52 protein-coding genes and 4 other annotated features (1 of these 56 running past the window's edge) are annotated in these 57,671 nt (G+C 34.3%); of the genes, 40 read left to right on the forward strand and 12 right to left on the reverse strand.

The annotated features are described in order from the left end of the window. Positions 1-719, reverse strand: a 719-nt coding sequence (locus tag RTP99_RS04000) for an O-antigen polymerase (protein ID WP_312364189.1), incomplete at its 3' end; no start/stop codon positions are given. A gap of 207 nt (positions 720-926) precedes the next feature. Here RTP99_RS04000 and exsG point away from each other — a divergent pair. Both exsG and RTP99_RS04010 read left to right on the forward strand, forming a co-directional pair. After that, complete coding sequence (gene exsG, locus RTP99_RS04005) at positions 927-1,079, forward strand: exosporium protein ExsG (protein WP_000395674.1); 153 nt, start codon at positions 927-929, stop codon at positions 1,077-1,079. Positions 1,080-1,241: 162 nt separating this feature from the next. Then, on the forward strand, positions 1,242-1,451 hold the full coding sequence (locus RTP99_RS04010) for a hypothetical protein (protein ID WP_000830253.1): 210 nt from the start codon (positions 1,242-1,244) through the stop codon (positions 1,449-1,451). 96 nt (positions 1,452-1,547) lie between these two features. Here RTP99_RS04010 and RTP99_RS04015 read toward each other — a convergent pair whose 3' ends face one another. Next, positions 1,548-2,387: an arylamine N-acetyltransferase family protein gene (locus tag RTP99_RS04015; RefSeq protein WP_000957152.1), complete on the reverse strand. Its 840-nt coding sequence runs from the start codon at positions 2,385-2,387 to the stop codon at positions 1,548-1,550. Between the two features lie 548 nt (positions 2,388-2,935). Here RTP99_RS04015 and RTP99_RS04020 point away from each other — a divergent pair. Next, positions 2,936-4,537 (forward strand): esterase/lipase family protein, encoded by a 1,602-nt coding sequence (locus tag RTP99_RS04020; RefSeq protein ID WP_001238713.1) that lies wholly within the window; start codon positions 2,936-2,938, stop codon positions 4,535-4,537. A gap of 196 nt (positions 4,538-4,733) precedes the next feature. Here the strand turns inward: RTP99_RS04020 and RTP99_RS04025 are convergent, their stop codons facing one another. After that, entirely contained in the window at positions 4,734-5,258 is a 525-nt protein-coding gene (locus RTP99_RS04025) for a hypothetical protein (protein ID WP_001068075.1), read from the reverse strand. Positions 5,259-5,767: 509 nt separating this feature from the next. Here RTP99_RS04025 and spoVS point away from each other — a divergent pair. After that, entirely contained in the window at positions 5,768-6,040 is a 273-nt protein-coding gene (gene spoVS, locus RTP99_RS04030; protein ID WP_000427805.1) for a stage V sporulation protein SpoVS, read from the forward strand. A 112-nt stretch (positions 6,041-6,152) separates the two neighbouring features. Here spoVS and RTP99_RS04035 read toward each other — a convergent pair whose 3' ends face one another. Next, positions 6,153-6,905, reverse strand: coding sequence for a hypothetical protein (locus RTP99_RS04035; protein ID WP_000499662.1), 753 nt, complete (start codon positions 6,903-6,905; stop codon positions 6,153-6,155). 109 nt (positions 6,906-7,014) lie between these two features. On the opposite strand from RTP99_RS04035, the gene RTP99_RS04040 reads away from it, so the two are divergent. The 5 genes from RTP99_RS04040 (at position 7,015) to RTP99_RS04060 (ending at position 11,217) form a co-directional block, all read left to right on the forward strand. Continuing rightward, positions 7,015-7,662, forward strand: coding sequence for an HD domain-containing protein (locus RTP99_RS04040; RefSeq protein WP_000165941.1), 648 nt, complete (start codon positions 7,015-7,017; stop codon positions 7,660-7,662). After that, positions 7,659-9,554: an ABC-F family ATP-binding cassette domain-containing protein gene (locus RTP99_RS04045; RefSeq protein ID WP_000783197.1), complete on the forward strand. Its 1,896-nt coding sequence runs from the start codon at positions 7,659-7,661 to the stop codon at positions 9,552-9,554. Before RTP99_RS04040 ends, RTP99_RS04045 begins: the two co-directional genes overlap by 4 nt. A 75-nt stretch (positions 9,555-9,629) precedes the next feature. Continuing rightward, positions 9,630-10,361 carry a Bax inhibitor-1/YccA family protein gene (locus RTP99_RS04050; RefSeq protein WP_001260642.1) on the forward strand — a complete coding sequence of 244 codons (732 nt, stop codon included), beginning with the start codon at positions 9,630-9,632 and terminating at the stop codon, positions 10,359-10,361. A 106-nt stretch (positions 10,362-10,467) separates the two neighbouring features. Further along, complete coding sequence (locus RTP99_RS04055; RefSeq protein WP_000975124.1) at positions 10,468-10,722, forward strand: DUF4318 domain-containing protein; 255 nt, start codon at positions 10,468-10,470, stop codon at positions 10,720-10,722. 159 nt (positions 10,723-10,881) lie between these two features. After that, positions 10,882-11,217 (forward strand): single-stranded DNA-binding protein, encoded by a 336-nt coding sequence (locus tag RTP99_RS04060; protein WP_000982033.1) that lies wholly within the window; start codon positions 10,882-10,884, stop codon positions 11,215-11,217. A 28-nt stretch (positions 11,218-11,245) separates the two neighbouring features. Here the strand turns inward: RTP99_RS04060 and RTP99_RS04065 are convergent, their stop codons facing one another. Beyond that, positions 11,246-11,836: a TetR/AcrR family transcriptional regulator gene (locus tag RTP99_RS04065; RefSeq protein ID WP_000943164.1), complete on the reverse strand. Its 591-nt coding sequence runs from the start codon at positions 11,834-11,836 to the stop codon at positions 11,246-11,248. A 122-nt stretch (positions 11,837-11,958) separates the two neighbouring features. Next, a complete protein-coding gene (locus RTP99_RS04070) occupies positions 11,959-13,092 on the reverse strand; it encodes an FAD-dependent oxidoreductase (RefSeq protein ID WP_001066847.1) in 1,134 nt (377 codons plus the stop codon). A gap of 258 nt (positions 13,093-13,350) precedes the next feature. On the opposite strand from RTP99_RS04070, the gene RTP99_RS04075 reads away from it, so the two are divergent. The 11 genes from RTP99_RS04075 to RTP99_RS04125 all read left to right on the forward strand — a co-directional run bounded on the left by RTP99_RS04075 (position 13,351) and on the right by RTP99_RS04125 (position 29,759). After that, complete coding sequence (locus tag RTP99_RS04075) at positions 13,351-14,478, forward strand: conserved virulence factor C family protein (protein ID WP_000692569.1); 1,128 nt, start codon at positions 13,351-13,353, stop codon at positions 14,476-14,478. A 3-nt stretch (positions 14,479-14,481) separates the two neighbouring features. After that, positions 14,482-14,865 (forward strand): thiol-disulfide oxidoreductase DCC family protein, encoded by a 384-nt coding sequence (locus RTP99_RS04080; RefSeq protein ID WP_000634898.1) that lies wholly within the window; start codon positions 14,482-14,484, stop codon positions 14,863-14,865. An 83-nt stretch (positions 14,866-14,948) separates the two neighbouring features. Beyond that, a complete protein-coding gene (locus tag RTP99_RS04085) occupies positions 14,949-15,383 on the forward strand; it encodes a BrxA/BrxB family bacilliredoxin (protein ID WP_000063701.1) in 435 nt (144 codons plus the stop codon). A gap of 49 nt (positions 15,384-15,432) precedes the next feature. After that, entirely contained in the window at positions 15,433-16,209 is a 777-nt protein-coding gene (locus RTP99_RS04090) for a class I SAM-dependent methyltransferase (protein ID WP_000637425.1), read from the forward strand. A gap of 40 nt (positions 16,210-16,249) precedes the next feature. Further along, positions 16,250-16,464, forward strand: a binding site (T-box leader). Positions 16,465-16,509: 45 nt separating this feature from the next. Next, entirely contained in the window at positions 16,510-18,198 is a 1,689-nt protein-coding gene (argS, locus tag RTP99_RS04095; RefSeq protein ID WP_046646906.1) for an arginine--tRNA ligase, read from the forward strand. 112 nt (positions 18,199-18,310) lie between these two features. Further along, the gene (locus RTP99_RS04100) at positions 18,311-18,640 is read left to right on the forward strand and encodes a DUF2085 domain-containing protein (RefSeq protein ID WP_000621473.1); all 330 of its coding nucleotides are present in this window, start codon (positions 18,311-18,313) and stop codon (positions 18,638-18,640) included. A 29-nt stretch (positions 18,641-18,669) separates the two neighbouring features. Next, positions 18,670-18,888 carry a hypothetical protein gene (locus tag RTP99_RS04105; protein ID WP_000498604.1) on the forward strand — a complete coding sequence of 73 codons (219 nt, stop codon included), beginning with the start codon at positions 18,670-18,672 and terminating at the stop codon, positions 18,886-18,888. 136 nt (positions 18,889-19,024) lie between these two features. Continuing rightward, the gene (locus RTP99_RS04110) at positions 19,025-19,903 is read left to right on the forward strand and encodes a class I SAM-dependent methyltransferase (protein WP_312364697.1); all 879 of its coding nucleotides are present in this window, start codon (positions 19,025-19,027) and stop codon (positions 19,901-19,903) included. Positions 19,904-20,259: 356 nt separating this feature from the next. After that, positions 20,260-24,462, forward strand: coding sequence for a bacteriocin-processing peptidase family protein (locus RTP99_RS04115; protein WP_000883656.1), 4,203 nt, complete (start codon positions 20,260-20,262; stop codon positions 24,460-24,462). Between the two features lie 98 nt (positions 24,463-24,560). Continuing rightward, positions 24,561-24,800, forward strand: a binding site (T-box leader). A 53-nt stretch (positions 24,801-24,853) separates the two neighbouring features. After that, entirely contained in the window at positions 24,854-27,955 is a 3,102-nt protein-coding gene (ileS, locus tag RTP99_RS04120; RefSeq protein WP_000754918.1) for an isoleucine--tRNA ligase, read from the forward strand. A 292-nt stretch (positions 27,956-28,247) separates the two neighbouring features. Continuing rightward, the gene (locus RTP99_RS04125; protein WP_000482290.1) at positions 28,248-29,759 is read left to right on the forward strand and encodes a M36 family metallopeptidase; all 1,512 of its coding nucleotides are present in this window, start codon (positions 28,248-28,250) and stop codon (positions 29,757-29,759) included. A 103-nt stretch (positions 29,760-29,862) separates the two neighbouring features. On the opposite strand, the gene RTP99_RS04130 is transcribed toward RTP99_RS04125, so the two are convergent. Further along, positions 29,863-30,345 carry a cupin domain-containing protein gene (locus RTP99_RS04130; protein ID WP_000709326.1) on the reverse strand — a complete coding sequence of 161 codons (483 nt, stop codon included), beginning with the start codon at positions 30,343-30,345 and terminating at the stop codon, positions 29,863-29,865. Positions 30,346-30,408: 63 nt separating this feature from the next. Between RTP99_RS04130 and RTP99_RS04135 the strand changes: the two genes are divergently transcribed. From RTP99_RS04135 to RTP99_RS04150, 4 genes are all read left to right on the forward strand, one after another. Beyond that, positions 30,409-31,791 (forward strand): UDP-N-acetylmuramoyl-tripeptide--D-alanyl-D-alanine ligase, encoded by a 1,383-nt coding sequence (locus RTP99_RS04135; RefSeq protein ID WP_116733351.1) that lies wholly within the window; start codon positions 30,409-30,411, stop codon positions 31,789-31,791. Between the two features lie 67 nt (positions 31,792-31,858). Next, positions 31,859-32,070: a binding site (T-box leader), on the forward strand. Between the two features lie 105 nt (positions 32,071-32,175). Beyond that, positions 32,176-33,462 carry an aspartate--tRNA(Asn) ligase gene (gene aspS, locus RTP99_RS04140; RefSeq protein WP_046646907.1) on the forward strand — a complete coding sequence of 429 codons (1,287 nt, stop codon included), beginning with the start codon at positions 32,176-32,178 and terminating at the stop codon, positions 33,460-33,462. A 206-nt stretch (positions 33,463-33,668) separates the two neighbouring features. Further along, positions 33,669-33,917 (forward strand) — a binding site (T-box leader). A 116-nt stretch (positions 33,918-34,033) separates the two neighbouring features. After that, the gene (locus RTP99_RS04145) at positions 34,034-35,374 is read left to right on the forward strand and encodes a sodium-dependent transporter (RefSeq protein WP_000814526.1); all 1,341 of its coding nucleotides are present in this window, start codon (positions 34,034-34,036) and stop codon (positions 35,372-35,374) included. Between the two features lie 37 nt (positions 35,375-35,411). Then, positions 35,412-36,326 (forward strand): alpha/beta fold hydrolase, encoded by a 915-nt coding sequence (locus RTP99_RS04150; RefSeq protein ID WP_073569319.1) that lies wholly within the window; start codon positions 35,412-35,414, stop codon positions 36,324-36,326. A gap of 36 nt (positions 36,327-36,362) precedes the next feature. Here the strand turns inward: RTP99_RS04150 and RTP99_RS04155 are convergent, their stop codons facing one another. Together RTP99_RS04155 and RTP99_RS04160 are read right to left on the reverse strand one after the other, a co-directional pair. Beyond that, a complete protein-coding gene (locus RTP99_RS04155) occupies positions 36,363-36,938 on the reverse strand; it encodes a nucleotidyltransferase family protein (RefSeq protein WP_001025801.1) in 576 nt (191 codons plus the stop codon). 24 nt (positions 36,939-36,962) lie between these two features. After that, positions 36,963-37,760 (reverse strand): lipid II flippase Amj family protein, encoded by a 798-nt coding sequence (locus tag RTP99_RS04160; RefSeq protein WP_000028910.1) that lies wholly within the window; start codon positions 37,758-37,760, stop codon positions 36,963-36,965. A 197-nt stretch (positions 37,761-37,957) separates the two neighbouring features. Here RTP99_RS04160 and RTP99_RS04165 point away from each other — a divergent pair, with 197 nt between their 5' ends. From RTP99_RS04165 to RTP99_RS04190, 6 genes are all read left to right on the forward strand, one after another. Further along, positions 37,958-38,623, forward strand: coding sequence for an HAD family hydrolase (locus RTP99_RS04165; RefSeq protein ID WP_000288830.1), 666 nt, complete (start codon positions 37,958-37,960; stop codon positions 38,621-38,623). A 209-nt stretch (positions 38,624-38,832) separates the two neighbouring features. Next, positions 38,833-40,272: a GntP family permease gene (locus RTP99_RS04170; RefSeq protein ID WP_000424303.1), complete on the forward strand. Its 1,440-nt coding sequence runs from the start codon at positions 38,833-38,835 to the stop codon at positions 40,270-40,272. Between the two features lie 52 nt (positions 40,273-40,324). Continuing rightward, a complete protein-coding gene (gene eutG / locus RTP99_RS04175) occupies positions 40,325-41,527 on the forward strand; it encodes an alcohol dehydrogenase EutG (protein ID WP_001158504.1) in 1,203 nt (400 codons plus the stop codon). Between the two features lie 148 nt (positions 41,528-41,675). Beyond that, on the forward strand, positions 41,676-42,374 hold the full coding sequence (locus tag RTP99_RS04180; RefSeq protein ID WP_046646908.1) for an aspartate/glutamate racemase family protein: 699 nt from the start codon (positions 41,676-41,678) through the stop codon (positions 42,372-42,374). Positions 42,375-42,461: 87 nt separating this feature from the next. Further along, positions 42,462-42,935: an SAM-dependent methyltransferase gene (locus RTP99_RS04185; RefSeq protein ID WP_000493234.1), complete on the forward strand. Its 474-nt coding sequence runs from the start codon at positions 42,462-42,464 to the stop codon at positions 42,933-42,935. Next, positions 42,932-43,372 carry a GNAT family N-acetyltransferase gene (locus RTP99_RS04190; protein ID WP_001223874.1) on the forward strand — a complete coding sequence of 147 codons (441 nt, stop codon included), beginning with the start codon at positions 42,932-42,934 and terminating at the stop codon, positions 43,370-43,372. The genes RTP99_RS04185 and RTP99_RS04190 overlap by 4 nt, the downstream gene beginning before the upstream one ends. A 56-nt stretch (positions 43,373-43,428) precedes the next feature. Here RTP99_RS04190 and RTP99_RS04195 read toward each other — a convergent pair whose 3' ends face one another. Together RTP99_RS04195 and RTP99_RS04200 are read right to left on the reverse strand one after the other, a co-directional pair. Further along, positions 43,429-43,956 carry an HAD-IIIA family hydrolase gene (locus RTP99_RS04195; protein WP_000207509.1) on the reverse strand — a complete coding sequence of 176 codons (528 nt, stop codon included), beginning with the start codon at positions 43,954-43,956 and terminating at the stop codon, positions 43,429-43,431. Between the two features lie 29 nt (positions 43,957-43,985). Further along, positions 43,986-44,417 (reverse strand): GNAT family N-acetyltransferase, encoded by a 432-nt coding sequence (locus RTP99_RS04200; RefSeq protein ID WP_000009784.1) that lies wholly within the window; start codon positions 44,415-44,417, stop codon positions 43,986-43,988. Between the two features lie 153 nt (positions 44,418-44,570). Here RTP99_RS04200 and RTP99_RS04205 point away from each other — a divergent pair, with 153 nt between their 5' ends. The 5 genes from RTP99_RS04205 (at position 44,571) to RTP99_RS04225 (ending at position 49,107) form a co-directional block, all read left to right on the forward strand. Further along, on the forward strand, positions 44,571-45,281 hold the full coding sequence (locus tag RTP99_RS04205) for an ABC transporter ATP-binding protein (protein WP_000895245.1): 711 nt from the start codon (positions 44,571-44,573) through the stop codon (positions 45,279-45,281). Beyond that, positions 45,274-46,473 (forward strand): ABC transporter permease, encoded by a 1,200-nt coding sequence (locus RTP99_RS04210; RefSeq protein ID WP_000592563.1) that lies wholly within the window; start codon positions 45,274-45,276, stop codon positions 46,471-46,473. Before RTP99_RS04205 ends, RTP99_RS04210 begins: the two co-directional genes overlap by 8 nt. Positions 46,474-46,757: 284 nt before the next feature. Next, positions 46,758-47,345: a YpjP family protein gene (locus tag RTP99_RS04215; protein WP_001134412.1), complete on the forward strand. Its 588-nt coding sequence runs from the start codon at positions 46,758-46,760 to the stop codon at positions 47,343-47,345. Positions 47,346-47,450: 105 nt separating this feature from the next. After that, positions 47,451-48,086, forward strand: coding sequence for an HAD family hydrolase (locus RTP99_RS04220; RefSeq protein ID WP_001175006.1), 636 nt, complete (start codon positions 47,451-47,453; stop codon positions 48,084-48,086). An 85-nt stretch (positions 48,087-48,171) separates the two neighbouring features. After that, positions 48,172-49,107 (forward strand): aminoglycoside phosphotransferase family protein, encoded by a 936-nt coding sequence (locus tag RTP99_RS04225; RefSeq protein WP_000849690.1) that lies wholly within the window; start codon positions 48,172-48,174, stop codon positions 49,105-49,107. A gap of 124 nt (positions 49,108-49,231) precedes the next feature. Here RTP99_RS04225 and RTP99_RS04230 read toward each other — a convergent pair whose 3' ends face one another. Further along, positions 49,232-50,689 (reverse strand): serine hydrolase, encoded by a 1,458-nt coding sequence (locus tag RTP99_RS04230; RefSeq protein WP_000034315.1) that lies wholly within the window; start codon positions 50,687-50,689, stop codon positions 49,232-49,234. 184 nt (positions 50,690-50,873) lie between these two features. Here RTP99_RS04230 and RTP99_RS04235 point away from each other — a divergent pair, with 184 nt between their 5' ends. The 5 genes from RTP99_RS04235 to RTP99_RS04255 form a co-directional block, all read left to right on the forward strand. Beyond that, positions 50,874-53,456 carry an alpha-L-rhamnosidase gene (locus RTP99_RS04235; protein ID WP_046646909.1) on the forward strand — a complete coding sequence of 861 codons (2,583 nt, stop codon included), beginning with the start codon at positions 50,874-50,876 and terminating at the stop codon, positions 53,454-53,456. Between the two features lie 115 nt (positions 53,457-53,571). Then, the gene (locus RTP99_RS04240; protein ID WP_000679600.1) at positions 53,572-54,528 is read left to right on the forward strand and encodes a thymidylate synthase; all 957 of its coding nucleotides are present in this window, start codon (positions 53,572-53,574) and stop codon (positions 54,526-54,528) included. Between the two features lie 19 nt (positions 54,529-54,547). After that, on the forward strand, positions 54,548-55,036 hold the full coding sequence (locus RTP99_RS04245) for a dihydrofolate reductase (protein ID WP_000637213.1): 489 nt from the start codon (positions 54,548-54,550) through the stop codon (positions 55,034-55,036). A gap of 155 nt (positions 55,037-55,191) precedes the next feature. Continuing rightward, positions 55,192-57,177 carry a penicillin-binding protein 3 gene (pbpC, locus tag RTP99_RS04250; RefSeq protein WP_001233541.1) on the forward strand — a complete coding sequence of 662 codons (1,986 nt, stop codon included), beginning with the start codon at positions 55,192-55,194 and terminating at the stop codon, positions 57,175-57,177. Positions 57,178-57,419: 242 nt separating this feature from the next. Further along, positions 57,420-57,671 carry the beginning of an FMN-dependent NADH-azoreductase gene (locus RTP99_RS04255; RefSeq protein ID WP_000170016.1) on the forward strand. 384 nt of this gene lie beyond the right edge of the window, so only the first 252 of its 636 coding nucleotides appear in the window; it begins with the start codon at positions 57,420-57,422; the stop codon falls past the right edge of the window.

Consider the following 57,671-nt stretch of genomic DNA (forward strand, 5'->3'; position numbering starts at 1 on the left):
CGAGCTTGTTCATCAGCTTGGCGTTTTTGCTCTTCTTGTTGTTTACGAGCTTGTTCATCAGCTTGGCGTTTTTGCTCTTCTTGTTGTTTACGAGCTTGCTCATCAGCGAGGCGCTTTTGTTCTTCTTGTTGTTTACGAGCTTGCTCATCAGCGAGACGTTTTTCATCTTCTTGCTTACGAGCTTGTTCCTCGGCTTGACGTTTTTCATCCTCTTGCTTACGAGTTTGTTCTTCAGCTTGACGCTTCTCATCTTCTTGTTTTTGAGTTTTTTCGTCCGCTTCTTTCTTTTCTAGTTCTTTTTTCTTCTCGCTCTCTTTTTCTTCTGCATTGTTAGAAGTAACTTTTTTACTAGTTGCTGCTGTTTTTTCAGAAGTAGGGTTTGAAATGCTTGATAACGCACCAAAAATGACAAATAAAATAGCAGTGATAATAAATTGTTTTTTTGCTACACCTGTCTTTTTAATTACGGATAAGATTGCTAGAACAAGGAAGAAAATAAATAATATGAAACTTAAAGTAGCAAAAAAATCGATGACTGGGTGTTCAGATTTTGTAGTGCCCATTTCTGTTAAGAGAATCGAAATCATAAAAAGAATAACGGTAGGACGACCATATTGTTTTGCTTTTCCATTTTTCTTAAAGAATGAAATGATACATAGAACTAAAAGAATAAAAGCAATAAAAAATAAAGTTGCACCAATATTACTCAAAATTGCCATTTTTATACCTCCATTTGTAAGATTTTCACTATTGATTATATAGGAACTTATTGGATATTACACGATTTATATGAATTTAGAAAATTAGTATTTTTAATAGACTTATAAACATTTATTCAATATATAAGAAAAAATAGATATATTTCCTATTACGTTTTTAAACAAAATTCATAAAGTATAATATATCGATTGAAAGGGGGGATTTGAATGGAATTTCAATTGTTAGTGAATTGTATATTACAAGAAGGTAATGCTTACTTTTTAGTAACGAAGGTAGACGATGTAATTACGTTAAAAGTACCGATTACTGCGGGAGTAGCAGGTTTATTCTTAGCTTTAGGTGTACCAAGATGTTCTTAATTTAAATCTCTACAGTAGAAAGAGGAGGACAAGCCTCTTTCTACTAATACATAATTATTTTATGTAAACTAAAATGTTATTTTAGTAATAGCACATTTAGAATGGACATGCATATACTATAATGTTTTTTAAGTTATGAAAATTAAAGAGGTGCTATTATATATGAAAAGAAGAACATTTGATATTCCAGTCACATTACGAAGAGAGTGGTTTTTAATAGAATTAGCCCATTTAACGAAAAAATATGGAATTGAAATTGCAACTAGCAAAATGGAAGCTGCACCGTTTTTAAGAGATCAAGTTACGGAATCAAAAATAGGATCAGGCCTCCAATATGATAAATATGATGATGAGTATATCATTGAAAATTAAAGGGTACCAGCAAAAATAAATTCCTTTATAACAAAATATAAAATAAAGCAGATTCTAAATATGGAATCTGCTTTATTATGAAATAATTCTAGTCAACTAGCCTCTTTCTAGTGTTTTTCCTACATATTTTTCTTGTGTTATTCCGAAAGATTCATGAAGAATGCGAGCATAATCTTTTGATTCTATTGGTCGTTTATTTTTGATGCCTTTAAAGGTTTCTGTATAATTTTTATTTGTTAATGATACGTGCCCATAATCAGTTAATTTACAAGTAATAGCCCCTTTATTAAAAGGAGATTCTTTATGTTCCACAATCACTTTTTGAATGTTATTCACCTTTTTCTCATCTATTGAATCTAAAGTAAAGGCATAGCCTATTTTCCATTCATCTGAAGGTTCAGATTGCAAGAAATTTGTAGATTCCCCGTTAGCTCCTTTTCTCATTTCTAAAATGTGTGTACCTTTTCGGGTCGTTTGTTTGCGAATTCGATATTCTCCCGTTTGAGAAGAGATGACTTCTCCGGTAAAGGGGACTGGATGTAAAGGTAGATGAGATGCAAAACCCGCGTCTATAACATAATCTTTATTATTATGATTTAATATGATAATGACATGACCATCATCGGGTTTCCATTTATTATCGTAAAGATCATAAACAGTACCAGCTACTTTATATACTTGAAACCCACAATCCATTAAAAAGTAATACAATAAGGAGTTTAATTCATAACAAAGACCGCCTCGTTTTTGAATAAGTAATTTTTCTACTAAGTTCTTTTTTGAGATATCTTTAATCGTACCAGCCATAATATCGAGATTTTCATAGGGAAGAATCAAGCCCATCTTTAAGAGGATTTCATTTAAATCATCAAATGTTACTTCTTTTACAGGAATTTTTAGTCGTTTAAAAAACTCCTTTTGTAAATTGGTCAACATAAAGCATTCTCCTTTCTTTTTACAGAATTTTCTTCTGCTCACCGCTAGGTTAGTACTTCTAAAAGTTTAATTCAAGTCTGCGAAAATTATCATAATATATGTTTCTGAAAACCTTATTATCTATTTAGAAATTTCAGTTTAATCTTTCGGCGTAGGAAAGTCTTACAGCATAAGCTTCTATTCGTTTGTTTTGTATTAAATTAAATAAAAGTACATATCTTCATTCCTCTTTTTTTATAACTAGGTAGTAATAAAGTGTTATTTTTCTAAAGTTTTTTCAAGATTTGTATACTTTATATAGACAATGATGATTAAGAGATATTTGGATTTAGTACGGTTAACAATTATTGAGAAACTTTTTTATAGTGTTCTCTCAAAAGGAAGAGATAGAAACAAAGAGAATAACGTGTGTTAAGGAAGAAGGGGTACTAGTAATCTCTTGAGAATAGGGACAAGATTTTGTTTAAGTAAAAAGATTATCTAGTATTAAGAAAGAAGATAAAAAATTACAAAGAGCACCTTCTTTCAAAAAAAGTGGGGGGAGTAACATGCGATTGATGAGAAGATGTGTTGCCTTACTAATTGTATTTTTTATCATGGTTCCAATGATTAGCACAAATGTGCAAGCAGAAGTTGTAAAAGAGCTTAAAACAGGCTTTCCAAATCAAGAAGTCTTTACACCTGGAGATTGGTTTTTAGGGCAAAAACCTGCAAATTATGATGAGAATAAACCTCCAATTCTTTTTGTACAAGGAAGGAATGGGAATGCTGATAGTTGGTATGGAAAGACAGTGTATCACGATATAAATGATATGTATGACTATGCTTTGAAAGCAGGCTATCAAACAGTATTTATACAATTATATGATGCTGCTGGAAAAGGATCAGCTAGTCAGTGGGACAACGGAAAATTGTTAGCACAAAAATTAGAAGAAATATATAATCATTTCGGTAAAAAAGTTAATATTGTAGCACATAGTAAAGGCGGTATCGATACACAGGCTGCATTAGTAGGATATGGTGCAAATCGATTTGTCGGAAATGTTATCACGCTTGCGACACCACATCATGGATCAAACTTAGCTGATTTATCATATAGTTGGTGGGCGGGATGGCTTGCCTCTATATTAGGTCAAAAAGATGATGGTACGTACTCATTACAAATGGGCGAAATGGCAAAATTTCGTTCAACGATTGATAATAATCCAGCAGCTAAATTAAACCGTTATTATACAGTTACGGGAACTAGTTGGGGCCCTGTATTCTCGGCGTTATCCATGGGCGGATTATATTTGTCATCATACGGTTCAAATGATGGACTAGTAAATGAGTGGAGTGCTAAGTTGCCGTATGGAACTCATTTATTTACAGATTCCAGATTTGATCATGATAATATACGAAAAGGATCTGCTGTGTTCTCACGAATTGAACCATATTTACGTACATCAAATGTAGCCGTACCAGCTTTAGTAGCATCCAGCACTAGTTCAAATGAAAACATAGAACAATTAAATACAACTTCAAACCAAAACATTTTAGGCGGAGAATTGCCACAAAATCAGTGGATAGAGCAAACTGTTACAGTTGATAAAAAGTCAGAAGGAATCGTTTCTATATTAACTGCTTCGTCTAATGTAGAAGTACAAATGATATCACCAAAAGGAAAAATGTATACAAATAAGGATAGCGTTATAACTACTGGTGAAGAAGAATCTTTCTTTGGTGGTGCAACAATTAGAACATTTAAATTTGATAAAATGGATGTAGGAGAATGGAAAGTTAAAATGATGGCGAAGCAGTCGAAAGATGCATATCTAGTTATAAGCGATTACAAGAATGACGCACCATTTGTTCTTCAAATGCCTACCAAAGTTAAAGTAAATAAACCTGAGTATAAACTGAAAAAATCACCTGTAGCACCTGAAATGAAAGGGGATCTTTCCATAACAGTAAGAGTTGTGAATGAAGAAGGGAAACTAGTCTCTGAATTTAATGAATTGCAAAATGTTAATAACAATACATTTACTGGTGCTTTGAAGGACATAAAGCAACCAGGAGTATATAACGTTACGATGGATATAAAAGGGATGAATAAAGAAGGACTGCCTTATAATCGTACAATTGTTAAGTCGGTTTATGTGGAGAAGTAAGGACGAATAGATATTAATATAAAAGTGTAGAAATCTTGTGTTAGAAAGATTTCTGCACTTTTTTGATTATTATCCCGCTATTTGCGGGATAATAATCAGTGGGCGTTTATGTTCTATAAGAGAGACTAGAAATTGAAGAAGAGGATTAGTTATTAAAAAAAGATGCTGAGCTAGCATCTTAATCTAAGGCGGCTTTTTATTTACTTAATTTTGTTACAGTTAATTCAAGTGAATTTATACCATTATCACAAGTTACAATTTTTTGCTTATTAAAACCGCTGTTATTTCTAAGTTGAATGGTAGAATTTTCTGGTACCGTAACAATTGTTTCACCAACGAGTTGAAGACATTCGTTATTTGCTGAATTAGTCATTTGAATTGCGAAATCTCCTTGGCTATTAGCAAGGGGATTGTTATTTAAGAATATAGTCATGACTGGAATATGTGGAAATACAGGATTTAAAGTAGTGTTAATAGTTGAAATGAAAGAAACTCTATAATCACCAGCTTGACTAAATTGTATAGTAGTAGGATTTAGTAAGGAAACTCCTCCTGCTATAGGGCCGAAGTGATTAAATGGAAAAGGATCGCCAAAAGAAACAGTTATAAATTCAGTTTGCCAAAAAGCCCCATAAGCTGGACCGGATGGTTTATGTGAGCTGGGGGGACAGGGGCAGGAACATCTTTTAAACGATTTTGAAGAATGAAAGTGAGGATTCAATCTATTACCTCCTATTATTAATAGATTTAAGACACATAGTAGTTTATGTAAATGGGAGGAAATTTGTTTGTATGCTTGTACTATATAGAAGAAAAGATAATAGATTTGGAAGATAACGTGCTCAAATAATGAAATATAGTATTAGGATATTATTTGTGAAATTTTTGAAGGAGGTTAATGAATTGCTAGAAAAATGAGCCGAGGTTCTTAATAGATTGAAGTATAGGAGAAATGATTATTATATTAATTTCACTTGAAAAGGAAACATTATTATCTTCAGTTGCACTAATGTTATCGAGTAGTGAATTTCTATGATTTGAATGTTGGTATATTAGAGTCTTTAGTTATCGCTTTTTATTTATGTAGATGGGCAGGAAGAAGACGAAAAGTATCGAATGAATGTACATATGTAGCATTGTTTGCTTTTGGTGTGAATAATAGTAAAAGATACGTTGAAATATTTTAAACCGTAACGAAAGAACGATTAAATTATAGAAGGAGCAACTTACATGGAAAATATATTAAAGGTATCTTCAAAATCAAGCCCAAATTCAGTTGCAGGTGCAATAGCAGGTGTACTAAGAACAAGTGGCAATGTAGAAATTCAAGCGATTGGGGCTGGTTCTTTAAATCAAGCGATTAAAGCAATAGCAATCGCAAGAGGATTTGTTGCTCCAAGTGGTATCGATTTAGCCTTCGTTCCAGCATTTCAAGAGGTTACGATTAATGAACAAGAAAGAACGGCGATTAAATTAATTATAGGTCCTAGGAAGAAAAGGTAACTGCAGTAATTCACTATTGAAATGACATTTAACATAACAAACAAAAAAGTGTCACAAATGCTATAAACCAGGCATTTGTGACACTTTTATAGTTTTGTAAGAATAAAAACCTCTAAAACTGCTCATTCTTCTCCCAAGATTCCACAATATAATGTGCAATCGTCGGATTGAATCCTTTCCCAACTAAAAACATAATGGCAGCAACTTCTGTTAAAGCGTGTTTATGTGATGTATGTTTTGCTTCATTTAAACCGTAATCTACCCAAGGTTTTACGAAATCTAGTACAGGTTTCTTTAAAGGTAAGAACTGTGTACCGACAACTTGTTGAATTTGTTGTTGCGTTGGTTCTGTAATTGGTCCAGGTGGTAAGATTTGTGGCTGTGTAATATCTAATGTTGGTCCAGGTGGTAAAATTTGTGGTTGTGTAATATCTACTGTTGGTGGTTTAGGTGGTGAGACACGTGCGTCGTAGTTTGGTTGATACATTTGTTGTTGATATTGAGGTTGTTGTGGCTGAGTTGGGTATGGGTTTTGTTGAAACTGTTGTTCTTGAGTTTGTGTTGCTACATATGGATTTTGTTGAAATTGTTGTTCTTGAGTTTGCGGTGCTACATATGGATTTTGTTGAAATTGTTGCTCTTGAGTTTGTGGTACTGCATATGGATTTTGAGGATATTCGTAACTTGGACGTGTGTCATATGGATTTTGCTGAAATTGTTGTTCTTGAGTTTGTGGCGCTGCATATGGATTTTGTTCATATTGTTGCTCTTGTTCTTCATATTGTTCTGTATATCTTTGTTCTTGTTCCTGCGCCTGAGGGTAAAATGGTTGTTGTGGGTAAGGCGGTTGATTATTATAGAACATATTTATTCCTCCTTCATGATGATGCCTACCACCTAGTGTATGGGCGGACAAGAAAATATGTGATGAAAAAATGCGGGCGTGTTACAATAAGTAACTGGGTGAAGATAAAATGACAAAACAAGAAAAGATAGAAAAAACAATTACTTTTGTAAAACATATTTTAGAAAAAGATGCGAGTGGGCATGATTGGTATCATATTGAGCGCGTACATAAACTGGCGATTTCTTTATCCGAGCAAGAAGGAGGAAATCGTTTTATAATTGAAATGGCAGCATTACTTCACGATGTGGCAGATGAGAAGTTAAATGAAAGTGAAGAAGCAGGAATGAAAAAAGTTTCTGATTGGTTAGAAGAGTTACATGTTGAAGAAGAGGAAAGTAAGCATGTTCTTCATATTATCGCCAATATGTCTTATAAAGGTGGTCATGGCGGTAAAGTGGAGTCAATTGAAGGGAAGATTGTTCAAGATGCAGATCGCTTAGACGCTCTTGGTGCAATTGGAATAGCTCGCACATTTGCGTATGGCGGGGCGAAAGGGAGATTAATGTATGATCCAACTATTCCTCCTCGTGAAGTGATGACGAAAGATGAATATAGAAAAAATAATGACCCATCTTTAAATCATTTTTATGAAAAACTTTTAAAACTAAAAGGCTTAATGAATACGAATGCAGCAAAACAAGAGGCGGAAGTTCGTCATCGTTATATGGAACAGTTTATTGAACAATTTATGAAAGAGTGGAATGCACAAATATGAAAATGTTAACTGTGGAAAACTTATCAAAATCATATGGAGAAAAACCGTTATTTGATGGATTATCATTTAGTATTGCAGAAGGACAACGTGCCGGAATTATCGGTGTAAACGGTACTGGTAAATCAACTTTATTAAAAATTATTGCAGGGGCAGAAATTCCTGATACAGGTGATATGACTCATTCACGTGGATATACAATTAGTTATTTATCACAGCAACCAGAGTTTGATGAACAATTAACAGTATTAGAGCAAGTCTTCCATGGTGATACACCTTTAATTCGTCTTCTTCGTGATTATGAAAAGGCGCTATTACATATCGAAAAAGATCCAAGTAATGAAAAGGTACAGGAACAATTATTTGCAGTGCAACAACGTATGGATGCGATGAGTGCGTGGGAAGCAAATGCGAATGCAAAATCGTTATTAACGAAATTAGGAATTACTGATTTCACAGCAATTGTTGGAAATTTATCTGGTGGACAGAAAAAACGTATTGCGATGGCGCAGTGTTTTATTGAAACACCGGATCTATTAATTTTAGATGAGCCTACGAACCATCTTGACCATGAGACAGTTGAGTGGTTAGAGGAATATTTAGCAAGGTACACAGGTGCGGTATTACTTGTAACCCATGATCGTTATTTCTTAGATCGTGTGACGAATCGTATTTTCGAATTAGATAATGGAAAATTGTATAGTTATGAAGGAAATTACAGTACGTTTTTAGAAGCGAAAGCACTTCGTGAAGAACAAGAACTTGCGCAAGAATCAAAACGTCAAAACTTATATCGCCGTGAACTAGCGTGGATTCGCCGTGGTGCAAAAGCTCGTTCGACAAAGCAAAAGGCACGTATTCAACGATTTGAAGAGTTAAAAGGTCAAGAAGGTCCAGCTGCAAAACAGTCAGTTGATATTGCGCTTAGCGGTAGTCGCCTTGGGAAAAAAGTACTTGAGTTAAAAGATGTAACGAAAAAATTTGGCGATAAAACAGTATTAAACAACTTCAATCATATCGTGAAACCAGGCGATCGTATCGGAATTATTGGAGCGAATGGAAGCGGGAAATCTTCGCTATTAAATATGCTTGCAGGTAAAATATCTCCTGATAGTGGTGAAATTGAAGTTGGACAAACAGTAAAAATTGCTTACTATACGCAAGAAAATGAAGAAATGAATTTAAATCAACGTATGATTGAATACATTAAAGAAATTGCGGAAGTTATTCATACGACAGATGGAAAATTAATTGGTGCGTCTCAAATGTTAGAACGTTTCTTATTCCCGCCGCATTCACATGGTACACCTCTTGGCAAATTATCTGGCGGTGAAAGAAGACGTTTATACTTATTACGTATATTAATGGGAGAACCGAACGTACTATTACTAGATGAGCCTACGAATGATCTAGATACACAAACATTAACGGTGTTGGAAGATTATTTAGAAGATTTCCCAGGTGTCGTTTTAACTGTATCGCATGACCGTTACTTCTTAGATAAAGTAGTAGATGAATTGTTCATCTTTACGGGAGAAGGAGAAGTGCGCGAATTTCTAGGTAGTTATACGGATTACTTAGAAATGGAAAAAACGAGAGAACTTATTGAGAAAGCGGAAGTACAGAAAGAGAAAAAAGTAGTAGAAGAAGCACCGAAACAACAACGTAAGCGTAAACTTTCATATAACGAGCAGCGCGAATGGGAAACAATTGAAGATACAATTGCGGAACTTGAAGAAAAGCTAGAATTAATTGGAGAAGAGCTTGCGAATGTTGGTTCTGATTTTACGAAAGCGCAAGAATTGTCTGAAGCACAGCAAAAAACAGAAGAAGAGTTAGAAAAAACGATGGAAAGATGGAGTGAACTATCCGACATTGTTGAAGGATTAAAATAAAAACAAGCTGCATATATTGAAAAGTAAAGAGAAAAACTTTACACTATTGGTAGAACCTATTTTAGGAGGGAAAAAATGAGAACATCTAATCCAATGTTGAAAAAAGAGGCATTCCGTAAAGAAGGAGCAAGTGCTTCTGCGATGACTATTGGCGGAACAGTAGGCAAAACGTTTATTATGCTTATCTTGCTACTTGCAACGTCTGTCTATTCATACATACAGATGATAGAGGGTACGATGAAGATGCCAGTATTAATTGGCGCTTTAATCGTTGCGGCAATCATCGCATTTGCGTCTATGTTCTTCCCGCGTATTTCACCTTTTGGTGCACCAATCTATGCGGCGGTAGAAGGGGTTGTATTAGGTAGTATTTCAGCTGTTTATACAATGAAGTTTGGCGATTCTATCGTTTTAAATGCTGTATTACTAACAATCTCAATTCTATTTGCGATGTTAGTGTTATATGCAACACGCGTAGTAAAAGTAACGGATAAATTCCGTACAGGCGTGATGGCAGCAACACTTGGAATTATGGTTATGTATTTAGTCGTATTTCTACTAAACATGTTTGGTGTAACTGTTCCGTACATTCACCAAGGTGGTACGATCGGTATTATTATTAGTGCAGTTGTTATCGTAGTTGCTGCATTAAACTTATTACTAGATTTCGATTTAATCGAAAATGGTGTACGTAGTCAAGCTCCGAAATATATGGAGTGGTACACTGCAATGGGACTAATGCTTACATTAGTATGGTTATACTTAGAAATTCTTCGTTTCGTTTCTTACTTTACGAAAAATGACTAATAAAAAAATCCTGCGTGAAAAATGCAGGATTTTTTTATTTTCAAAGATATATTGATGATGTGGTATAATATGGATGTTGGTAACCTTAAATTGAAGGGGATGGAATATGATGAAAGAGAAGAAAGGGATTATGAAAAAACTATTTTCTAAAAGTTTTTTCATAGAACTAGATGATGCTTTAACGTATCCATCGGGAGAAGTTATTACTTCAGCTATTGAAAGTTATGCAGCTGAATGTAATGAACAACTGAAATTTGAGAGTAAAGTAAAACCGATAACTTTCTACTTAGAAGAAGTATTATATCGTGCGGAAGTAAAGATGGCCCGCGGAGGATATTACATTTCATGCAGTGAAGTATAATTTTTTGAAACCTTACATGTTTAAAGTATGTAAGGTTTCTTTTTAGTTTTTATAAGGTATAAAAATATATTTTTTATTATAAAGTATATTATTTTAAGCTTTTTACCCTTCATATATTTTTCTTTACAATGAAGAAAAATATGAGAGGTGGTATAACTTATGATGAATCGAGTTGTATTAATCGGTAGATTGACAAAGGAGCCAGAATTATACTACACAAAGCAAGGCGTCGCGTATGCACGAGTATGTGTTGCGGTGAATAGAGGTTTTCGAAATAGCTTAGGTGAGCAGCAAGTAGATTTTATTAATTGCGTCGTATGGAGAAGGTCAGCTGAGAATGTAACTGAATATTGTACGAAAGGTTCACTTGTTGGAATTACTGGACGTATTCATACGAGGAATTACGAGGATAATCAAGGAAAGAGAATATATATAACGGAAGTTGTGATTGAGAGCATTACATTTTTGGAGAGAAGGAGGGAGGGCGCATCGTAAGAAGAGGGCTTAGTAATATAGCCCTCTATCACTTTTGATTGATCCCTTCCCAAACAACATCTAATTGTTGGTTGAGTGTATTTTTCACGTTTATTTCATTAGCATGTAATAGTGAATGGGACATTAATGTATAAAAATAAGTACTCATAATAGTAGAAGTGATAATATGTATATCCCATTGACTGTTTAATTTTCCTGTCTCTTTCGCCTCTGTAATAATTGCAGACAAACCTTCTTGTAGCTGCTGTATACTTTTTACTTCATTTTCTACTAAGTAATTAGACTTTATAATCTCAAAGACGGCATGCTTCATTAAGTCACCATGTCCAGTAAAACGGTCTAGTAAGTCTCCTAGAACAAGTTTAATTCTTTCTTTTGGATGTTCTACATTTGCATATGTTTTTAAACTTTCATTCCATAGTTCAATTTGAGAATCACCTAAAAATAATAATATGTTTTCTTTTTTCGGAAAGTAATTGAAGAAAGTTCCTTTTGCAATCCCGCATGCAGTAGTAATATCTTGAACCGTTACATTTTCGTACCCACGTTCTTGGAAGAGTTGTACTGCTTTTAGGAATATAAGTTCTTTTAATTCTTTTTTTCTCGTTTCTCTCAGCATATAATCTACTCCTAACACAAACAATTATATCTGTTTAATAGATAATCTCAAATAAAATCTTACTTCATGATTAAGTTTAATGTAATTGAAAGAAGGATAGAGAATGCTGTTTCTTATTATTATTATAAATGAAAGTTATATAGTTCATGTGCTTGCCTTTCAGAAATCCATTTTGGAATACGTTTCATTACTTCATTTCTTACTATAGTTAAAGGTTTACTTTCTATTTGCGCCATTTTTCCAACTGTCCACGCAGTGTTTGAGATTTTTTCAATTCTATCTCGTCTTTTTTGTTCGTATTCTATAAATGCTTGACGATAATGGGCATTATTTTTGATGCATTCAGCCAAAATAATCGCATCTTCAATTGCTTGGCAAGCACCTTGGCCTAAATTCGGAGTAAGTGCATGGGCAGCATCCCCAATAAAAACGATGCGTTTTTCAAAAAACTGATTCATTGGCATAATGTCTACAATATCACGATGAATCATATGAACGTCCGATGCATTATGCAAAATAGATGGTATGGGATTGTGGTAAGATTTGAAATGATTATATAAATCTTCTGTTGTGTAAGCTTTGTATTTTGGATCTCTAGCTTTCGCGTTTATGAGCGCATACCAGTATACTTCGTTGTTGGGAAGAGGGACGATACCAAATCTACCGTTCGTTCCCCAAGTTTCAATAAAATCATTTGTTAAAGAAAGATTATTAGTAGGAGTTATGCCACGCCAACACGTATATCCTGCATAACGATAATTATCCCTTTGTGTTACTTGTTTTCGAACGACAGAATGAATACCATCGGCAGAAATCAGTATATTGCCAAATGCTTCACTACCATCTTGAAATACTATTTTTAAGGCGTCTTCCTCATTTCGTTCTATTTTTACACATTCTTTTCTCCATTCGACAGTATCTTCTTGTAGTTCAGAAAGTAGCAATTGATGTAAATCTTTTCTATGAATAGAGTACATTTTTGGATAACAAGATGGGATAATCAATTTATTGAAAACAGTTCCTTTTTCGGATACAAGGTTAAAACCGTCACTTTCGTTGCCGAATTTTTTGATTTTCTCAGAAATTCCGTATGGCTCAAGTGCTTGCATTGCATTCGGAGCAATGATAATACCCGTACCAGCAACAGTAGGCTCAGTGTTTTTATCATATACTTTTACTTCTATTCCTATTTTTTGTAAGGAAATTGCTGCGCAAAGTCCAGCAATACCGCCACCAATAATTATGACATTGTTCATTTGTTATCACTCCACCTTTGAATGACTTTGTTCATAAAATGACCTTGGTCATTTTATGAGTTAAGGTTAATCCCTTTTTATGTAATTGTCAATTATACTTTTAACTATAGTTATGGAATGATTAGGTGAAAATAGAATGAATGAAACTTCCCAGCAATGTAGAAAAGTAAATAGTAAAATTAAGCATCCGAGTAGGAGTATAGAGTGATAACATGTTACAATACAGCTAAGAACATGCAATAAAGGAGAGTTTTTTACGTGAAGATTAAAGCAATTGAACCGACGCCAAGTCCAAATACAATGAAAGTTATTTTGAATGAAGTATTACCATCAGGAGCACGTAATAATTATACAAATGAAAATAAAGAACAAGCGCCAATGCAAGTGCAAGAAATTTTGAAAATTGAAGGTATTAAAGGTGTATATCATGTAGCCGACTTTTTAGCAGTGGAGCGAAATGCAAAGTATGACTGGAAAGTTTTATTACAGCAAGTTCGTGCTGTTTTTGGCGAAGAAGTAGTAGAAGAAAGTGAAGAACAACAACTTGCTCATTTTGGAGAAGTGAAAGTATTTGTTCAAATGTTCTTTACTATCCCAATGCAAGTAAAGTTAACAGATGGAACGACGGAAGAACGTGTTGGTTTACCTGACCGTTTTAAAGAATCAATTATGAAAGTTCAAATGTCTGCACCAAACGTTGTAAAAGAACGTAAATGGGTGGAACAAAGTACACGTTACGGTAATTTTGAAGAAATCGGGAAAGAAGTAGTAGAAGAGATTGTTGCTGCTTATCCGGAAGAACGTATAAATGAAACGGTCAAAGAATTATTAAATCAGGCAGGTGCTGTTGAAGTAACGATTCAAAAGCGTGAGCCATATAAAGTAACAGAAGAGATGATGAAAGATGCTGACTGGAAAAAACGTTTTGCAGCTTTAGAACAAATGGATCCTACTGAAGAAGATATTCCAGTGTTGAAGATGGCGTTAGATGATGAAAAAGTTTCGATTCGCCGTTTAGCAACAGCATATTTAGGTATGGTAAAAGGTGATGAAGTATTACCGTTATTATATAAAGCCTTATTAGATCGCTCTGTAAGTGTTCGTCGTACTGCAGGAGATTGTTTATCAGATGTAGGTGATCCGGCGGCGATGTTCGTTATGATTAAATCTCTGAAAGATCCAAGTAAATTAGTACGCTGGCGTGCAGCGATGTTCTTATTTGAACTTGGAGATGAAAGTGCAATTCCAGCATTAAAAGCAGCGCAAGATGATCCAGAGTTTGAAGTAGCAATGCAAGCACGTCTAGCGTTAGAGCGTATTGAAGGCGGAGAAGAAGCAAAAGGTTCTGTATGGAAACAAATGACGGAGTCTCGTAAAGGGGAATAATGTATGATTGTTTTCTATGATAGTTGGTGTCCGATGTGTACGGCGGTTGCAGAACGTACGAAGAAATTAGATAAAAAGGGTAAGGTGAAATTTGTTTCATTTCGAGATGAAGATGTAGTTGAGAAGTATGAACTTTCTCAAGAACTACAAAGTAAGATGGAACAAAGATTGTATATTTTTAAAAATAATAAGTGGTATGACGGCATTCATAGCATACATGTATTAGCAAAGTCCATTCCATCTTATTGGTTTGCGGTGCCTTTTATAAAGCTATCTATCGTACTTGGATTTGGAAATAAAGTATATGATTATATCGCTAACAATAGAAAACTTGTCCCAGTTGGACATTGCCGCGGTGGGGTTTGTGAAATCCCTACAAAAAAATGAAATCATCGTTATCTTTCTTTTGCACCTATTAATAGAGCGTGATATGATGAATTTGGAATGAAAGTTGAAGGAGAGATTGCAAGATGTCAAATGCTTATGAAGAATACATGCGCCAAATGGTAATCCCAATGCGTCAAGAATTAGTGCGTTCTGGGTTTGAAGAGTTAACTACAGAAGAAGCTGTAACAGAATTTATTGAAAACACAACAGGTACAACTTTAGTAGTTGTAAACTCTGTTTGTGGTTGTGCAGCTGGTTTAGCACGTCCATCAGCAGGTCAAGCAGTTGTTCGTGCTGAAAAACAACCTGATCATCTTGTAACTGTATTCGCAGGTCAAGATAAAGATGCTACTGCAAAAATGCGTGAATACTTCGGAGAAATTCCTCCATCTTCACCATCTATGGCATTATTAAAAGGAAAAGAAGTTGTTCACTTCATTCACCGTCATGAAATTGAAGGTGCAACTATGGACGAAATTATTACGAACTTAGAGCAAGCTTTCGAAAAGAATTGCTAAAGAAGGGGGAGAGTAAATCTCCCTCTTTTCTTTATATAGAGGTGAAACAATGATAGTAACAACAGCAGGAAGAACGAATAAAGAAATGATAGATTATGCAAAGCGGGTAGCCGCAGAATTAAATCGTTCATTCGTTAAACGTAATGATATACCAGTACATAAACTGCATGAGCAGTATGAACAAGATGTACTTGTCGTAGGCAAAAATCGATTAGCCATTTATCCAAAAGGAACAGAGGAGTCGTTTTTCTTTCATCCAAACTCAGCGATGTTTCGTGTGAAGAGATTAATGCGCGGAGAACACGATCCGTTCGTACAAGCTGCTAAATTAGAAAGCGGAATGACAGTGTTAGATTGTACGCTCGGTATGGCATCAGATAGTATTGTGGCTAGCTATATTGTTGGTGAAAGCGGAAAAGTAACCGGACTTGAAGGCAATGAGTATATGGCTTATATTATGGAAAATGGTTTGAAAACATGGTCTTCATCCGTTTCTGAAATTGATAAAGCAATGCAACGAATTGATGTAAAGCAAACTGAGCATTACGCATTTTTAAAACAATGTGAAGATAATAGTTATGATGTCGTATATCTTGATCCGATGTTTGAAGAAACTGTTATAGAATCAGATGGAATAAAAGGATTAAAACACTTCGCTTTGTATCATGATATTACTGATGAAGCAATTGCGGAAGCGAAGCGTGTGGCTAGAAAGCGTGTCGTTCTGAAAGACCATTTCCGTAGTTCTAGATTTGAAAAACATAATTTTTACGTATACAAAAGAAAAAGTGCTAAGTTTCACTTTGGTGTAATTGACCCTTGCTAATTGTTTGAAAAGATGTATAATAAGCAATAATTAATTAAATATACTGTCTGTGATGAAGAGAGTAGTCTTTTTTAGAAGGAAAGCGAGCTAGGGATGGTGTGAGCCTAGTGCGGAAGAAAAAGATGAAGCGCACTTCGGAGATGCTTCTTGAACGAATAGTAGAGTAAGCCGAGGCCCCCTGTCCTCGTTATAAACGGGAAAGTGGTTCGTAATGAACAACAAGGGTGGTACCACGGGTTCAAACTCGTCTCTTTTTTAGAGACGAGTTTTTTGTATTTTAAAAATGAAGGAGGTTGTAGCATGGATTATAAAAAGCAGTTTGCAGAAAGTTTATCTAATATTTTTACGAATGAATTAACGCAAAAGCAAATTTTAGATTTAATTGAAACACCGAAACAAGATGAATTCGGAGATGTTGCATTTCCATGTTTTTCACTTGCGAAGCAATATAAAAAATCACCAGCTATTATCGCAAAGGAAGTTGCAGAGAAATTAAGTGATCCGTTTTTTGCGAAAGTAGAGGCTGTTGGTCCTTACGTAAATGTCTTTTTTAATCGTGAAACGGTAAGTGATGAAGTATTAAAAACGATTTTAGCGGAGAAAGAAGAGTACGGTCAAAATCATTTTGGATGTGAAAAGACTGTAGTTATCGATTATTCGTCTCCTAATATTGCGAAACCTTTTTCAATGGGGCATTTACGTTCTACAATGATTGGAAATTCACTGAAACATATCGCTGAAAAATGTGGCTATGAAGTTGTAGGGATTAATTATATTGGAGACTGGGGAACACAGTTTGGAAAGTTAATTACCGCTTATAAAAAATGGGGCAATGAAGCAGTAGTGAAAGAGGATCCAATCCGTGAACTATTTAAGTTATATGTTCAATTCCATGAAGAGGTAAAAGACAACGAAGAATTAGAAGAAGAAGGACGCGCTTGGTTTAAGAAATTAGAAGAAGGTGATGAAGAAGCTGTTGAGCTTTGGAATTGGTTCCGCCACGAATCTTTAAAAGAATTTTCTCGTATTTATGAACTTCTCGGTGTTGAATTTACTAATTTTCAAGGAGAAGCTTTTTATAATAATTTGATGGAAGATTTTATTGAGATTTTAGAAGAACATGATTTGCTTGAAGAGTCAGAAGGCGCGTTAGTCGTTAATTTAGAAGAAGAGGGAATGCCGCCTTGCTTAATTAGAAAATCCGACGGTGCAACGATTTACGCAACACGTGACTTAACGGCAGCGTTATACCGTCAAAACACATATGCATTTGATAAAGCGCTATATGTAGTTGGCCCAGAACAAAGTTTACACTTCAATCAATTTTTCACTGTATTAAAAAAGCTGGGTTACACTTGGGTTGACGGCATGGAACATGTACCGTTTGGGTTCATTTTAAAAGATGGTAAGAAAATGTCGACACGTAAAGGAAGAATTATTTTACTCGAAGAAGTACTTGAGGAAGCAATAGACCTTGCAAAACAAAATATTGAAGAGAAAAATCCAAATTTAAAACAGAAAGAAGAAGTAGCAAAGCAAGTCGGTGTTGGCGCAGTTATCTTCCACGATTTAAAAAATGAGCGTATGCACAATATCGAATTTTCATTAGAAAATATGCTAAAATTTGAAGGAGAAACAGGACCGTATGTACAGTACACACATGCACGTGCTTGCTCTATTTTAAGAAAAGAAAGTGTAGAATTTGAAACGTGTACGTTTGCATTAAAAGATGATTATAGCTGGAGCGTCGTAAAATTCCTAAATAAATTCCCGCAAATAATTGAAGCAGCTTTCAATAAAAATGAGCCATCGATTATTTCGAAATATATATTAGATGTAGCACAATCATTCAATAAATATTATGGTAATGTTCGTATATTAGAAGAGAGCAAAGAAAAAGACAGCAGACTCGCATTGGTTTATGCTGTGACGGTTGTATTAAAAGAAGGATTACGTTTACTTGGGGTGGAGGCACCTGAGGAGATGTAACATAGTAGTAAACTGACAAACTGGGTCTAGTATAAACCTGGTTTGTTTTTTTATTGGATATATATTTTTTTTGCAAAATCAATTAAAATCTTTTTAGAGAGGGTGATTCATATTGATTCGAACTTTTATTTTACAAATTCCTTGTCATAGAAGATTAGATAGGAGTTTTTTTAAACTACAAAAGTACATACCTTTATGTGCGCGTTGTACAGGCATGCTTATTGGTATTTTAATGTTTCCAATTTATTTTTATATGACACCTTCATTTCTTTTCGCAATCATACTATCATTTTTCGCTCAAATTCCGTTACTTATCGATGGGTTCACCCAAAAGTGGAAATGGAGAAGTAGCTCAAATTTGCTAAGAATAACTACTGGTGTATTAAGCGGTAATGGTATGGGATTATTCATTTCCTCTGGTGTTATATGGATATTATCTTAAGATATATAGTAATGGAGGTATTTACATAGATGTTCTGGATTTATTTAATTCTAATTTTTATTTCAGGCGGAAGTGGAATTGGTTTTATGACTCAAAATAAGTATACAGAAGCAATAATAGCTTTTGTTATTTGTATACTATTGTTTGGGCTACTGTATTATTATCTTAAAAGAAACAAAAGAAAGAGGAAAGCAGATTGTGACGATTTAGACTGTACGGATTGTTTTGATTGTGATTGTACTTGTTAAATTTTTCTTCCAAATAAAAAGCTAGTGTATTTTTAATAATACACTAGCTTTTTGCTTTGAAATTTTAAGAAAAGTGTAGGAATACGACTATTCTATAGAGAACTTTAGTTTTGTATATAAAAGGAGGCGTTAGATGTTGGAAACGTATGATTGGAACAATAAACTAACATATTTAAAAAACACGAGAGATTTATATTACAACGACGATTATGTAAGCTTTTTAGTAAATACAGTTTGGAAGATTACTAAGCCTGTACATATCGTTGAATACGGTTGTGGATATGGTTATTTAGGCTTAGTATTAATGCCATTACTTCCAAAAGGATCAAAGTATACCGGCATTGATAGTGGAGAAACTTTATTAGCTGAAGCGAGAGCGTTATTTCGTTTACTTCCATATGAGTCAGAATTTATGGAGGGGGATGCTACAGAAATAGAATTAAACGATAAATACGATATAGCAATCTGTCATGCTTTTTTGTTACATATGAGTTCACCAAAAACGATGCTAGAAAAAATGATACATTCAATTAAAAAGGGCGGAAAAATAATCTGTTTTGAACCACATTGGATATCAAATATGTCTTCATACTTTTTAAATGGAGAGAATCAATCGGAAATTATTAGGCTAGGAGCTTTGCAGAATTTATTTGAAAGTGACATGCAGAGAAGCGGAAAAGATGGAAATATTGGTATGAAAATACCGATGTTTTTAAGTGAACTAGGCGTAAAAAATATTCAATGTAGAGTAAGTGATAAAGTGAACTTTTTAGATTCTAATATGCATCATAATGATAAAAACGATTTGTATCAATCATTAAAAGAAGAAGGGATTGCTGGTAATCCCGGTGATAAGCAACAATTTGTAGAACGTTTAATAGACAGAGGATTAACATATGATGATGCGTTAGATCAATATGAAGCTGAACTCAAATTTTTTAGAGCGTTTCATCTACATTCCTCTTTAGTATATGCTCCGAATATGAAAATTACATTTGGTGAAATAGAATGTTAAAGGAGCAATACGATGAAAAATGTCGCTTAATGTCGGTAAGTCGATATTCGACATATAATCGCTGATATAATTTGAAAATCGCCGATAAAACGAAAGAATCGCTGATATATTTAAATTATCGCCGATATAATTTCATGTACTGATTTCAACTATATAAAAATAAGATCCATATGTTACGTTATTCCAGTTAATCAAACAAAATACAGAGAAAAACAATCAATTTTACTATATTTTGTTATAAATTCGAATAATATTAAATAATACTATCCATTATAGGAGATTTTAGTTGAATACCTACAATATGATGTGTAAAATCTAAGCAAGTAGCAGTTTAAATATAAATTTGAGGTGAATACATGCTAGATTTTGAGCAGTTAGATGCTTGTTTGAAAGACAAGAGATTTATAGATGGATTACAGGGAATAAATAATGAAATTTCATATATAAAAGAAACGAATACTTTATCTTATGTGAAAAAGTGGCTTGCTAATATTCCTTCACATAAGGAGTTTGATATATTAATACGTCTTACTGATGAAGGGCTTATGCACCAATACAGTTCATTCCTCATTCGCTATGCCTATAAAAAATTCCCAAATATGAGAACGCTCTCTTTATATTGTGATGAGTTAATTGATGAGCGGAAAATACTTGAAGTAGAACAGTTGTTAAAAGACTCATTAGAAGAGGTAAATAAAGAAGAGATAGACGTTGATCTTTTAGCGAAAACATATTTTACATTAGTACGATGTTTGTTGGAAATGAAACGAAATGAAGAAGCTCTTTTTTATATGCAAAAGGCAGAGGAGTACAGTGCACGTGCAGTATTTGATAAATGGGGCTACGTGTATATGCATACAGGTGAATGGGAGAAAGCAGAAGAACAATTTATAGCTGGTATGCAGCATAAAGATTGTGAAGAGTTATCTACCTATTTATTATCACAGTTATATGCGAATAAGGGAGAACAAAAACGTGCATTACAGCTAATTGATGATGCGATTGTAAAGTTCCCGCAAGTACCATATTTTCATTTTGAAAAGGTGAAATATTTATTAGATTTAGGGAAGTATGAAGAAATGTTAGTGGTAATTGATAACATAAATAAGCAGCTTCCTTATCATGCGTATAAAACTTACTTTGTACATTTACGTGCAGAAGCGCTTTACAAAATGAATAAAATTGTAGATTTACAACAGTTATTAAAAGAAGAAAAAAGTTTAAAAGAGTCTTTATATCATAATTTAGAAAAAAATCCAGATGGCAAAAAGGTTCACTTACCAATCGTTCCAATTGTACAAAAGGATAATTATTGTGTACCGACAAGTTTAGAAATGATGTTGCAGTTATGGGGAGACAAACGTACACAAGATGAGATAGCAGAGTTTATTTTTGATATGACGGGATCGAAGTTTTCAGATACTGTTTCTTATTTAGAAGAATTAGGTTATGAATATCGTTATTTTAAAGGGAATGTAGAAAATTATAAGAGACTGTTAGATCAGGGGATTCCCGTTTTATTAAGTATAGATATTGAGCATGCGTCACATGTGCAAGTGCTAGCTGGATACGATGATATGTTACAAGCTTTTTATGTTCAAGATCCGAATTTTATCGAACCAGTTATTGTGGAATATAGTAAGTTGCAAGAAAAATATCGTTATACAGGCTGCTTAGCGATTACGTTTGTTCCGAAAGAAAAAAAGGAACTACTATCATTTTTAAATGAAGAAGAACATCATTATTTTAAATCTATTTTTTCTTTAACAGATCATTTGGATGAACAAGATAAAGAGGGGATTCATGACTTAGTACAGTTTTTAAAAGGGACGAGTGATAATCCGAATACGTGGTTATATACGGTTAAGCATTTAGATGTTGAAGTAGATAAAGAATTTATTTTATATTGTATAGAAAAGTTAATGGAGAAATTTCCTAACTCAGATTTTGTTAAATTACATGGTGCACAGTGCTTTATTCGCCTTGAAGAGTTAGAAAAAGCTGGACACATGCTTGCGAGTGTTGAGAAGAAAAATAATCGTGCCTTATATCATTTCATAAACGGAAGGTATGCTTTTGAGCAGGAAAGTTATTTAGAAGCGATTTCAAGTTTTCGTTCCTCGTTACAATTAGACGCGGATCAGCCGATTGCTTGGAGTTTTCTCGCTTTATCATATATGTATATCGATCAATCTGAAAAGGCGTTGCAGTTTTCTCAAGTCGCCTTGGAACGTAGCCCTGAACGATTTACTTTAACGAATCACGGGTTAATATTAATAGATTTAGAAAGATATGAAGAAGCGTATGAAATCTTTAATGATTTGTTAAAAGAATATAAAAATGAAGCACATGTATGGTATGAGCGAGCGAGATGTGCGCATCATTTAGGGAAATTATATTTAGCGATAAAAGGGCTTAAAATAGCAATTCATTTGGATAGTAATGCACCATACATTTATACGAAACTTGCAGAAATATACGAATCTGATTTGAAGGATGAAGAAAGTACGAAAGAAGTTTTATTAAAAGGTATTGAGAATTGTGATGATAAGGCATCTCTATACGTAAAACTCGGTGACTACCATTTTCAAAAGGATAGTCTGGAAGAAGCGGAAACATCGTATACTCGTGCTTTAGAAGAAAATCATGATGATGTATATTCTCACTTCGGACTTACGCAAGTTTATATGGCAAGAGAACAATATAAGGAAGCAAAAGAATATATTCTCAGTATCGAAAAACAAATTGAAAAGAGCCAAGATTTCCTTATGAACGCTGGAATGGTTTTATGGGATGCTGAGGTTGAACTTGGTGGAAGTGAAGAAGGATTTAAAGTAGCATTGTCTAAGTTAGAGAGTGGTATAAAGCAGAGCGAATATAATGTAGCAAGTGCGTTAGATGAATATGTGAATCGAATGAAAGGAACGGTATTTGTACAACGAGGAATAGCATTCTTAAGAACGTTACAAAAAGAAAGAAATGACGTAAGTGAATATGGCTGTTATACAGGTATTTTATATGAGTCGATTGGACAGTACGGTCAGGCGATGAAAAGATATAATAAGGCGATAGAACAAAAAGAAACGGCATTACCGTATTACCGAATTGGTGAAACACTTATGGCATTAGGACAATTAACGGAAGCAAAACAAGCGTATGAAAGATGTTTAGAGCTTGATGGGAATTTCATTGGTGTACATTTACAGCTTGCGGAAATATATGAAAAAGAAGAAAATCGTTCTAAAGAACAAAGTCATATGGTTCAGGCGATGAAAGAAGAGCCGTTGCATATTAATATGGAATATTTGGCACAGCTTTCAGTAGAAATGAATCTTCAGGAAGAATTGCTGGCTGAACTAGAACAATTAGCGGACGAAGTACCTGAAATATGGCGATTAGATGCGATTGCATATGTGTATGGAGCAATGAATGAAATAGATAAAGAACAAGTACAGATTGAAGAGGCACTACGATTAGATGGCGAGCATACAGAAGTTTTATATCATTATGCAAAAGTATTAGTGAAAAATAGAAATGCAAAGGCAATTGAAATTGCGATGAAAGTGATACAAAAAGATGTAAATAATGAACGTATATTTGATGTATATGTAAAAGCGATAGAACAACATAAGAAATGGTCTAACATACGAGATTTTCTTCATATATTAAAAGTGAAAAAGGCAGACAGAAGTATGGCGTTTATGTATGCAGCATCTGCGGTTACAGAAAGGTGGATTGAACGTCAACAAAATGAACAGCCGAAGAAATCCATAATTACAAGAGCTTTTTATCGCATGAAAAACCGTGCGAAAGAAATTTCGATTATTACTACAATCATTGATTTATATGAAATCTCATTAAAGTTAAATCAAAAAAATAGTATGGCAGCGCAGCGATTTGCACTATTTTATGAGAATGTGGCGATGTATAAAGAGGCGATAGATGTATTGCAAACATCATTAGAAAGTAAATGGGATTACGATGTAGCCAAGCAACTTGTAAATCTTTTCATAGAGTGTGAGGAAGAAGATAGGTTACGGGATGCTGCAGAATTAACGAAGCAAATGGTTCGAGAGTTACCAGATGATTATGATACGCTTCTTTTACAAGCACAAGTATTCTTTAAAATGGGAGAAGAAAGAAAAGCAGAAAAGATTACTTTACAATTAACGGAGCAAACACCGTTTGTAAGTAGAGCGTTTCTTGCTTTAGGAGAAATATATCAAAGTCAAGAACGGTTTGAAGAGGCAATTCACGTATTAGAAAATGCTTCTATACATCATCCGAATGAAACAGCAATTCTTCTTTCTTTAGCATCTTCTTATCATGGTGCCGGCCAAACACGAAAGGCAGAAGAAATAGCAAATGAAGCATTAAAAATTGATGCGAGTGATTTGTTAGCAAGATATGATCGTGCTTGTTATTTAGCGCAGTTAAACAGAAATGAAGAGGCGAAGGAAGAGCTTGAAATTGTACTTCGTGAGGATGAGTCGGGATTTTTCGCTGAGCTTATAGAGGATGATGAAAATTTAGCAGCATTGCGAGAATTTGAAAAGTAATTGTATAACAATCACGAAAAAGGGTATAAATGAAAATATATTTTGAATTAGTTGACAATTTATTATCCAATGGCATAAAATAGCTTTTAACAAAGTATACAAATCTGAAGACGAGAAAGAGTAAAATAGTGTACTGTTCCACAGAGAGCCGGTATGTTGCTGAAAGCCGGTGTGCAGACGTTATTTGAAAATCATCTCCGAGGAGCCGAGGCTGAAAGTAAGTAAGCCCGGACGGATGTCTACCGTTACAAAGAACACGTATGATAGTACGTTGCTAAGTGCTATTAGCGAAGAGCTAATAGAATTAGGGTGGTAACGCGGTTAAACCCGTCCCTACTTCATAGGGACGGGTTTTTTGTGTGCTTTAAAACATAAAAAGGAGTGATTGTAGATGAAGAAAGTAGATGTAAAAGAGTCAGCTGTAGGGAGAGAAACACGTATTCGTAAGCAGTGGAACGAGCAAAGTATTTTCGAGCAATCAATTCAGAATCGAGAAGGCGCACAATCGTTTGTTTTTTATGAAGGACCACCAACGGCGAATGGATTACCGCATGTAGGTCATGCGCTTGGACGAACAATAAAAGATGTAGTAGCAAGATATAAAACGATGGCTGGTTATAAAGTGTTAAGAAAAGCGGGATGGGATACACACGGCTTACCTGTAGAATTAGGTGTTGAGAAACAACTTGGTATTTCTGGTAAACATGAAATCGAAGAGTATGGAATTGAACCATTTATTAAAAAGTGTAAAGAGAGTGTATTCACATATGAGAAGCAGTGGCGTGAATTCACTGAAAGCATCGGTTACTGGGTAGATATGGATGATCCATACGTTACGTTAGAGAATCCATATATCGAAAGTGTATGGCATATTTTAGGGACGATTCATGAAAAAGGATTATTGTATAAAGGGCATAGAGTTTCACCATATTGCCCAAGCTGTCAAACTTCACTAAGTTCACATGAGGTTGCCCAAGGGTATAAAACAGTAAAAGATTTAAGTGCAACAGTTAAATTTAAAGTGAAAGATAGTGAAAATGAATATTTCCTAGGTTGGACGACAACACCTTGGACACTTCCAGCCAATGTTGCACTCGCTGTACATCCAAATATGGAATACGTGAAAGCGAAACAAGAAGGGTATGTATACATTGTTGCGAAAGAACGTGTACAAGATGTATTAAAAGAAGACTATGAAGTATTATCTGTTCATAAAGGAGAAGAATTAGTAAATACTTCTTACACAGCACCGTTTCCAATGAAGGAAGTTACAAATGGTTACCACGTTATCGCAGCCGATTTTGTCACGGCAGATAGTGGTACAGGACTCGTTCATATCGCACCGGCATACGGGGAAGACGATTATAGAGTCGTTCAAAGTGAAGGATTGTCATTCTTGCATGTTGTAGATGAGAAAGGTGAGTATACAGAGGCAGTACCATTTTTGAAAGGTAAATTTGTTAAAGATAGTGACGTAGATATCGTTCGTTATTTAGCGAAGGAAGGCTTACTATACCATAAAGAAAAGTATGAACATAGCTACCCGCATTGCTGGCGCTGTGATTCACCACTTCTTTATTATGCAGGAGAGAGTTGGTTAATCCGAACAACTGCAATTAAGGATACATTTTTACAAAATAACGATACTGTTACTTGGTATCCAGACCATATGAAACATGGACGCTTTGGTAAGTTTTTAGAAAATATGGTGGACTGGAATATTAGCCGAAATAGATATTGGGGAACACCATTAAACGTATGGGAATGTGAAAGTTGCGATCATCAATTCGCACCGAAAAGCATTGCTGATTTAAGAAAGCATAGTACGAAAGAAACACCTGAAGATTTAGAATTGCATAAGCCGTATGTAGATGAAGTACAAGTTAGCTGCGAAAAATGCGGAGGTGCGATGAATCGTACACCAGAAGTAATTGATGTTTGGTTTGATAGTGGTTCGATGCCATTTGCGCAATATCATTATCCGTTTGAAAATAAAGAGTTATTTGAAGATCAGTTTCCAGCAGATGTAATTGCAGAAGGCATTGATCAAACACGCGGCTGGTTTTATAGTTTATTAGCAGTATCGGCACTATATACAGGAAAAGTGCCTTATAAACGAGTGTTATCACTAGGGCATGTATTAGATGAAGAAGGACAGAAAATGTCTAAAAGTAAAGGGAATGCACTAGATCCAGTTGATTTAGTAAATCAGTTTGGTGCAGATGCTTTAAGATGGGCACTTCTCGTTGACAGTGCTCCGTGGAATGCGAAGCGTTTTTCTGAAAGAACAGTATTGGAAGCGAAATCTAAGTTTGTAGATACATTAGTCAATGTGTATAGCTTCTACGTTTTATATGCAAATTTAGATGAGTATAATCCAGATGAAACATATGACGTAAAGCGAACGAAATTGGATGAATGGGTATTATCAAGATTGCATAGTACAACGAAAAAAGTGAGAACTGCACTTGATGATTATCAATTTACGAATGCAGCTCGTGAAATCGCGACGCTTGTAGATGAAGTAAGTAATTGGTACGTAAGGCGATCGCGTAATCGTTTCTGGGAGTCTGGTATGAATGCTGAAAAAGCAGCTGCGTATGAGACACTTCATGAAGTACTTGTGACAATTAGTAAATTAATTGCACCATTTACACCGTTTGTCGCTGAAGATATTCATTTGAATTTAACTGGAAGTAGCGTTCATTTAGAGGATTATCCAGTTGTAAATGAATCACTACTTCAGCCGAAATTAGAAGCGGAAATGGATGCAGTTTTACAAGTTGTTGAACTTGGAAGAAGTAATCGTAATCAGCATTCTTTAAAAGTAAAACAGCCGTTAGCGGAACTTGTATTACTTGAGCATAATGAAAATGATATGGATTGGGAATCTTATCGTGATATCGTCATGGATGAGTTAAATGTGAAGGCGTTCCATGTTGAACTTGATGAAACGAAATACACGTCCTATCAATTAAAGCTGAATTTTAAAACGGCTGGGCCGAAGTTCGGTAAAAATGTGAATGCAGTAAATGACTGGCTAAAACAATTATCACAAGACGAGGTACAAAACTTTGTCACTACAGAAAGAGCAGTTTACGAAGCAGCATCAGGAGAAGAAGTAGTTGTAACGACTGAAGATGTATTAGTAGAGAAAGTTGCAAAATCTGGATTCTCTAATACAACTAACGGACAATATACAGTAATGTTAGATACGAATGTGACGGAAGAATTGCTACAAGAAGGGGTAGCACGTGAATTCATTCGCGCCGTTCAAGAATATCGTAAACAGTTGAATTTACCTGTTAATTTACGAGTAGATGTAATTCTTGATACAGAGGAAGAACTGCAGCAAACATTAACGAATCATAAACAGTTGTTGGAAGAAAACTTACTCGTTAAACAATTTACATTTGGTCACTTAACGAATGAAGATGATGAACTATCTTTAGGTGAGACGAAAGTTCGTATTAAATTAAGCGCGACTAAGTAAAGAAAAGGAAGTTGGAATCATTCCAACTTCCTTTTTTGTATGATAGATATTTATCCGGCTAATTTTTTCATAATCGATTCGATAGGACCTCAAGAAAATTTCTTTCTAAAGTATTGTTTTCGCTTTACACATAAATATTGAGAAAATTTCACGCCCCCTGAATGGAAAGGTAATAGAATTGTTCATAGAGAATTACTCGTAGATTCAATTTTTATTCCCCCCATTTTATGGGGAATGATTGCCTAGTGGTAATGGGATAAGGTTGAGCTACTTTATTAGGGGGAGTGGTTCTATGTTTAATAAAAAAATGGTGGCAATGGCAATGACTGTGCCGTTAGTAATGGGGACGATTACTACAGTTTCCGCATTGGAAAAACAACAGCAAGTAAAGCTAGAAGCTTATTCGCCGCAGAAAAAAGCAACTGAATATTTAAAAGAAAATGCTGCGCAGTATGGATTAAAAGCAGACCTTTCAGACTTACAATATATTTCTACAACAGAAACGTCAGTAGCTTCATATGTTAGGTTCCAACAAGTTGTGAATGGTGCGCCTGTATTTTCAAAACAAATTACAGTTACTCTTAACGGTGAGGGAAAAGGAGTACTTGCTGTTTCTGATTATCAATCTGTTAAAGGTGTGAAGGAAGCTACGACAAAAATTAGTGAAAAAGATGCAATACAAAAATCAATGGCGTATGTTGGAGAAGTAAGTGAACAAAACTTATGGGCTCCTACAGAGAAGGAATTTGGATATATTGTTGAAGAGGGAATTGCTCGTCCAGTATATAAAGTTGTAGTCCATTCTAATAACCCGTTTGGTGCATGGGAAACATTTATTGATGCTGAAAACGGAAAGTTAATTAAAAAGGTTGATATAAACCGAAAAGCAGAAGGGTCAGGAAAAGTATTTTTACCTAATCCTGTCGTATCAAGCGGGAGTTTAGCAGGATTAAAGGATAACAATGATGCGGATTCTCCAGCGTTAACGAATCAATTAAAAACGGTCACTTTAAAAGGCTTAGATGGGACAGGATTTTTAATTGGAGAGTATGTAACCATTTCTTCAAAAGCAAAAACGAAATCTACAAACTTACAATTTAACTATACACGCGCAAATGATAGCTTTGAAGATGTCATGTCGTATTATCATATCGATACTTTGCAACGTTACATTCAAAGTTTAGGTTTTAAAAATATTAATAATCGCTCTATTAAAGTGAATGTAAATGGAACGACGGCGGACAACTCATTTTATTCTCCGACAACGAAAGCTTTAACATTTGGTACTGGCGGAGTAGATGATGCAGAAGATGCGGGTATTATCGCACATGAATATGGACATTCGATTCAAGATAATCAAGTTCCTGGTTTTGGTAGTTCGGCAGAAGGCGGAGCGATGGGAGAAGGATTTGGAGACTTCTTAGGTGCTACGTATGAAGATGCAGTATCAACTACAGGGTACGGAAAAGCATGTGTTGGAGAATGGGATGCGACTGCTTATTCTAGTTCAGATCCAACGTGCTTACGCCGATTAGATAATAATAAAGTGTATCCGAAAGATATTACGAATGAAGTACATGATGATGGAGAAATTTGGGCACAAGGCCAATATGAAATGGCGCAAGCATTTGGTCGTGATGTAGCAACGAAAATTATTTTACAATCGCACTGGTCGTTAACACCAAACTCTAAATTCAGTGATGGAGCAAAAGCGATTAAGCAAGCGGATGCTCTTTTATATGGCGGACAACATGCTGCGGATATCGATCGTATTTGGGCAGCGAGAGGAATTAGTACGAATTAATATAAAAAGTCGTGGCATGTATAAGCCACGACTTTTTAATTTGCTTAAGAACTGGTACTAGTAAAGTAAGCTATATGAATGATAATGTGAATTTATTCGCATTTCATTTGTTTTTTTCGTCTTTAAAAACAAAATGCTCTTTAAATTTTCTAGACTCTACTTTTTGACCATTTCTCATGGAGCGGAAAGGGTGTTCTTGCCAAGTAATAATTACATCAACTTCATCCGCTTTTGTAGAAAGTGGAAAATTAGCATGTTCAAATCCAGTTTTTCCACTTGCTAAACGACTTTCCTTTAGAGAAAAGAGTTCATATTTCGTTTTTGTTTTTGGTTCGTTGCGGAATACTTCGACTTGTACGTTATATACTTCACTGTTTCCAACATTTTTTACTGAAAATTGATAAGTTTGGAATTCATCTTTTTTAGCTTGAAGCTTTTTTTTGTTTACTTTTTTCGGTTCAGCAATATTCACTTGCCATTGATCAGAGTTTTGAGAGATAGGTAAAGATTTTGGTGAATAGGCGTACGTTTCATTCACTACGATTAGGCATAACAAAAGAAGAAAGAAACTAATCGCTTTTTTCATATAAACACCTCGCTATAAAATTTTTATTAATATGCGTAAATAAAACGGTAAATATGTAATTAAATGGAAAAAGGTGATACTTTGATTCAAATGAATTTGAAAAAACTTGAAAAAGTAGTAAATGGTGAAGGATTACAAGAATCGTTTCATCTTATCGAGATGCATGGTGTCTGCATAGATTCCAAAAACATGAAAGAAGGAAATTTATTTGTTCCAATCATTAGGGTGAAAGATGGGCATGAGTATGTGAAAGAAGCAATGGATAATGGAGCTGTCGCTTCCTTATGGAAAAAGTCTTACGGTACTCCGCCAAAAGGGATTCCAATTATATTTGTAGATGACACTTTGTTTGCTTTGCAACAATTGGCACAATTTTATCGAAGAGAGCTAAATGTAAAAGTAATAGGAATTACAGGTAGTAATGGCAAGACTACGGTAAAAGATATAATAGGAGGTATTTTAAGTTCAACTTATCGAGTGCATAAAACAAAAGGTAATTTTAATAGTCAAATCGGTTTGCCGTTAACAATTTTAGAGATGAAACGAGATACAGAGTTTTTAATACTTGAAATGGGAATGAGTGAAAAAGGACAAATTCGAAATTTATCACGAATAGCACAGCCAGATGTAGCGATTATTACAATGATTGGACAGTCACATCTAGAGACGCTTGGATCAAGAGAAGAGATTGCAAAGGCTAAATTTGAAATTATAGACGGATTAAATGACGATGGACTGTTCCTATATAATGGCGATGAGCCATTACTTTCTCAAAATATTAATATGCTAGGTATAGAAAGTAAGTCATTTGGTGGAAAGTATACAAATGATTTGTTTCCAACGAACGTACAATTAGATGAATATGGTGTTCATTTTAAATTAAATAATACAAAAATACAGTACGATGTTCCCTTACATGGAAAACATAATATTTTAAATGCGATTGTCGGAATTGCTGTAGGGCAATTTTACAAAGTCCCTATAGAAAAAATACAAGAAGCATTGCAGCAAATAAATATTACACAAATGCGCTTTCAGTTTTTAACCGCTAAAACAGGTTTTACAATTATTAACGATGCATGGAATGCAAGTCCCTCCTCAATGAAGGCTGCAATTGAAACGTTACAGAAATTAAATGCCTATGAGAAAAAAATAATCGTAATTGGGGATATGTTGGAGTTAGGGAAGGAAGCTAAAACATATCATAGAGAAATTGGTAAAATGTTAAATGAAGAGAGCATCCAATATGTATTTACGTATGGAGCGTTATCTGAAATCGTAGCGGAAGAAGCAAGAAAGAACTATCATACAGAAAAAGTACAGTCATTTGATAATAAAGACGAGATAGCAGAGGAAATATTGAAAGTTATAACGAAAAAGGATGTTGTTTTATTGAAAGGTTCACGTGGAATGGCTTTAGAGGAGATTGTACAAAACTGGATGTGAAAAATTTAAATATATTTAAAAATTACTTGCAATTTATAAACCGAAGAGATAGAATACTCTGTAAATATAAAAAGTGATGATCAGGAAAAGTACATGATGCAAAGGTCTACAGAGAGCAATCGGTTGCTGAGAAGATTGTGATACCGCATGATGGAAAGACACCTGTGAGTGTTGCTTTGAACGTGATAATTAGTAAAAGCAAACGGTACCTACCGTTATCAGGACTAAGATGGTCATTATGACAATTTGGGTGGTACCGCGGAAAAATCCGTCCCTATTTATAGGGGCGGATTTTTGTATTCTTTGAAAGGAGGTGAGTGACCGTGGATGATGACGATGATAACAATAACGTAAATAAATATAAATTTACTGGAGGGAAATGTAATGAAGCGTTCACTCACAAAAGAATGTACAAAGCAAAGGGGAAAAGTTGTATTACTTCAAGGATGGGTAAAAAAGATTCGTCATCTAGGTAATGTTAGTTTTTTATTAATAAGGGATCGATCAGGGGTTATGCAATGCGTATTAGAAAACAAGCTAGCTGGATTTAAAGTAGATGTGGAAAGTGTTGTTCAAGTCGTAGGCCAAATAGTAGAGACTTCGAAAACAGAATTAGGGATTGAAGTGCTTGCTCACGAAGTGAAAATATTAAATGGCGCAGAACCACTTCCATTTGAAATAAATAAAAAGAAGTTACAAGTCGGCTTAGATCAACTACTGAATGAACGGGTATTATCATTAAGACATGAGCGAACCGCGGCTATATTTAAAGTGAAATCTACGCTCGTCCAGAGCTTTAGTGAATTCCTTATAGAGAACGATTTCACACGTATATTTACTCCAAAAATTGTTTCGCAGGGGGCAGAAGGAGGAGCAAATGTTTTTAAGCTGCCATACTTCCAAAAAGAAGCGTATTTAGCTCAATCACCACAGTTTTATAAGCAAATGATGGTAGCGGGAGGATTAGAACGTGTTTTTGAAATTGCACCTGTATATAGAGCGGAACATCACAATTCTTCCCGTCATTTAAATGAATATATATCGTTAGACGTAGAGATTGGCTTTATAAATGATTTTCATGAAGTGATGCAATTAGAAACGGATGTTTTAAGATATATGTTTCAACAAGTAGCAAAAAACTGTGAAAAAGAGCTACAACTATTACAAATAGGAATACCTGTTATTACTGAAATACCGAAAATTACATTGTTACAAGCACAAGAAATCTTGAAAAGTAAGTATCGTAAAGAATCTCCTGTAGGGGATTTAGATACAGAAGGTGAAAAGCTACTAGGGAAATATGTGAAGGAAACATATAAGAGTGAATTTGTTTTCATTACACATTATCCGAAAGAAGCGAGACCGATGTATACGATGCCGAATAACGAGAATCCAACTATTACTGATTCGTTTGACTTACTATATAAAGGATTAGAAATAACTTCAGGGGCACAGAGAATTCATAATTATGAAATGTTACTAGCTTCTTTTAAAGAAAAAGGATTACATCCAGATACATTTCAATCTTATTTAAATACATTCCGATACGGTTGTCCCCCGCACGGTGGTTTTGGAATTGGATTAGAGAGAATTGTATACAAACTGTTAGAATTAACAAATGTACGAGAGGCGAGTGCTTTTCCAAGGGACTGTACGCGTCTTATACCGTAAAAAGAATCTTCGCGATTATCGCGAAGATTCTTTTTTATAGTTTGCCTGAAAAGGTGAAAATCTAGACTCTTTCTTTTGCTAATAAGCTTAGTAAAAGTCAGTTGAAATATGAATCATTTCGACAAAAAATCAATATCCCCCTTGACAGTTACAAATATAATCGATATACTTCATATTAATTTCAAAAGAAAATATATTCTAAATATTAAAATGTGTTGAATAGGAGTAGTAAGGTCGTATATTTGTACAGAGAGCTATGGGTTGGTGTGACATAGTCAAATGACATCCTGAACTCGCCTAGGAGCAGTAAGGTGGAACGGAATCACATTCTTAGTAAATCTTAACGGTTAACCTTCGATATTAGGTTTGTAATCAAACGATTACTACTAAGGTGGATTCATAATAGAATCAATAAGAGTGGTACCGCGTTAAGCAAATGGCTTAGCGTCTCTTTATATAGAGACGCTAAGCCATTTTTTTATTTTATAGAAATAGAAATGGAGGGTTTATTTGAATTGGTCTATATAATTTGATTATTTATATAAATAAATTTAAATAGGAGGAAAATAAGATGAAACAGACAGAGCAATGGACTTCGAAATTAGGTTTTATAATGGCTGCAGCAGGATCGGCAATTGGACTTGGCGCAATATGGAAGTTTCCTTATATCGCTGGGAAGAGCGGGGGAGGAGCATTCTTTTTAATCTTTATATTATTTACTGTATTAATTGGATTACCACTACTTATAGCTGAATTTATGATTGGACGCAGTACGCAGAAACAAGCAGTTGGCGCATTTAAAAGTATTGCACCAAATACAGGATGGCACTGGATTGGACGCCTTGGTGTTGGAACGTGTTTTATATTACTTTCGTTTTATAGTGTTGTAGGTGGATGGGTATTCATTTATTTATTCAGAGGAGTAACGGGACAACTTATTACTCCAGGACAAAATTACGGTGCATTATTTACTGAAACAATTGGAAATCCGGCTTGGGCAATTATGGGACATTTCGCTTTTATGTTCATTACGATTTGGGTCGTATCAAAAGGTGTACAAAACGGAATTGAAAAGGCAAGTAAATATATGTTGCCAGCGTTGTTCGTTTTATTTGTCGCTCTTATTATTCGTTCATTAACACTTGATAATGCAATGAAAGGTGTGAAGTTTTTCTTACAACCAGATTTTTCAAAGATTACTTCAGAAAGTATTTTGTTCGCAATGGGTCAATCATTCTTTGCGATTAGTATCGGGATTTCGATAATGGTCACATATAGTTCCTATTTAAATAAAAAAGAAAGTTTACCAAAATCAGCAATAACAATCGTTGGGTTGAATTTATTTGTTTCATTATTTGCGGGTCTTGCTATTTTTCCAGCTGTATTTTCATTAGGAATGGAACCAACAGAAGGGCCTGGATTACTATTTATCGTATTACCATCTGTATTTAGTCAAATTCCATTTGGTGGGTTTTTCTTAACAGTATTCCTTGCACTATTTACATTTGCGACATTAACATCGGCATTTTCTTTACTAGAGACAGTTGTTTCAGCATTAGCAAATGGGGAACAAGAAAAGAGAACGAAATTATCATGGATGATCGGTTTCGGCATTTTCTTAGTAGGTATACCATCAGCGTTATCATTTGGAATATGGAGTGATATTACGATTTTCGGAAAGAATATTTTTGATGCAGTAGACTTCTTATCTAGTAATATATTAATGCCACTTGGTGCACTATTTATTAGTATTTTCGTTTCATTTAAAATGGAAAACAAGGTATTAGAAGCAGAGTTTTTTGTAGGTGGTAATTATGGAAAGAAAGTATTTACTTGTTGGGCGTTTTTACTTCGATTTGTAGCACCACTCGCAATCATTATCGTCTTTTTAAATGTAATAGGGATTATTTAACAGCAGATGTTATAATATTCAGTAAAAAAAGAAGGTGATGATCATAAAGGCGAATTTGATAGAAACAGGGGAATACATGCATATTAGAGGGAAAAAGCTATACGTTGAAACACATGGAAATCCTAAAAATAAGCCAGTTCTATACTTGCATGGTGGACCAGGGGAAAGTTGCTCGGATTTTTCATTTCATCAAGCGGAACGTTTAAAAGATTCTTTATATGTAATTATGATAGATCAAAGAGGTGTTTGTCGCTCAGAAAAAATTACTGAAGACGAAGCTTTTGGATTAAATGATTTGATTGAAGACTGTGAGGAATTAAAAAAAGTATTACAAATTGAGAAGTGGTCTGTAATTGGACATTCTTTCGGTGGATATTTAGCATTGTTATATGCATCGATATATCCAAGTTCAATAGAGAAAATAATATTTGAAGGACCAACTTTCGATTTCGCATTAACAAGTAGGGCTTTGTTACAAAAGGCAGGGCATTTATTAAAAAAGTATGGAAAAGAAGAAGTAGCAAAAGAGTGCTTTGCTTATTCATCTAGCGATGCTTGTTCAAAAGAGTTGTTAGAAGCTTATATAAGAATAAGTGATGAATTAGAAGAAAAAAGAATGGAACTTTACAATTATAAGGAAGATGTGACAGACGAGAGTTTATATAGTGATGAAGAGTGGGAAGAATTTTCAAATCGCTCCAAGATTCATTTTGATAGATTAAAATTAGAAGGAGCATTTCATACTTCATTATTACGAAAAATAAAAGATGTACAAAATCCAATGCTATTAATTGTAGGAAAACATGATGTAGTAACGTGTGAAAAACAAATTGAAATATTTAATAAAGATGCCCGAAACGGCAAGTATATCGTATTTGAAGAGAGCGGTCATTCACCTCATTATGAGGAAGCAGATAGATTTGCAGAAACAGTCATACATTTTTTGAAATGAAGAAAAGGGTGCTTCTCTAAATAAGAAGCATCCTTTCTAAATTTCTGGATATGTGATTGTAATGCTAGGCCACTTACTTTGCCAATTCTTTTTTATAACTCTGTTTTTGTATATATGTAATCGTTCTTTTGATTCAAGAAAATGAGCTGTTGGTCTCACTTGTAAGGAAAGGACATCTTCAATACCGCACGGAGCTGTTAATATAACATTGTTTTTTTCGTCTAATGTAACCCCTAAAGCCGTTGCTGTTTCAGGAAATTTAGAAATAGCATCAACAGAAGAAGAGTACGGTAGCATATTATTCACTACATGCATACGAGCTTGATTTTTTACTGACCAAGGTATAGAGGCATCCAAATTTATTAGTTTCTTTTCTAATAATTGTTCGTATATCTCATCTTTACGAAAAGGGTCAAAATAAATGACATCAACGTCTGGTGTAGTTGTTCTTATTTCGTAGTTATGTAAAGTATCCCAAATTTTAGAACGAACAAACCCGGCGCAAATCCACCAATCAGGTAGCTCAAGTGATTTTGCTAATTGTAATACGTTCATCATCCATTCGTCGTTTTCTATTAAGCGAATGATATGTTGCTCTGTTTGGATATTCATTGATATATTCACCTTTCTAGTAAATTAATGTATTAGTTCAATAATCCATAAAATCCAGTAAGCACCTGGTACAAATAGTAGTTGTGCTAATAATGTACCGAAAAGTCTAGAAATCATTAGCCAACCGTACATTTTACTCATAGACTCAGCACCATTCTCTGATTGTAAAGCACGTTCTGTTAAAAGAGCGATGCGTGGATCGAGTAGTACGGTTAATAAAATTGTAGCAAAACCATTTACAAGACCAGAAGCTGTACTTGCGTTTGTTGCATAATCTGGATTTAGAAAAGAAGCGTAAAGGGCAGAAAGAACACCTGCTGTATAAATAGCAGTAGCAAACATATTAATAAGCATAATACGTTTTGGAATACCACCAATGCGTAGTCTATGAATCATTTCTAACTTTGGAAACCGTACATATTTTTTTGTGTACTTTAACTTTTGAATGTTATTCGTCTTCATCATTCGAATGAATGAACCATCTGTTTCAAAATTTTGAATGACGTATCCAAATAGTTTTGTCAAAGTTGGATACAGTATAATTGCAAGTAATGTACCGATAGAAGCAGATAATAGAACGAGACGTATAATATGCTCTAAATCAATAGAAGAATCTAGTTTTGCTTCATCGACAATACCACCGATTAAAAAGGCTTGTAGTAAGTTAGATGTTCTAGAAATAAGCAGTACCATTCCTACGACGGATAAGGCAACGGCAATCTTTTTTAAACGTACACCAGCTAATCGAATACTATAAGAGCTAGTTTCAACCGCATGGATAATAATTGTGAAAGCCATTATAAAAATTAACGTAATTGACATTTGTTTCACCAGTTTCTATTAAAATAATTGTAACTTTTTCACTTTACCATATGTATCTTTTTTTTGTAACTGAAAGTATGTGACATAGGAAAAGTAATTTTTCAGAAAAAAAGATAATGATAGTATTATAATAAAAGCGGTAATAGGAAAAGCTGTTATAGGTTACTTATAAAGTAAAATGAGTGGGGGATTGAAACGTGTACACAACATATTTATTTGATTTAGATGGAACATTGACGGATCCGAAAGAAGGGATTGTCAATTCAGTATTGTATGCATTAAAAAAGGTTGGCATTGAAGAATTACATATAAGCGAGTTAGATTCATTTATTGGTCCACCCATCCAGCAATCATTTGTAGAGAGATATAATATGAATGAAGGAGAAGTTGAACGAGCTGTTTTTTATTTCAGAGAATATTTAAAGCAACGTGGATTGTTGGAGAATAATGTTTACGAGGGTATTCCAAATCTTTTAAAACAATTAAAAGATACTGGAAATCGTTTATTTATAGCAACTTCAAAGCCTACTATATTTGCTGAACAAGTTATAGAGCATTTTCAACTAACAAATTATTTCGAAGGTATCATTGGAAGTAATTTAGATGGTACAAGAATAAAAAAAGAAGAAATCATTGCTCATATTTTACAAACAAATGAAGAACTTAATAAAGAAGAAATTGTTATGATTGGAGATAGAAAGCACGATATAATCGGTGCGAATCATAATGAAATTGCATCGATCGGCGTTTTATATGGCTATGGTAGTGAAACGGAATTGACTGAAGTTGGTGCGACTCATATAGTAAATAATGTAAAAGAACTAAATCATTTTTGTTTAGAAAATAGTTTGATAAAGAAGTAAATATAGAGACTAATAATCCCTTTATAACGTATGATGATGAAATCGTTTTTTGTTTAAAGGGATTTTTCATATGTAATCGAATACTTATAATTAGACATTTTTAGCATGAAAAATTTGTATGAATAAGAGGAGGGATGTCAGAATCAAAAGATTAGTAGTAGAAGTTTATCAATAAAAGTTCGAATTTTCTGTTAAAGGAGGAGGTATAATTGGAGCTAGTTATTATATTATTAGCACTTAGTTTACTTATGTTTGTAGCTTATAGAGGCTTTTCTGTTATTTTATTTGCACCGATTTTTGCTTTATTTGCGGTATTTTTGACAGAGCCTAGTTTTGTATTACCTTTCTTTTCGAATATTTTTATGGAGAAAATGGTAGGTTTTATTAAACTATATTTTCCTGTATTTTTACTTGGAGCAATATTTGGGAAAGTAGTAGAAATGTCAGGAATTGCGGACTCAATTGCAAAGACAATTATAGAGTTGGTTGGTGAAAAACGTACGATATTAGCAATTGTATTAATGGGGGCTATTTTAACGTATAGCGGTGTTAGTGTGTATGTAGTAGTGTTTGCTGTATATCCATTCGCAGCAAAGCTGTTTCGACAAGCGAATATTCCAAAACGTTTAATCCCTGGAACGATTGTTCTTGGAGCAGTCACGTTTACGATGGATGCGCTACCTGGATCACCACAAATTCAAAACGTAATACCTACAACTTTTTTCAAAACGGACATTTATGCTGCACCGATACTTGGAATTGTAGGAGCAATTTTTGTTCTTACATTAGGTTTACTATATTTAGAGAGTAGACGTAAGAAGGCAAAGGCAGCAGGAGAAGGATATTTTGGTTTTAACGATGGGAATACGGAAATGGCAGCTTCTTTACAAGCAGAACAAAAAGATATGCAGCTGGTTAAAAATATTGAAATTACAAGAGCGCAGCAAGTAATTGCTTTTATACCACTTATTTTAGTAGGTGTAATGAATAAAGTTTTTACTATCATGATACCGAAGTGGTATCCGAATGGTTTTGATTTTTCTGCAATTGGTATGAAAGCATTTGGAAAAGTAGAATTAAGTGCAGTAGTTGGAATCTGGTCAGTAGAATTAGCACTTATTATAGGTATAGTAACAACGTTATTATTATATTGGAAACGAGTAGTAACAGGATTCCAAGCTGGATTGAATACAAGTATTGGCGGAGCGCTACTTGCAACAATGAATACAGGAGCTGAGTTTGGATTCGGTGGTGTTATCGCAGCATTGCCAGGTTTTGCGATTATGAGAGATGGCATTTCTGCCACGTTTACAAATCCGCTAGTGAATGGAGCAGTCACGACGAATATTTTAGCTGGCATTACAGGTTCTGCATCAGGAGGAATGGGAATCGTTTTAAGTGCAATGGGAGATAAGTTTATTGCAGCAGCTAATCAATTTGATATTCCGTTAGAAGTAATGCATCGTATCGTATCAATGGCATCAGGAGGAATGGATACATTACCACATAACGGAGCTATCATTACTATTCTTACAGTAACTGGGTTAACACATAAACAATCTTATAAAGATATATTTGCTATTACAGTTTTGAAAACGTTTGCTGTATTTTTAGTTATCGCGTTCTATACTTTAACAGGAATTTATTAAATAGATATTTTATAGACGAAAATATTAATTAGGGAAAGAAGAGGTGGAGTACTTGCAAGAAGTTGCTGAATTTCGTATGCCGAAGTCTGTATTATATGGAAGAAATTCGCTTGAAAAACTGGGGGAACAATCCAAGAAGTTTGGAAAAAGAGCTTTTATAGTAACTGATACAATTATGGAGAATTTAGGATATGTTGAGAGTTGTATACAACAATTAAATACAAAAGGTATTACCGTTATTACATATAATAAAGTAAATGCTGAGCCTACAAATATACATGTGTTAGAGGCGTTAACTATTTGTAAAGAGGAAAAGTGTGATTTTATTATCGGTCTTGGTGGTGGAAGTTGTATTGATGCAGCAAAAGCAGTTGCGGTGTTATATACAAATGGCGGAGAAGTAGAAGATTATGTCCAAAAGGATATGGAAATAGACAATGATCCGCTACCGCTCATTGCAATTCCAACAACTTCGGGTACTGGGTCAGAAGTAACAAGTGTAGCAGTAATTACGAATAAACGAACAGATGTAAAAATGATGATGAAACATCCGAGTTTTACCCCGCAAGTAGCGATTATTGATCCGATTTTAACACGTTCTGTACCACCTCATATTACAGCAGCAACAGGGATAGATGCATTATGTCATGCAGTCGAAGCATATATTTCTAAAGTTTCACAATCACTTACAGATGTACTCGCTCTTTCCGCTATTGAAAGTATTATGAAATATTTACGTATTGCATATGAAGATGGAGAGAATATGGAGGCAAGAGAAGCGATGATGATTGCTTCCTTACAAGCTGTAATTGCATTTTCAAACGCATCTGTTACATTAGTTCATGGAATGTCAAGACCAGTAGGAGCGTTATTTCATGTACCACATGGTATATCAAATGCAATACTATTACCTACAGTTTTAGAGTATACAAAAGTGAGTGCAGTAAAAAGACTAGCAGAAATTGGACGCTGTTTAAATAAAGATATGTATTCCTATTGTGATGAAGAAGTAGCCGATTACACGCTCGGGGAAATAAAAAAACTTTGCTTTGATCTTCGTATTCCAAATTTAAAAGAATACGGAATTGGTGAGGTTGAATTTGAAAAAGCTATTTCTAAAATGGCATCAGATGCAATTGAAAGTGGAAGTCCAGCAAATAATCCACGAGTACCATCCTATGATGAAATTAAACAGTTGTATCGAGAATGTTTTCATTATCGATATGAAGATTCTATAAAAACATTAGAGTTTTAATTTCAGAATATTCTTATAAAATTTCCTTGGAAATAGTTAAAACAAGACTTTATATTTTTAACGTAAAGTCTTGTTTTATTATGTATAATATACATAATAAAATGTTTGAATCAGGTTATAAAAATAGTGTGAGGTGGGTGTAGGTTTAATGAAAATGATAGGTCTTATTGGTGGTATGAGTTGGGAATCAACTGCTGAATATTATCGAATCATAAATGAAGAAATAAAAAGTAGATTAGGTGGGTTACATTCAGCTAAATGTTTAATTAATAGTGTAGACTTTGAAGAGATTGAAGGATTCCAGTCTAGCGGTGATTGGGATAGTGCAGGAGAAATTCTAGGGAATGCAGCATATTCATTACAAATGGGAGGCGCAGACTTTATTATTATTTGCACAAATACAATGCATAAAGTAATTGAGAAAATAAAGGAGAATATTCATATTCCAGTTTTACATATCGCAGATGCAACTGCGAAAGAAATGAAAAGAAAAGGTATTCAAACTGTTGGTTTACTTGGAACAAAATATACAATGGAGCAAGATTTCTATAAATCACGTATTAAAGAGAATGATATAAAAGCCATAGTACCATTAGAAAAAAATAGAGAAAAAATAAACGAAGTCATATATACAGAATTATGTTTAGGAAAAATCGTATCTCAATCCAGAGAGTATTATAAAACAGTTATAGAAGATTTAGTGCAAAAAGGCGCACAGGGTATCATTTTAGGTTGTACAGAAATAGGATTATTAATAAAGCAGGAAGACGTATCAGTTCCAATATTCGATACAACTTATATACATGCAGTTGAAGCAGTTCATTTCGCCTTACAAAATAGATTATAATTATATTATGTAATCTAGTTCGTGTATGTGGAAAACATTCAGAAAATATTTTATAATGTAAGTGGTTACATTGAAGGGGGAATGCGTGTGTTTTCAGTTCAACCAATCGCATTTGTACATAATGAAAGAAAGGAAATAAAAGATGATGAGTGGGGAGAAGTAAAATCCTATATTACTTTAACTGAAATGTATACAGAAGAAAGTATACAAGGGATTGAAGATTTTTCACATATTGAAGTTGTTTTTTATTTTCATAAAGTAACTGATGAACAAATTCAATATTTTGCTAGATATCCTAGAAATAATCATGATTATCCTAAAGTAGGTATTTTTGCACAGCGTGGAAAAAATCGTCCGAATCGTATAGGAGCAACCATTGTAAAGGTAATCAAAAGAGAAGGTAAATCAATTATTGTTGAGGGGTTAGATGCTATTGATGGCACCCCTGTATTGGATATAAAGCCAATAATGAAAGAGTTTATGCCGAAAGAAGAAATTGTACAGCCTAAATGGGCAACGGATATAATGAAACGGTATTGGAAGGGGAATGGAGTAAAATGAGAATATATGAGGCAACAATTGCAGATTTAGATGGACTAGCATCGGTTTTTAATAACTATCGTATGTTTTATAGACAAGATTCCGATCTAGAAGGAGCAAAAGTATTTTTACGAAATCGAATGGAGAGAAAAGAATCTGTTATCTTCGTAGCAGTTGAAGATGGTGAATATATTGGATTTACACAATTATATCCATCATTTTCTTCTATTTCGATGAAAGAATTATGGATTTTAAATGATTTATTTGTACAAGCTGCTAAGCGCGGGGCAGGAACAGGGAAAAAATTATTAGAAGCTGCGAAAGGATTCGCCTTAGAAAATGGTGCAAAAGGTGTAAAATTACAAACAGAGATTGATAATTTATCAGCACAGCGATTATACGCTGAAAATGGATATTTGAGAGATAATCGTTATTTCCATTACGAATTAACGTTTTAAATAATATTAAATTAAAAGAGGCGCTTTCATTTTGAAGGCGTCTCTTTTAATTCGCATTATAGTTGACTTAAAATCCAATTTGTCGCATCTTCAAAGTTTTCTGCAATGTAGTTTGGTTCAATATGTGCCCACTTGTCTCGGTACGTATGTAAAGCGTCGTATCCAGCACCTGTTCGTACTAAAATTGTTGTCGCATTCACTTTTGCTTCTGCAACGATATCAGTCCAGCGATCACCAATTACAGCACATTGTGTTAAATCAAGCCTGTGTTTTTCGGCTGCTTGTAGCAGCATGCCTGTATTTGGTTTACGACATTCGCAACCATCACCGTGTTTATGAGGACATACGTAAATATCATCAAAACCGAAGCCTTTTAATTCTTGTGAGAAATCGGCTATGGTCGCTATCCCATCCGCGATACCTGGTTGATTTGTGAAAGAGAAAATTTTTATATGATTAGCTTTTAATTTTTGCAGTGATGCTTTTGTAAAAGGAAATAATGTAAATGATCCTGGGTAATGTATTGTAGTGTCGCCGCCAATTGTACCGTCACGATCAATGAAAATTGCTTTAATAGTTGTCATAGTTATAGTCCTTTCTATTAAGAAGTAATTTAAAAATGTTTTACAAATCGATATCCATTCACTTCATATCCTAATTTTTTGTAAAAAGGATGAGCTTCTACTCTTTTTGTTCCACTAACTAGCCATGTGCCAATGCAATTATGCTTCTTTGCTAATTGCTCTGCATAATCCATTAATGCTTGCCCAACGCCTTTCCGTCGTATTGTAGAATCAACGCTAATAATTGAAATTTCTCCATACCGAGTTACATCTTCTAAATTTTCACGTATACGAAACCCAAGTAATCCAAGTATAGTTTTTTCTTCCTCATAAACATATAAAAAATCAAAAGGACTCATTTGTACGAATTGCAATCGGTTGTTCATATCTTCATACGAAATAGAGGAACCTTTTAATTCTTTTGTTAAAGAACAAAGTGCATCTATATCGTCTATCGTAGCTTCACGAATTTGAAAAGACATATTATCCACTCCAATTAAATGTAATCAAACATTAAGTATTCTGTTAAAAAATATTTATTCCTGCTATGAAAATAAATATTTTATAATGATATATAGATAGTTATATGTTATTCTTTTCCTAGTTTGTATTGGAAATGGAAAGAAGGGGAATGTATGTTAGAAGTAAATATCCGTTCTGCTGGATATGAAATAGGTGAAAAAACAATTCATGATATTGCCTTTTCGATTGAGCAAGGCGAATTAGTTGCTCTTATTGGCGCAAATGGTGCCGGGAAAAGTACAACGATTAAAACGATGCTCGGGTTACTTGTAAATGTGGATGGTGAAATATCATTTGGCGAGAAGAAAAATCCGTATGCATATGTGCCAGAACACCCGACATATTATGATTATTTAACGCTTTGGGAACATATTGAATTATTAATGGCTGCTCGCGAGAACGAAGCCGGAAGCTGGGAACGGAAAGCTGAAGAGTTATTACATATGTTTCGAATGGATAAGCATAAACATGAGTATTTATCAAAGTTTTCAAAAGGGATGAAACAAAAATCGATGCTTATATTAGCATTTTTAACTGAACCAGATTTTTATATCATTGACGAACCTTTTATCGGTTTAGATCCGGTAGCTACGAAAGAGTTTTTAAGTTATTTATATAAAGAAAAAGAACGCGGGGCAGGAATTTTACTTTGTACGCACGTATTAGATACAGCTGAAAGAATTTGCGAAAGATTTTTACTCATATCTCAAGGTACATTAGTCGCAGATGGCCATTTAGAGGCAATTCAAACGTTAGCAGAAATGCCAGGAAGTTCATTATTAGACTGTTTTGATGTAATTGTAAGGCGTGAACAACATGATTAAAAAACAATTTTATAAAAGATTACGCCATGAACTAGGGCGGAAATGGAAGTCCATACGTTCTATAACGGATTGGACGGTTGCGCTATATATTGTTATTCCAGCATTTATATTTATGGGGATTTATTATCGTTCACTATGGACGGAAGAATTATCGATGGGAGAGACTGTTTATTTCGGATTAAGTCTACTCGCATTTTATGCGATTACATATGGAAGAGGAGTTCGCTCATTTTTTGAGCAAGCGGATAGTTTATTTTTAATTTCGTACCCCGCTCACATGCAAAAATTAATCCAGTATGGCATGACATATACGTTTATTCGAATAGCAATAACGAATGTAGTAGTTGTTGTTGCGATGTTACCAGTGTTGATGAAAAGTATTGGAGTGACGAAGATACAAGTCGTATTATTTTGGCTATTCTTTACTGTATTTCGATTTTTGTTGGCGTTATTAACGAGATTTATTCATGTACGTGTGGGGAAACGATGGCTACTATGGATTATAAAAAATGTAATATTTTCTATAAGTCTATCCTTTTTTGGATTGAGTTTGTTTCTTATTTATAAAAATCCATGGTATTCTATACTAAGTATCGGTCTAACAGTGTTTCTAATTATCATATTGATAAAAGAAAAATTAAATTATAAAAATTGCTTTTTTAAAGAAGTTGAGAGAGAAAAAGAAGAAAGTATGCGCTGGACGAGTCGGATTATGCAAGTTGGTGGTCATACAGCTAAACCGAGTAGTTCGAATAAAAAGGCGTGGATGTTTCCATGTTCTAAAAAGTTTTTAGGGAAGAAAAAGGATTATCGTATTGTTGAATCCTTTTTAAAAGAATTTTTCCGTACAAGTAGTGCGCGAATATTTTATATTCAAATTGTATGTATAAGTACTGTTAGTATTATTATGAGTCCGAAGTGGATTGCCGCTATTATTCTTGCATTTGCTTTATTTGCAATTTCCCGTTATGCGCGCGACTATTGGAATGAGTTTACGAACAAAATGTTTCTTCATTTATATTGTGATGAAGGCAAATTACTCTTGTTAAGATGGAAGACAGATCGCTATTTATTGTTTCCAGTAATACTTTTGTATGGAATAGTTATACTTTCTCATTTTTATTTATTGCCAGCTGTAATTGCCGGGATTATTTTTATAGTATTAATTGGTTGGATAGTATTCTTACCATAGAAAAAAGAGCCGAAAAATGGCTCTTTTTTCTAATCCGTAACACATTGATAAATAAAATATACTAAAACGAGTATGCTTGCGGCGGAATACATGACATCTAAAGTCATCGGATCTCCTCCTCATTGTTGTTGTATTTTATTGTATGAAATCTTACAATTTCATATTCAAGTGAAAAATATGTGAACGTTAACAAAATTGTAAAGTGCAAAAATTACAATCATTTTGTATAATAGAGAAAACAACCGTTATATAAAATATAATGAGTGAAAGGGGAGGAAACATACATGCCAAATTGGTTTAGAAAAACCTTAGTCGCATTAATTACCGTATTTACATTTGGTTTAGTGACGCCTCCTTCCATATTGCTTGATAATGCCAAAGCTGCGGACAAGCCTACGAGCACAGCTGGGCAACAAAATTTGGAGAGTACGTCCTATACATATGAAGAAACGAATGACAGGTTAACCACCGATACTTTTATTACGTATGCAATGCAAGAAGCAGAGAAGCAGTCGATGCAAAAGTTTGGAACTAAAATTGGTCCAGTAATTGAAGATGAATTTAAAGATGTAATATTACCGAAAATTGAAGAGGCAATTGCTGAGCTTGCCAATGATGTACCAGAAGATTCACTACAATCATTAGCGATTTCCCAAAAACCAGCTGGTGGGAATAATGAAAAAATCTTTCACGTTTATGACACGAAATCAGGAAATGACTTATTGCGATTTCATGTAAGGAGAGATCATCCACCGCAAGATGGTTACTATTTTAATTTCCACTATCACCGTTTTGATGATGGGTACTCTGGACACCATGAGTTAGGGAATATTTATTGGAATACGAATGTACCGCCAAAGTGGCTTTCTTAAAAAGAACAAGAGAAAATCTTGTTCTTTTTTATGTGTATGGAAGGGTAAGACAACTACGGTGTTGAATAAGATAGGTTTAGAAAAAGAAGCAAAGGGAGTATGGGAATGCAAAAATATATTGTTTTTGACTTTGATGGCACATTAGTAGATTCACAAAATACATTTGTACCAATTTATAATCAAATTGCTAAAAAGCACGGATATAAAACGGTAAAGGAAGAAGAAATTGAGTATTTACGTAAATTAACGATGCCAGAGAGATGTAAACAACTCGATGTACCATTGTATAAACTACCGATATTAGCACTAGAGTTTTATAAATTGTATCAACCTGCCATAAAAGATCTTATTTTGTTCCATGGGATGAAGGATGTATTAGATGAGTTACATAAAAAAGGCTACGGAATTGCAGTCATATCATCCAACTCAGAAGAGCATATTCGGGCGTTTTTACACAATAATAATATAGAAAATATACAAGAAGTATATTGTTCTAAAAATTTGTTCGGTAAAGATAAAATGATAAAAAGATTTTTAAAATCGAAAAAAATAACTGAGCAAGATATGTTATACGTCGGTGACGAACAGCGAGACGTAGCAGCGTGTAAAAAGGCTGGGGTGAACGTAATATGGGTATCTTGGGGATATGATGTCATTGAAACAGTGAAAAAAGATGCACCAGATTATATGGTCAATACACCGATGGAAATTGTGCAAGTAGTACAAGGAGCGTATTCTTAATAGGAATAAACTTCGAGCAGGCATTCATCATATGTAATTTTGGGTAGCGTATACACCAAATGTAGAAATGTAAGGGGGAATATGCATGAAAACAATTACAACATGGCAAAACAATATACAAATAGTAAAAGATGCAACGAATATTGTAGAAATTTCTAAAGGTTTTTCACCGGATAAGAAATATATAGTTACGACAATTGATGAGGAAAAATATTTGTTACGGATTGGCGATATACAAGAGTATGAAAGAAGAAAAATAGAGTTTCAAATTTTAAATGAAATGGTAAAACGTAACGTACAGGCACAAAGGCCAATTGAAATAGGTATATTGGAAGAAGAAGGTGTATGCTATAGTATTTTTTCATATTTAGAAGGGGAAGATGCGAAGAAGCTATTGCCTACGTATTCACCAAAAAAACAATATGAAATTGGCATAGAGGCAGGAAAAGATTTAGCAAAAATGCATACATATGAAGCTCCTAATGATACACTTCCATGGTATGAAAGAGCCATGAAAAAACATCAAAAATATGTAGAGGCATACAAAACATGCGGAATAAAAATAAAAAATGATGATAAAATCATTAAGTTTATTGATGAAAATGAAATGTATTTACAAAATCGCCCCAATCAATTTCAACACGATGATTTTCATTTAGAAAATATAATTGTACGGGATGGGAAATATGTAGGTGTTGTTGATTTTAATGGTTATGATTGGGGCGACCCACTTCATGATTTTGTAAAAATAGCACTATTTGCAAGAGACATTAGTATTCCGTATTCAATCGGACAAATAGAAGGATACTTTAATGGGAGAATACCAGAGGAGTTTTGGAAATTATATGCGGTATACGTAGGTATGACAGTGTTCTCATCAGTTGTATGGACATTACGAGCAGCACCACATATGTTAGATGATACGCTAGAGCGTCTTACTGTAGTTTTAGAGGATCATAAAGACTTTGAGCTATTAAAGCCAATTTGGTTTCAACCAGAAAAAATTGATATAAAAAAATAAAAGGCAGGTGTGAATCACATCTGCCTTTTATTTTTTACCATTCTTCGTTTTGAAGTAGTTGCATCCTTTTTGCATAGAGAAAAGGGGAATAGAGGGAAGAGTTATCGTCCCTCTATTAAAATATTTATTTTGTTTTCTTAAATGCAAGTGGCTGAGTACTAAGTGTAGCTGGCACATGTAACTGAAGCGATGGAAATTCACCACTCACATTCATTTCATAAGCGAATAATAAACTCATTTTCATTTGGAATAAATCAACTTTTGCAGAAAAGATGTCGTAATGATGATGCGTTAATTGAATGTCCATCTCCATAAATTGTACAAATAACGAATCATCTCGTTTGTATACTTGTAATGTTCCGTATGCAGGGTGTTCAAAAGTACCAGTATAATCCTCTAACTTGTGCGAAGGTGTAGTCCCTTTCATTTGTTCTGGGAGGGATTCAGTTGCTTCTTTCATCATTTCCTTCATTTTTTCAGTATCTTCTACAGCACGTTTATGCCAATCAATGGATTCTAATTCAAGTAGTTCGTCATAAATTTGATTAGCGAGATAAGTAGGAAGTAATGTTCCTCCAGCATTCGTTAAAATGACAAGGCCTATGTTTTCTGTTGGTATGAATGAAACAAGCGCTGAAAATCCATCGATATTACCGCCATGATGAATCACTTTTTTACCACGATAAGCGCTAATAAACCAACCAAGACCGTAACTATTTAATGGAGATTCAGGGAGTGATAAAACCGGTTGGTCTGGAATGGAATTGTGTGGTGTATACATTTGTTGTAATAATTCAGAGGAGATTAATTCATGATCTCCAAATTTTCCTTCATTTAAGTGAAGAAGTACCCAATTTGCCATATCTTTAATTGTAGAATTGATACAACCAGCAGCGCCAACGGTATCAATGTTGCGGAATGGAACTTCTTTTATTTCACCGTCATTTTCAATGTAAGGTAAAGCGTATTCATCTGTCGTTTGTGAATCGGTAACAGAGAAGTTTGTATGTCTCATATTTAAAGGTTCTAAAATATGTTCTGTAGTGTATTGCTCCCACGTTTGATTCGTTATGTTTTCTACAATATAGCTAATTGTCGCATACATTAAGTTGTTATATAGAAATGATGTGCGGAACGGTGCATCAAGTGGTAAATGTTTTATTTTTTCAACGAGATCTTTTCGAGATAAGGAAGAGCTGTACCAAAGGGCATCATGACGACTTACCCCGGTACGATGAGAAGCTAAATCTCGTCCTGTAACTTGTGAACTAGCAAGTAGTTCAGATAAAGAGAAGTTAGGTATATAAGACTGGACAGGAGTATCCCAATTAAACCTTTTTTGCTGTGCTAACAAACTTAATGAAAGTGTGCCAAAAGCTTTCGTTGAGGAACCAATTGCGAACAAAGTACGCGGTGTAACTGGTTCTTTTGTCTCTAAATTTCGATAGCCAAATCCTTCTGAAATAATAACGTCACCGTCTTTTATAATAGCTACAGCAGCTCCCGGAACGTTTAAATCCTTCATCATTTTTTCAACCGTTTTTTGTAAAGAAGTCATAACAGGCGTTTCAATTTTAGACATACTTCTAACCTCCAAATATAATTTTTGTTCTACCGCACTATACTTTCGGTAATAGAAAATAAAAACCTTTATAAATATGGAAAGTTAATAATTTTGTAAGGATGAATGAAATTATTATTTATTTAGAATTTTGTTTTTATTATAATTAATTTAAATTAATATTTAGAAAAGATGGTGAAGAAGTGTGCTAATAATAAAGAAATTGCGCTGTGATAATAAAAATAATCCGATAGGTATAGATTCGAAAGTTGTTAAAATTAGTTGGCAACTCGAGTCGAGTAACCGAAATGTAAAACAACTTGCGTATCAATTGCAGGTTGCGAAGGATAAAGAGTTTCAAACTATAGTATTCGATTCGCAGAAGGTAGAGACAGATCAAAGTTTATATATACCAATCAATTCGTTTTCATATAGTAGGGAAACACGCTATTTTTACCGAGTGAAGGCATGGGATAATCATGAAGAAGAGTCAGCTTGGTCAGAAGTAGCATTTTGGGAGACTGGATTACAAGGGCAAGATAATTGGAGCGGGAACTGGATTGCTGCGAAAAAAGAGCGCACGAAGGTAATGTCTTTTAATAAAAGCTTTTCTATTAAAAAATTAGTTGAAAAAGCACGTTTATATATCACTAGTTTAGGATTATACGAGGCTTCTATAAATGGAGAGCGTATTGGAGATTGTTATTTTACCCCAGGATGGACAAGTTATGATAAGAGAGTGTTGTATCAAACGTATGATATAACGCATGTATTAAAGATTGGTCAAAATGATATTTCCGCAATGGTAGGAAATGGGTGGTATAAAGGGCCGATTACTATGCATCATGTACGTAATTATTACGGGAGAAGGAGAGCGATAATTGCTCAAGTACATATCACGTATAAAGATGGAACGAAAGAAAAAATTGTAACAGATGAAACATGGAAAGTAACTCCAAGCCCTATTTTGTATTCGGAAATTTATGAAGGAGAAGTTTATGACGCTAGGCTAGAAGAAAGTGATCAAGAGCTAGAAGATGTTGAAGTAATTGAGCATGCCAAACAAATAATTGTTGCACAGGAAAATGAAGCGATTCGTAAAATGAAAATTATAAAACCAATCGCTATTTCAAAACTACCAAATCATGAATGGCTTATTGATATGGGACAAAATATGGTAGGTTGGGTTCGGTTTAAAGTCCGTCATGTTTATACTGGACAAAAGATAGAATTGCATCATGCTGAAATATTAAATAAAGACGGTAGTTTTTATAATGGAAATCTCCGCAAGGCAAAACAAAAAATAGTGTATATAGCAAAAGGAGAGGAAGAGGAAACGTTTGAACCTCATTTTACCTACCAAGGCTTTAGGTATGTGAAAATAAGTGGATTAACCCAGCCGCCTCAAATAGCAGATTTTGAAGGGTGTGTATTACATACAGATATGGAAAAAGCGACAGCATTTGAAACGTCTAATCCATTAATCAATCAACTTCATCATAATGTGGAGTGGTCTCAAAGAGGGAACTTCTTTGATGTACCAACAGATTGTCCGCAGCGAGACGATCGACTTGGATGGACAGGAGATGCACAAATGTTCATTGGGACGGCTACACAAATTATGAATGTGCAATTGTTCTTTAAAAAGTGGCTCCAAGATTTATCATTAGACCAAAATGTTAACGGAGCAGTGCCGTTAGTTATTCCAGATGCATTTGGGAAAAGACCGGACTTTGATTTAGATACTTCTGGCGGTTGGGGCGATGCAGCAATTATTTGTCCATGGGTTCATTATTTACATTACGGAGATGTATCCATTTTAAAAGAACAATATGACAGTATGAAGAAGTATATAGATTACATACGTTCACAAGGTGAAAATGAGTATTTATGGGATACAGGCTATCATTTAGGGGATTGGCTCGCATTAGATACGAAACCTGATGTATATGAAGGCGGAACAGACAAGCATTTTATTGCGACAGCTTATTATGCGTATTCTACATCGCTTTTACGAAAGGTTGCTGAGATTTTAGGTGAAAATACAGATGCTAAGTTTTATGCAGAGCTACATGGAAATATTGTTCAAGCGTTTCAAAATGAATTCGTTACACCGAATGGTAGGTTAATTTCAAATACACAAACAGCCCACATATTAGTACTTCTTTTTGAATTAGTGAAAGATAATATGAAGGAGAAAGTATTTAATCGCTTAATTGAGCTTTTAAAAGAAAATAAAAATCATTTAACAACAGGTTTTATAGGAACACCGTATTTAAATTTAATATTAAGCAAGTTTAACCGTCATGACCTTGCTTGTAAGCTTCTATTTCATGAAGATTATCCATCATGGTTATACCAAGTGAAACAAGGTGCCACAACGATTTGGGAACATTGGGATGGTGTGAAAGAGGATGGAGCCCTTTGGAATGATAGTATGAATTCGTACAATCATTACGCATATGGTTCTATCGTTGAATGGATATACCGATATATTATTGGATTAGAAGTGGATGAAACAAAACCAGCATATAAACATTTTTATATTCAGCCTCATTTTAATTCTAATCTAGATTGGGTTTGTATTAAGCGTGAAACAGCATATGGGGAAATTAAAATTGATTGGCGTGTAGAACATGGACAAGCAGTATTAAACGTTGATGTGCCAACAAATACATCTGCTACATTACGAATAGTGGAAGATGATTGGAGGTCAAGTGATATGCCTGAAATGAAATTAGGTTCAGGCGCATATGAATTTAGATTTTGTAAGAACATACAGAAGTAGAATTTTGTTAAGTATAGAAATGTTTTTTTATAAATTTAGTTTGTTCAATCTGTTAGCATTAAATTTATGATAAAATCCATATAGACTAGAGATTTGAAAGAAGGTTTTTCTACATATGAAACATGCTGAAAATGAATACTTAAATTTATGCCGCCATGTAATGGAGCATGGTACGAAGAAAGAAGACCGTACAGGGACAGGCACTGTATCTGTATTTGGATATCAAATGCGTTTTGATCTAAGTAAAGGTTTTCCTTTATTAACAACAAAGAGAGTGCCGTTTCGACTTGTAGCAAGTGAGCTACTTTGGTTTATGAAAGGTGATACAAATATTCGTTATTTATTGCAGCATAATAACAACATTTGGAATGAATGGGCATTTAAGAGTTGGGTAGAAAGTGACGAGTATACGGGTCCTGACATGACTGATTTCGGTCTTCGCTCACAACAAGATGAGGAATTTAAAGTTCAGTACGATGAGCAAATGGAATTGTTTAAAAAGAACGTTTTAGAAGATGATGACTTCTCAAATAAATATGGTTATTTAGGAGACGTATACGGTAAGCAGTGGCGTGCTTGGAAAACGACAGCTGGTGAGACGCTTGATCAATTAAAAGATGTAATTGAAATGATTAAAAAAACGCCAGATTCACGTCGCCTAATTGTATCTGCTTGGAATCCTGAAGATGTACCAAGTATGGCATTACCACCTTGTCATACGTTATTTCAGTTTTATGTAGCAGACGGTAAACTTTCTTGTCAGCTATATCAAAGAAGTGGTGATATATTCCTTGGAATTCCATTTAACATTGCAAGTTACTCGTTACTAACACATTTAATTGCACATGAATGCGGACTTGAAGTGGGAGAATTTGTTCATACAATTGGAGATGCCCACATTTATACGAATCATTTTGAGCAAGTAGAAAAGCAATTGGCGCGTGAACCACGTCCGTTCCCAAAACTTACATTAAATCCAGATGTGAAATCTGTGTTTGATTTTGAAATGGAAGATTTAACGATTGAAGGATATGATCCACACCCAGCAATTAAAGCACCGGTTGCAGTGTAATTGTAGAGGAGATGAAAAGATGATAGTTTCATTTATGGTCGCAATGGACGAGAATAGAGTAATTGGTAAAGATAATAATTTACCTTGGCGTTTACCGAGTGAATTACAATATGTAAAGAAAACAACGATGGGTCATTCGCTTATTATGGGAAGAAAAAACTATGAAGCGATTGGTAGACCGCTGCCTGGAAGACGTAATATTATTGTAACTCGTAATGAAGGGTATCATGTTGAAGGCTGTGAAGTAGCACATTCTGTAGAAGAAGTGTTTGAGCTATGCAAAAATGAAGAAGAGATCTTTATTTTTGGCGGAGCGCAAATTTATGATCTCTTTTTACCTTACGTAGACAAGTTATATATAACAAAAATCCATCATGCATTTGAAGGAGATACATTCTTCCCAGAAATGGATATGACAAATTGGAAAGAAATTTTTGTTGAAAAAGGTTTAACGGATGAAAAAAATCCGTATACGTACTATTATCATGTATATGAGAAGCGACAATAGTAAAAAAGATTGATGTGAAAATTCACATCAATCTTTTTATTTGTATCCATCAATATAGGTTTAAAGATGAGATTCGATAGTGCTATAATGAATGGTAGCATGTAAAAATGCTAAAATTTTCAAGAGTATTAAGATAGAAAGAGGAGGAGAATCGATTGAGAAAGGTATGGGGGGTTCTTTTTCTTTGCTTAACATTCATGTTAGTCGGATGTGGTAAAGAAGAAAAACCACAAGAAGCATTTGATACATATGCAAAAGCATGGAATAAACAAAAATTTGCAGAAATGTATGATCAATTGTCAGAAAAGGCGAAAAAAGATATTTCAAAGAAAGAATTCACTGAGAAATATGAAAAAATTTATTCTGGCATTGAAGTGAAAGACTTAAAAGTAGAAGCAGGAGAAGTAAAAGAAGATAAAAAAGATGAAGGTCCTGTTCCTTTTAAAGTAAGCATGGATACTGTTGGTGGTAAAATCAATTTTGCCCATGAAGCAAAAATGGTGAAAGAAAAGGATGGAGATAAAGAATCTTGGAAAATAGATTGGACTCCTGATTTTATATTCCCAGGTATGACGAAAGATAGTAAAGTGCGTATGCAAACGACAGAGCCGAAGCGCGGAGAAATATATGACCGTAACGGTAAATATCTTGCGGTAAATGGTAAAGCTTCTGAAATCGGATTGATTCCTGAAAAATTAGGGGATGCAGCTCCGCAAACGAAAGAAACGGTAGCGAAGTTACTAAATATGTCTGTCGAAGAAATTGACCAAAAACTAGCAGCTAAATGGGTAAAACCAAATTACCTTGTACCAATTGGAATATTGCCTGAAGGAGCAACACAAAATACGTACATAGATTTACCTGGTGTTGCAACAAAGCCAGTAAATGTTCGCTCATATCCATTGGGAGAAGAAGCCGCACATCTTACTGGCTATATTGGAAAAGTGAATGCTGAAGATTTAAAAACGTTACAAAAGAAAGGTTATCAAGCAGATGATCCAGTAGGTAAAGCTGGTTTAGAGCAAGTACTGGAAGAAAAGCTACGCGGTAAAAAAGGTGGTCGTGTCTTCGTAGAAGATGCACAAGGAAAAGAAATTAAAGATTTAGCAAAAACAGATGCTGTTGATGGAGAAAATGTAACTTTAACGATTGACAGTGCAGTTCAAACCGAAATTTATAATGAAATGAAAAATGAGGTAGGATCAAGTGCAGCAATTAATCCAAAGACTGGAGAAACACTTGCACTTGTGAGCACGCCAGCTTATAACCCAAATACCCTTACAAGAGGGGCGTCAAAAGCGCAACGTGATGCGGTAAATAATGATCCGAAAAAACCGATGACGAATCGATTTACACAATTATCAGTTCCAGGATCTGTATTTAAGCCGATTACAGCTGCAATCGGTCTTGAAACGAAAACAATTGATCCAAAAGAAGAGTTAAAAATTGAAGGATTAAAATGGACAAAAGATTCTTCTTGGGGTAATTATTATGTAACACGTGTAAAAGATGCAAATCCGATTGATTTTGATAAGGCGATGAAATACTCGGATAATATTTATTTCGCACAAGAAGCTTTGAAGATCGGGAAAGATAAATTTATGAGTGAAGCGAAAAAATTCGGATTCGATGAGAAATTACCAATTGAATATGGATTCCCAGCTTCTAAAATCGCAAATGATGGTATTAAAAATGATATTCAAATGGCAGACACAGGTTATGGACAAGGACAAGTATTAATGACGCCACTCCATCTAGCATTAACGTACGCACCAATTGTTAATGAAGGAAACATACCTTCTCCATATATAATTAAAACAGATAAGCAACCAAAAGCTTGGAAAGAGAATGTAATTTCAAAAGGCAATCAGGATATATTAAAAACTGCTATGACGAAAGTAATTAATGATCCAGATGGTACTGGGAAAATTGCTAAAATTGATGGCATGACTCTTGCTGGAAAAACAGGTACAGCGGAATTAAAAGTATCAAAAGAGGCTGAAGGAAAAGAATTAGGCTGGTTCGCTGCATTTGATTTAAATTCACCAGATATGGTTATTACTATGATGATTGAAGATGTAAAAGGTAGAGGCGGAAGTAATATTCCAGCTGAAAAAGTAAAACATGTATTTCAAAAATAATATGTAATAAAAGGTTAGCTCTATAATTTGTAGAGCTAGCCTTTTTCTATGAAGGAATCCTTAATATCTGTATACTGAATTTTAAGGAAACAAAACAAATCATTAACTTACGAAAAAAAAGTAGCTATTTTTTATTGACATCGAACGAAACTTTTCGTATTATACTTACATAAGGTAAGTTATTTACTTTCAAATTATAAATCTCAAATTAAAGATAAAATGTAGAAAAGGGAGAGAATACAATGACAAAAGTACTATTTATTACAGCAAATCCAAATTCAGCAGAAGGTTCTTTCGGAATGGCAGTAGGGGAAGCTTTCATCGAAGCTTATAAAAACGAACATCCACAAGATGAAGTTGTAACAATTGATTTATTCAATACTACAGTACCAGCAATCGATGCAGATGTATTCGCTGCTTGGGGTAAATTTGCAGCAGGTGAAGGATTTGAAGCTTTAACTGAAGCTCAACAACAAAAAGTTGCAGCAATGAAC

The organism is Bacillus sp. (in: firmicutes) (assembly GCF_031983925.1).
Taxonomy (GTDB): Bacteria; Bacillota; Bacilli; order Bacillales; family Bacillaceae_G; genus Bacillus_A; species Bacillus_A pacificus.

Coding starts and splice junctions, on each gene's coding strand:
- exsG (WP_000395674.1), top strand. CDS start 927: ATGGAATTTCAATTGTTAGTGAATTGTATATTACAAGAAGGTAATGCT.
- RTP99_RS04010 (WP_000830253.1), top strand. CDS start 1,242: ATGAAAAGAAGAACATTTGATATTCCAGTCACATTACGAAGAGAGTGG.
- RTP99_RS04015 (WP_000957152.1), bottom strand. CDS start 2,387: ATGTTGACCAATTTACAAAAGGAGTTTTTTAAACGACTAAAAATTCCT.
- RTP99_RS04020 (WP_001238713.1), top strand. CDS start 2,936: ATGCGATTGATGAGAAGATGTGTTGCCTTACTAATTGTATTTTTTATC.
- spoVS (WP_000427805.1), top strand. CDS start 5,768: ATGGAAAATATATTAAAGGTATCTTCAAAATCAAGCCCAAATTCAGTT.
- RTP99_RS04035 (WP_000499662.1), bottom strand. CDS start 6,905: ATGTTCTATAATAATCAACCGCCTTACCCACAACAACCATTTTACCCT.
- RTP99_RS04040 (WP_000165941.1), top strand. CDS start 7,015: ATGACAAAACAAGAAAAGATAGAAAAAACAATTACTTTTGTAAAACAT.
- RTP99_RS04045 (WP_000783197.1), top strand. CDS start 7,659: ATGAAAATGTTAACTGTGGAAAACTTATCAAAATCATATGGAGAAAAA.
- RTP99_RS04050 (WP_001260642.1), top strand. CDS start 9,630: ATGAGAACATCTAATCCAATGTTGAAAAAAGAGGCATTCCGTAAAGAA.
- RTP99_RS04055 (WP_000975124.1), top strand. CDS start 10,468: ATGATGAAAGAGAAGAAAGGGATTATGAAAAAACTATTTTCTAAAAGT.
- RTP99_RS04060 (WP_000982033.1), top strand. CDS start 10,882: ATGATGAATCGAGTTGTATTAATCGGTAGATTGACAAAGGAGCCAGAA.
- RTP99_RS04065 (WP_000943164.1), bottom strand. CDS start 11,836: ATGCTGAGAGAAACGAGAAAAAAAGAATTAAAAGAACTTATATTCCTA.
- RTP99_RS04070 (WP_001066847.1), bottom strand. CDS start 13,092: ATGAACAATGTCATAATTATTGGTGGCGGTATTGCTGGACTTTGCGCA.
- RTP99_RS04080 (WP_000634898.1), top strand. CDS start 14,482: ATGATTGTTTTCTATGATAGTTGGTGTCCGATGTGTACGGCGGTTGCA.
- RTP99_RS04085 (WP_000063701.1), top strand. CDS start 14,949: ATGTCAAATGCTTATGAAGAATACATGCGCCAAATGGTAATCCCAATG.
- RTP99_RS04090 (WP_000637425.1), top strand. CDS start 15,433: ATGATAGTAACAACAGCAGGAAGAACGAATAAAGAAATGATAGATTAT.
- argS (WP_046646906.1), top strand. CDS start 16,510: ATGGATTATAAAAAGCAGTTTGCAGAAAGTTTATCTAATATTTTTACG.
- RTP99_RS04105 (WP_000498604.1), top strand. CDS start 18,670: ATGTTCTGGATTTATTTAATTCTAATTTTTATTTCAGGCGGAAGTGGA.
- RTP99_RS04115 (WP_000883656.1), top strand. CDS start 20,260: ATGCTAGATTTTGAGCAGTTAGATGCTTGTTTGAAAGACAAGAGATTT.
- ileS (WP_000754918.1), top strand. CDS start 24,854: ATGAAGAAAGTAGATGTAAAAGAGTCAGCTGTAGGGAGAGAAACACGT.
- RTP99_RS04125 (WP_000482290.1), top strand. CDS start 28,248: ATGTTTAATAAAAAAATGGTGGCAATGGCAATGACTGTGCCGTTAGTA.
- RTP99_RS04130 (WP_000709326.1), bottom strand. CDS start 30,345: ATGAAAAAAGCGATTAGTTTCTTTCTTCTTTTGTTATGCCTAATCGTA.
- RTP99_RS04135 (WP_116733351.1), top strand. CDS start 30,409: ATGGAAAAAGGTGATACTTTGATTCAAATGAATTTGAAAAAACTTGAA.
- aspS (WP_046646907.1), top strand. CDS start 32,176: ATGAAGCGTTCACTCACAAAAGAATGTACAAAGCAAAGGGGAAAAGTT.
- RTP99_RS04145 (WP_000814526.1), top strand. CDS start 34,034: ATGAAACAGACAGAGCAATGGACTTCGAAATTAGGTTTTATAATGGCT.
- RTP99_RS04150 (WP_073569319.1), top strand. CDS start 35,412: ATGATCATAAAGGCGAATTTGATAGAAACAGGGGAATACATGCATATT.
- RTP99_RS04155 (WP_001025801.1), bottom strand. CDS start 36,938: ATGAATATCCAAACAGAGCAACATATCATTCGCTTAATAGAAAACGAC.
- RTP99_RS04160 (WP_000028910.1), bottom strand. CDS start 37,760: ATGTCAATTACGTTAATTTTTATAATGGCTTTCACAATTATTATCCAT.
- RTP99_RS04180 (WP_046646908.1), top strand. CDS start 41,676: ATGAAAATGATAGGTCTTATTGGTGGTATGAGTTGGGAATCAACTGCT.
- RTP99_RS04190 (WP_001223874.1), top strand. CDS start 42,932: ATGAGAATATATGAGGCAACAATTGCAGATTTAGATGGACTAGCATCG.
- RTP99_RS04195 (WP_000207509.1), bottom strand. CDS start 43,956: ATGACAACTATTAAAGCAATTTTCATTGATCGTGACGGTACAATTGGC.
- RTP99_RS04200 (WP_000009784.1), bottom strand. CDS start 44,417: ATGTCTTTTCAAATTCGTGAAGCTACGATAGACGATATAGATGCACTT.
- RTP99_RS04205 (WP_000895245.1), top strand. CDS start 44,571: ATGTTAGAAGTAAATATCCGTTCTGCTGGATATGAAATAGGTGAAAAA.
- RTP99_RS04210 (WP_000592563.1), top strand. CDS start 45,274: ATGATTAAAAAACAATTTTATAAAAGATTACGCCATGAACTAGGGCGG.
- RTP99_RS04215 (WP_001134412.1), top strand. CDS start 46,758: ATGCCAAATTGGTTTAGAAAAACCTTAGTCGCATTAATTACCGTATTT.
- RTP99_RS04220 (WP_001175006.1), top strand. CDS start 47,451: ATGCAAAAATATATTGTTTTTGACTTTGATGGCACATTAGTAGATTCA.
- RTP99_RS04225 (WP_000849690.1), top strand. CDS start 48,172: ATGAAAACAATTACAACATGGCAAAACAATATACAAATAGTAAAAGAT.
- RTP99_RS04230 (WP_000034315.1), bottom strand. CDS start 50,689: ATGTCTAAAATTGAAACGCCTGTTATGACTTCTTTACAAAAAACGGTT.
- RTP99_RS04240 (WP_000679600.1), top strand. CDS start 53,572: ATGAAACATGCTGAAAATGAATACTTAAATTTATGCCGCCATGTAATG.
- RTP99_RS04245 (WP_000637213.1), top strand. CDS start 54,548: ATGATAGTTTCATTTATGGTCGCAATGGACGAGAATAGAGTAATTGGT.